This is a genomic window from Flavobacterium sp. UW10123 (assembly GCF_040538975.1).
GTDB lineage: Bacteria > Bacteroidota > Bacteroidia > Flavobacteriales > Flavobacteriaceae > Flavobacterium.
Genome location: NZ_JBEWQE010000020.1, coordinates 1 through 57671, shown reverse-complemented (window position 1 = coordinate 57671; position 57671 = coordinate 1). Strand labels below are relative to the sequence as shown.

The following is a 57671-nucleotide window of genomic DNA, read 5'->3' as shown; positions in this document are numbered from 1 at the left end:
TTGAATAGAAAGCCGCAGTGAAAACTCCAAGTGTCGAAACCACCACAAAAGTTCCTGGCTGATCTACCAATACGGCCGTTTCCAAGCCTTTCTTTCCAAACAAAGCTTCAATAATCGGGTATCCAAGAAAAGAACTATTGCTTAATCCTGCTGTCAAGATCAAACACCCGATCAATTTATTGGACCAGCCATTTCTTCTTCCTAAAAAATGAAAAAATATAAAGGCCAAAATATAAGTAATCCACCCTGCTCCTATTGGAAACAGCAATTCGCTGCTCCATTTTATTTTAGGAATATGATATAAAGTAATGGCGGGAAGACAGAAATAAATAACAATTTTATTGAGCGTCTTATAAATATGAGTAGGAAATTGTTTTACATGCTGTAAAACTAAACCCAGCGAAAGAAAGAGAAATATTAATATAAAGTTGTTCATATCATGGCTTCAAGACAAAAATAGGAAATTATAAATTGATGGACCGAACAAATTATCGTCTGTCATTGAGTTTTTTGTTACTTTTAATATGTAATTCTAAAAAATCTATGCAGCAAATAAGGGATAATCTTGAACTAATGACCAAACTTTCTGATGAAGACTGGAACATCTTTTCCTCAAAACTTATTCGTCAGGAATTTTCAAAGAAAACAGCAATACTACAAACCGGCCATATAGAAAATTATCTTTCTTTTATAGAAAAAGGAATTCTTAGATATTATGTTCCTTCTGAAAATAAAGACCTGACGTTTACTTTTGTATTCGATGGCGAATTTACAAGCGGCTATGATTCATTTATTACAAGATTGCCCGCAAATTATACTATCGAAACCCTTGCTGACACAATTCTTTGGCGCATTTCTTACCATGATCTTCAAGACATATATGCCAAAACTAAAATTGGCAATACCATTGGACGATTAGCAAGCGAAGGATTATTTCTTAAAAAATCAAAAAGAGAACTGTCTTTGCTAAACGATTCTGCTGAGCAGCGATATCTTAATCTATTCACAGAACAGCCTCATTTAATTCAAAAAATTCCTCAAAAGTACCTTGCCTCTTATATTGGTATTACTCCACAAGCTCTAAGCCGAATCAGAAAGCGTATTTATTAACCCAGGTTCATTGTTTTAGGTTTCTTTACTGTGCAACTTTGTACTATAAAAAAAAGATATGGAAACCTTAATTGTTCTTTTCGGAGTTTTTATTGCAACGCTCCTTACTATTTGGCTCACGGCTAAACGGCTAGAATTGGCATTTTCAGGTAGAATTGCCATGGCAGCAATGTTGACATTTACTGCTGTAGGCCATTTTGCTTTTACTAAAGGAATGGCGATGATGATCTCTTTTTTGCCTTGCGCAAATGCTATCGTGATTATTACAGGAATTATAGAACTAATTGCTGCAATTGGGTTACTACTGCCAAAAACTAAAGTCCTTACAGGAAAATTGCTGATTTTGTTTTTTATCTTATTGCTTCCTGCTAACATTTATGCCGCAAGCCATAAAATCAATTTACAAACTGCCGATTATACTGGCAAAGGCTTATCGTATTTATGGATTAGGATACCAATGCAACTACTTTTTATAGCGTGGGTATATTTTTCTTCTCTAAAGAATCAATCAAAAATCAAAATAGTCAATTAAAGAAATTGTGCATCATTCATGTTAATGATGCACAATTTGTCTTGATTTTCAATTACTTTAATTAATTTTAAGTTAAAATTAATTTTTGTGTTATAAAAAGACTTAAATTTGTAACATATTTTATTACAGTATGATTTCAGGTAAATTTGCCATAACGATTCACATTCTTACTTTACTGCATAAATTCCCAAATGATTATTTATCATCGGAGTATATTGCGGGAAGTATTAATTTAAATCCTGTTTTGGTTCGAAAAGAAATTGCCAACCTAAAAGCACATCATATTGTAGAAAGTAAAGAAGGAAAAAATGGCGGTACAAAATTGGCAGTAAACGCTGCTGATCTGACTTTAAAACAAATATTCGAAATGACCTTTGAAACTATTGGTTTAGGTTTTGCAAAGAATCAGCCGAATCCTGATTGTCCTGTTGGAAAAAATATCAATCAGCATTTGGAAGTGTTATATAGCGAAATGAATCAAAACGTCAGCAAACAGCTGGAAGGAATTTCATTGGAAGATTTTTCGAATCAGTTTTAAAACTATTTTTTTACCCAAAACTGTAACATTTTTTATTACTAAATAAATTTATATATTATGAAAATCGCACTTATTGGAGCTACAGGATTTGTTGGCTCAGCAATTTTAAACGAATTAGCAGACAGAAAACATGAAATTACTGCTATTGCAAGAACTCCAAAAGATACAGCAAATGCTACTTGGGTTGCTGCAGATATTTTTAATGTTGATGCTTTGGCAGAAATCTTAAAAGGTCACGATGCTGTTGTTAATGCTTATAATCCAGGATGGACTAACCCTAATATTTATGATGACTTTTTAGCAGGTTCAAAAGCTATTCAAGAAGCGGTTAAAAATCTGGCGTTAAACGTTTTATTACAATCGGTGGAGCTGGAAGTTTGTATGTTGCTCCAGACTTGCAAGCAGTTGACACTCCAGATTTTCCAAAAGAGATTTTCCCTGGGGCCAATGCCGCAAGACATTATTTAAATATTATTAAAGAAGAAAAAGATTTAGATTGGGCATTCTTTAGTCCTGCTTTCGAAATGCACGCTGGAACCAAAACAGGAAGAACAGGAAAATACCGTTTAGGCTTAGAAAATCCTGTTTTCAATGACGAACAAAGAAGTATTTTATCTGTAGAAGATTTGGCTGTTGTTATTGCTGATGAAGTAGAAACTCCAAAACATCATCAAGTACGCTTTACAGCTGGATATTAATTTTTAAAGATGCTAAGTTTCTAAGGCACTAAGATTCTAAGTTTTTTTGCCGCGACTCGAGCGATAGCGAACAGGCGAAGCAATTCACGAATTTTCTTTTTAAAATCTTTGAGATTATTTTTTCGAATTAATTCGAATAATAATATCAGACATAGTTTTTCAAAATAAAATTCGTGAATTCGTGGCAAATCTTTTTTCAGCTCCTTTTGAGAATAACAAATTAGCGGAAATTCGTGTAATTGGTGGTAAACTAACTTTTTGAAACTGTTTTTGTTTTCTGTACTTTTACATTTCTAAAAAGTGCGTTTTGTCAAATTCTAATAAACAAACTGGCAGCATATCTGAAAAAGCTGGAATTTCACCTCCCGAAATCACCAATATTTCGGCTATTAATCAAATCAAAAGCAAACGCAGACAGCAACCGACTTCTCAAGAATTAGTTAGTGGAATTTTAGACGGAAACAGAACCTCTCTTAGTCGCGCCATTACTTTAATTGAAAGCACCAATCCAGACCATTTTGATAAAGCTGGCCAAGTTATTCAAGGCTGTTTATCTCATGCCAATAAATCAATTCGAATTGGAATTACAGGTGTTCCTGGTGTTGGAAAAAGCACTTTTATTGAGGCTTTTGGAAAACATCTGACACAATTAGGAAAAAAAGTAGCGGTTTTGGCAGTTGATCCGAGCAGTTCGCTTTCTCACGGAAGTATTCTAGGCGATAAAACTCGAATGGAAGAATTAGTTAAAGATGAAAATGCTTTTATCCGTCCAAGTGCTTCTGGCGAAACTTTAGGCGGTGTGGCACGAAAAACAAGAGAAACTATTATTCTTTGTGAAGCCGCAGGGTTTGATACTATTATTATAGAAACTGTTGGTGTTGGCCAAAGCGAAACTGCTGTTCATAGCATGGTCGATTTCTTTTTACTTTTAAAAATATCTGGCGCTGGCGACGAACTTCAAGGTATTAAACGCGGTATTATGGAAATGGCAGATGCTATTGTCATTAATAAAGCTGACGGCGATAATGTAAAAAAGGCTAATCAGGCGAAATTGGAATTTAATCGCGCTTTGCATTTATTCCCTCCAAAAAAATCAAATTGGCAACCAAAAGTTACTACTTGCAGTTCAATGACAAAAGATGGCATTCCTGAAGTTTGGAATACAATTTCCGAATATTTTGAAATGACCAAAGAAACAGGATTTTTCCAAGAAAAAAGAAATGAGCAAAACCATTTCTGGATGATGGAAACCATCAACGAACAATTGAAACAGAATTTCTATAACCAGCCTGATATAATTTCGCTTTTGGAAGAAAGTAAAAAAGCAGTGCAAAACAATGAGATTTCATCTTTTGCAGCTGCTTCTGAGTTATTAAAATTGTATTTTAATAAAGGTGCAAAGGTTCAAAGTGACAAAGGTTCAGAGTAGAAAAAAGTCGCTTTGCTCCTTTTAATTCCTTAACAATCTCTATACACAATCTTGTCATTTCGAACGGAGTCGAGAACCCGCAAAGCATTTCAATTTCACTAAAAAAAGAAAAAGGTCCAAAGTATAAAACCTTTGAACCTTTGTCCCTTTGTATCTTTGAACCTATTTTTTAGCTCTAAGCTTATACTTACTTTCTTTATACAAATTTCCTGCCGTAATCACGTGTGCTAAAGCATCTTTTGCTAAATCTTCGTTCAGTTTCACAGGAACTAAAGTTGTATCGTTTTTAATTTCAAATTGTAATGGCTTCAAATTTGGCTGCATAATGACAACCTGATTCTCGACTCTAAATGCATTGATATCATTAAACTGCATGATAGATCTTCCTTGTACTTTTGGATCCAATTTACTTAGATTTCTACCTACCATTGGCGTTTCAAACGGAAGTCCTAAATAGCTTAACAATGTTGGCGGAATATCAATTTGACTTGCCAATCTATCATAAACAGCTCCTTTTGGAACTCCTGGTCCCATAATAAATGCTGGAATATGAAATTTATTAATTGGAACTAAATTTTTACCATACGTTCTCGTATTATGATCGGCAATTACAATAAAAATTGTGTTTTTAAAATATGGTTCTTTTTTAGCCATTTCAAAGAATTTCCCAATAGAAAAATCAGCATATTTCATGGCATTATTTACTGTATTAGGCTTTTTATCGTAAGGCTTAATTCTTCCTGCAGGATATTCAAAAGGCTCATGATTTGAAGTCGAGAACATTAAAGAGAAAAATGGTTTGTCTCCTTTTGACTTGAAATACTGATTGGCTTTGGTCACCAAATCTTCATCAGAATATCCCCAAGTTCCTTTGAAAGCATATTTATTTCCGTCTGATTCAAAATCGGATTGGTCAACGATATCTGTAAAACCATTTCCGTTAAAAAACGAAGCCATGTTATCAAAATTGGCCATTCCTCCATAAATGAAACTCGTGTCGTAACCTTTTTGTTTTAATGCATCTGCCAATGTAAAAAATCCTTGCTGGGAGTTTCCAAGCTTTACAACACTTTCTGATGGCGAAGGCAAAAATCCAGTTACTACTGCTTCAATTCCGCGAACACTTCTAGTTCCTGTACAATATAAATTGGTAAATAATGTTCCTTCTTTTGACAATTTATCAAATTCAGGAGTTAATGGTTTTCCTCCTAAAATTCCAACATATTCTGCACCTAAACTTTCTTGCAGAAAAATCACCAAATTGTATGGCTTTTTCATAACAGAATCTGGCTGCTGTACATGTAAAAACGGAATATCCTTATCTGTAAAATCACTTGGACCAGCAATCATGTATTTTTTTACACGAGCAATCGCTTCAGCTTCATCCATTTTACCATACATTTTAGTATTTCCCTCATTCTTTATTGAATACGCCGCAAATGCCACCGTATAAAATGAATTTAATCCCAAAGTATTCGTTAATTGATCTGTAGAAAAAACAGCATTACTGGCATTAATAGGACGTTTTGAAGTCAGACTCGAACGTGCTCCAAAAAACAATAAAAAAGCCACTAATGGAAATACCATTAATTTGAATTTGTATTCTGTACTTGTAGTATAGAATAATTGTTTTCCTTTTTTGAAAGCAAAATAAACTACAACTCCCAAAATCAAGAATGTTACAATGATAGACGTCAGATAACTTTTTAAAAGCATTCCAACTACTTCTTTTGGATAAATAAGGTAATCTAAGAAAATCTTATTCGGACGTGTATCATATTGTTTCACAAAATCTGGTGAAGCTAATTCTACAAATAGAATTAAAAACAGAAATAGAAAACTATAAATTACCAGAAATTTATTGGTAAACTTTATCGTTTTATTTGGCAAAAAAGTAATTAACAATGCTGGAAGAAACGACAAATAACAAAGCAATATCAAATCCATTCGAAGACCGATTGGAAAAATATACCAGAAATCTGGTGTCTCCACTACTCTTTCTTTAAAAAGAAAAAATAAAAAGATTCGACTTAAAGTGGTGATCAATAATCCGATTAATATAAAACTGAAAATAGGTTTTAAGAAACGTAAATTTTTCATTAAATATAGTATAAGAACGTAAGGTTAGAAAAACAAATTACTCTTCGTAGCGGTTAATTTCTCTGTCATAAAACTCATTAGCCTTTTCGATTAAATCTTCCATTTCGGCGTTTAATTCTGCTTCGTCAAGATCTTCTGCTTCTTCTAAAAATTCAACCTCATCATCTTTCAAATTGATAATGAATCTTGGATAATCTAGGTGAATGATAAAAATATCATCTGGAAAGTCAGTATTATCTCCAAGTAAAAATTTAGGTAATTCCATATGTGTTTATTTTTTAATGGTTATTATTTTCAGCCACAGATCTGTGGTTTATTTTTCTATTCAAATTTAGTCATTTGAAACTGAATGAGTAATCAATCTCTTTGTCAAGTAATGAAAACGAATGTACAGACAAATCGCTGCCGCGGTTAATCCAGCCAAAAGTCCGATCCAAACACCTTGAGCCTTCAATTCGGTGTGTTCTCCTAAATAATACGAAATCGGAAAACCAATAACCCAATAAGCTACAAAAGTAATGTACATTGGAATTTTTACGTCCTGTAAACCACGCAATGCTCCTAATACTACAACCTGAATTCCATCAGAAATCTGGAAAACTGCGGCAATTAGAAGCAATTTTGAAGCAATTCCTATTACTTCTTCGTTATCTAAAATCTGTCCTGTATTTTCCATGTTCAAGAAAATATAAGGCAGATAATCGTGGAAAACGATAAAGAAAATTGCAAAAACCGTCTCTAAAATTATAGCAAGCAAAAAGATAGAACGCGCTACAACGATCAGTTTTTTATAATCCATTAAACCTCTTTGGTTACTTACACGAACCATAGAAGTTACGCTTAATCCCATTGCAAACATAAAAGTCATAGAAGCCAAACTCAGTGCAATCTGATTTGCTGCCTGACTTGTTTTTCCGATATTTCCGCAAAGCCAGATTGAAGCTGTAAATAAAACCACTTCAAAAAGCATCTGCATTGCTGAAGGAAATCCGATACTGATAATCTTATTTATAGTGGCTTTTTTTATTTCATTAAAACTAAATCCTTTGAAAAAGCGTTTTAAATCATCTCTTCGCGAAAGCATAATATGCATGAACATTACTAGAAATATTCTAGAAATTACAGTACCAAGCGCTGCACCGATAATTCCCATTTTTGGAAAAAACCAAATTCCGTAGATTAAAACATAGTTTATAGCCACGTGAAGTACATTAGCCATTACCATCGCATACATAGAATATTTGGTCAATGACATTCCGTCAGCAAACTGTTTATAGCCTTGGTACATTACCAAAGGAATCAAAGAAAAAGCCACCCATCCTAAATAGGGTTTAGCAAGCACAATAACATCCGCAGGCTGTTTTAACAATTCCATAATTGGTTTGGCAAACATAATTACGGTAAAAAGCACCAATCCTAAAATTGTACATAGAAATAATCCATGATGAAAAGCAGATCGAATTTTAGTATCATTTTTTTCTGCATCACCTTCGGCAACAATTGGTGTAATTGCTGTAGAGAAACCAATTCCTAAAGACATGGCGATAAAAATCATACTGTTCCCAAGCGAAACTGCCGCCAGTTCTGTACTTCCTATTTTACCAACCATTATATTATCGACAATACCAATTAAGGTATGCCCAACCATTCCTAAAATAACAGGATATGCCAATCTTAAATTATACGAAAACTCTTTAGTGTACTGCTTTAAATTCACTTCTATTCTATTTTGTGCGCAAAGATAGTCAGAAGCTTCGAATTCTATCCTATCTATAAAAATATATCCCAATTTTAAGACAAAAATAAGACGAACTCAATATTATGTAACGATTTTTAAAAATTGTATAACAAACTCCAAACGCCTCCAATATAATTTTACATTATAGAAATTTCAAAAATATAAGCCATGAAAAAATTACAGATGTTATGCCTAGCTGCTTTCACATTTTTATTTGCCAACACCACATTTGCTCAAGAAACAGAAGCAACAAATTACGATCAAGGTTTTAGATTAGGTTTTGGCTTAAATGGGGGATTGCCAACCGACAATGATTACGACTGGTCTCTTGGGGGAGACGTTCGTTTACAGTATGATCTTTCCAAAAAAACATCTTTGACCTTAACTACAGGATTTACGAATTTATTTATGGGAAAAGATGATCTTGGAAATGACATAAAAGATCTTGGATTTATTCCGGCCAAAGCAGGTTTTAAAGCTTTTGTCTTAAAAGATCAATTTTATGTTTTAGGAGAACTGGGTGCAGGTTTTGCTGTAACAAATGGTTACGATAAAACAACTTTTTTATGGGCTCCAGGAATTGGTTATGCCAACAAGTACATCGATCTAAGTGTTCGTTACGAAGATTATCATGACTTTAGAACCAATCAGGTAGCATTGCGTGTTGCTTATGGTTTTCAACTCTAAAAAAATAGGTTTAATTTATTATTTTGTTTTTGGTAAAAACCCGATAGTCTGAATGGTCTGTCGGGTTTTTTATTTATTCATACTGAATTGTAGTGATAGTTTTTATTTCATTATTTTTCCTCATTGTAATTTTTATTGGATAATTCTCAGAATTATATTCATAGTCATACTTTTCATTCTCCCCTTCATTATTATAACTATAAACGAGATTGTTTTTGCCACTAGAAATAATCTTCAAATAGGCTTCTGAGTATAATAAAGCAAATGAATTGTATTTATCATCATAAGCTTTATAGAATGTTTTATGATTTGAAGATGCTCCTTTATATTTTCTTTCAGAAAGATTTCCTTTTTTATCGTACAAATATATTTCTTCGGCTACTGTTTTGCCTGCCTCTGTAATTTGACATTTTACAATTTGCTTCAAATCATTATAACTGTACACTTTCTGCACCTTTCTCTGCCCATTGCTTTCTATAGCATTCACAATTAAATCTTTATCATAATTATAAACTCTTAAAATAGAAATTTCATTTACACTATTTAAAGGCTTGATGTACTCGATCATTTCCTTAATTTTCCCATTTTCATATTTTACCTCAACATTTCCTGTAAACTTATCATCAATTTTAGATTCAATTTTAGAAATCAAATTATTCTCATAAAAAAAAGTTATAATCTCCTCTCCTTCCAGCATTCCATTTGTATAATATTTTGCAACTTTTTTCACTAATTTCAAAGAATCTTTAGTAATTGAAGAATCCATTTCCATTTTGAGTTCGTTTGCAGAACAGGCAATACTCGCAATTACGAACAACAAAAAAACTTTTTTTTTCATATCGCTGGTTTAAATGAAATGTTAATTGAACAGAAAAAGGCTTTTAAATTGGTTAATTTCTATAGGTGTTAATCTTAAGGAATTTCAGCCTTTCATTTTCCATTCATAAAAATACTAATTTTTACCAAGCATTTTCTGCCATTAATTACAATACTTTTCATAAATTTCTTTTCAAATTATTTGTATTACTATCAGAAATAGAGACTTATTTTCAAAACTACATTCTTGAAAAAATTCGTGTTAGCGATATTATTTCAGTTTTTCCCCTAATTCTTTCTTATACAACTCAATATTAATTGCCGTTTTCTCGTCCAGCTCTGGTTCTTTAATATCCGTGTGTTTTTTCATTTCTTCCCAGATAATTTTAGCTACAATATAGCGTGACATTTCTTTATCATCGGCTGGAACAATGTACCATGGCGCATGAGCTGTAGAAGTTTTATTGATCGCTTCCTCATAATACTTCATATATTCATCCCAATAGCCGCGCTCTTTCAAATCGCCTGGCGAAAATTTCCAATTGTGTTTTTCTTCTTCCAAGCGTCGCAATAAACGCTGTCGCTGTTCTTCTTTGCTCAAATGCAAATAGAATTTCATTACGATTGTTCCGTTTTGGCAAATATGTTTTTCGAAATTATTGATCTGTTCAATTCTATTTTTCCAGAAATCGGGTGTTATATCATCTACAGAGTTAATATCCGGAAGATTTTCAGAAAGTACATATTCTGGATGCACGCGTGTTACAAGAACATTTTCATAATGCGTTCTATTAAAAATCGCAAACTTTCCTTTTTCTGGAAGTGCAATATAATGACGCCATAAATAGTCATGTTCCAGTTCTGTCGAAGTTGGTGTTTTAAAACTATGCACCACTACCCCACGCGGATTAAACTCCTTAAAAACTTCTCGTATCAAACTATCTTTTCCTGAAGTATCCATTCCCTGCAGGCAAATCAAAACGCTGTATTTGTTGTGCGCATACATTACGTCTTGCAAATCGCTCAATTTGGCTTGAACCTTATCTAATTTTTCCTCTTTTTCGTCGTCATCGGCTTTGATATTTAAAACAGTCGGAATTTCTTTGAGCTTTATTTTATCTACAACTTTAAAATCTTTTGGATCTATTGATTTCATATTTTCAAATTTTATATCATAAATATACTACTTTTACGAAGCATACTCCTGCTATCCATTGCAATACTTTTCAATAAATAGCTTTTTTCCAAAGCCATAACAAGAGCTTCCGTTGGTCGCTTTCTTATGTCAGGAAAAAATGCAATTTCTTTTCAAAGTATTTCCATTACTATCAGGGCTAGGCACTTATTTTCAAAACAACATTTCATGGAAAAATTCACATTAGAAATATTATTTCAAATTATCGGAATCGGCTCGGCATCGGGATTATTTTATAACAATGATGCACTTTACGTAATTGGCGACAACAGCGGATTCTTATACGAATACAATATGCAGAATCAGCAACTAAACCAACATGCTTTAATTGATAATCCAACACAGAATATTCCAAAAAACTTAAAACCCGATTTTGAGTCTATTACACATCATAATGATACGCTTTATGTTTTTGGTTCAGGTTCAACCGAAAACCGAAACAAAATGATTGAGTTTGATTTGAAATCAAAAACTGTTTTACAGAAAAATAATTTAGTCGATTTATATGCTGTAATGCAGAATTTCGGAGAAATAAAACCAGAAGATTTCAATCTAGAAGGCGCTATTTTTGATGGCGAAAACTGGTATTTATTCAATCGCGGCAATGGCGTTTCAAACAAAAACACCATTTTTACCATTCACGCCAAAAATCTAGGAGAAGAATTTGCTCTGATTTCGGTTAATTACAAACTACCGAAAATAAAAGGTGTTCGTTCTAGTTTTACCGATGCTGTTTTGGTCGACGATAAAATCTATTTTCTCTCAACTGCCGAAGACACAAAATCGACTTATGATGACGGAGAAATCTTAGGAAGTTTCATCGGAAGAATTGACGTAAAAACCATGAAAATAGATTTCACTCAAAAAATCACCTCAACCAATAAATTTGAAGGTCTGACTTTCTATAAAAAAGAAAACAACAAAATCGAGTTTTTGCTTTGCGAAGATAATGATACAGAACTTTTAGAAACTAAGATTTATAAATTGGCTTTGCCGATTAAGTAGAGACGCACCGCAGTGCGTCTCTACAGTAAAAAAACCTTTGTAACTTTGTTTCTTTGCAACTCTGAACCTTAAAAAAATATTTTTTTCACCCCCGTCCCAACCTTTTTATCTTTTTTACTCTCTATATAAGAAAGACAACAATTGTGATAAACGAGACTCAAATAGCAAACTGTAAAAAAATGCACCGCGATGCCCAGCGTCAGGTGTACGAATACATGGCGCCAAAGTTGTACCGCCTTTGCAAAAGATATTTAAAAAAGGAAGAGGAAATTGAAGAAGCTTTGGCCGATTCTTTCTTTACTATCTTCACCAAACTAGATCAGTTAAAAGAAGCTTATGCTTTTGAAGCTTGGGCAAGACGTATAACTGTAAATCACTGTTTGGCGACTATTCGTAAAGAAACCAACTTTAATATGTATTTAGATGATGTGAAACTACTTTCGCAGCCTTCTGTCGACGAACTAAATACACTGGAAGAAGAAGATTTACTGAATTTATTAAACCATATTCCTGATGGCTGTAAAACTGTGTTTAACCTTTTTGTCATTGAAGGTTTCTCACACAAAGAAATAGCCGAAATGCTGAAGATCTCTGAAGGCACCTCAAAATCACAATTGAATGCCGCTAAGACCAAACTGAAAGAACTGGTTAATAAACTGTATTATCAAAAAGCAAAATAGTCATGGACAATCAAGATAAATTATTCGATAAAATAAAAGAAGCTTCGCAAAGAGCCGAGTTTCAAGACTTTTCAGGAATGGAAAAAGTCTGGGCGCGCGTAGAAGAAAAACTGGATAAAAAAGAAGACAAAAAAACAATTGCATTATGGAAAAAAATAGCTGTTGCGGCTTCTCTTCTATTATTGCTTTCTTTAGGATTTCAGTTTTTACATTCTAATAAAGAAACTGTAACAGAAACTCCAAAAGTAGTTTTTGAAGAAAAAGAAACAAAACAGTCCCAAATTGAAGCACCAGTTGTAAAACAAAATGATGCAACTTCTTCAGAAATAGTTTCAAACGAAGAAGCAGTTAAAATTTTAGATAATCAAACTAAAAACAAAGAACGAGTTGCTGTTCAAGAACTAGCAACTCCTCAAACAGGGCCAGTTTTGTCTGCGCCAGCCCCAAATATTGCTGCAGAGGCTGTTGTTTCTGCAAATGCGCCTCTTAAGAGTGAATATTATGAAGAAGAAAATAATATCGTTTCAAAAAAAGAAGTGAGTTCAGACATGGGTTATTCAAGCTATCCTCAAAGAGAATCTGCAAAAGTTGCTTACTCTGCAGCGCCAACACAGAGAGCTAAAAAAAGCAGCCCTTTAGTAGTTCTTAACGGAAATGCATTAGCGCACAGCGACGATGCAAAAAAAGACAAAATGATTCAGAACGAACTTCCGAATCTACAGCCAGAAAATCTAGATTCCCTTGTAGTTCTTGACGAACCTTTATACATCATCGATGGTATCTACTATTCAGAAAATGATTTATTCGGCAAAAATCCAACAAGTCCTTATGCGCCTCTTGACAAACAAGACATTAAAACCATTACTATTTTACAAGACCTTGAAGCGACCGAAAAATATGGCGAAAGAGGTAAAAAAGGAGTTGTTATAATCACTACAAAAAACGGAAAACCAGCTCCGAAAAAATAATCTAATGCTTTGTCAAAGTCTGCAGCTTTGACAAAGCAAAACCCAAACATTAATTCTAAAACTTATTATCATGAAAAGTCTAAAACTTATTTCATCAGCCATTGCTATGCTTATATGTTTCGTAACCATGGCACAAGAAAGAACAATTTCTGGAATCGTTTCAGATGAATCTAATTTACCGCTTCCTGGTGTTCAAGTAACCATTAAAGGCACTAAAAAAAACAGTCAAACTGATTATAACGGAAACTATTCAATTCAAGCACATAAAGGAGACGCTCTTGTTTTTAGCTATATTGGTATGGAAACTAAAACCATTCTTGTAAAAAAATCAGATGTAATTAATGTTACATTAAAAAACAATTCTAACGAACTTAATGAAGTTGTTGTTACCGCTTATGGCGTTTCGAGAAAACAAATGAAAACAAGTGCTGTAACAATGGTTCGAGGTTCAGCTGAAGGAATTCAAGTTCAAAATTCTGTGGGATATTCTGCTATGCCAAGCCCAACTATTTCTATTCGTGCAAATGAATCTGTTTCTCAAAAAAATGAACCAATGTACATTATTGACGGAGTTCCAGCAAAAGCCAATCAAATGGCAAAAATTAATCCGAATGATATTGATAATGTTTCGGTTTTAAAAGACCAAGCTGCGACTTCAATTTATGGAAGCAAAGCATCAAACGGTGTTGTAGTAATTTCAACCAAAAATGAAATCTATAAAAACCTTTCTGAAAAAGAATTGGACAAAAAATTAAATATTATGCCAATTCCAGCTGAACCAACTCAGGAAGATTATGATGCTTTTGTGGAAAATGCTTTCGAAAGCCCAAAAACAGCTCCGCTTTCTACGTTTTCTATAGATGTTGATAATGCTTCTTATACGAATATTAGACGTTTTTTAAACAATGGTCAGCAAGTTCCAAAAGATGCCGTACGCGTAGAAGAAATGGTAAATTTCTTTAAATACACCTATCCTCAGCCAAAAAATGAGCATCCGTTTTCTATCAATACAGAAGTGAGCGACTCGCCTTGGAATAAGAATAATAAAATTTTGAAAATCGGTTTACAAGGAAAAAATATTCCAACCAATGATTTACCTGCTTCAAACCTTGTTTTCTTGATTGATGTTTCGGGTTCAATGAGCGATATGAATAAATTGCCTTTATTGAAACAATCTTTCAAAATATTGGTAAACGAATTACGCGCTAAAGACAAAGTGGCTATTGTAGTTTATGCTGGCGCTGCAGGAATGGTTTTGCCTCCAACTTCTGGAGATGAGAAAAAAACAATTATTGATGCTTTGGATAAATTACAATCTGGCGGAAGCACTGCCGGTGGTGCAGGAATTGAATTGGCTTATAAAACAGCATCAGAAAATTTCATTAAAGGCGGAAACAATCGTGTAATTCTGGCAACAGACGGAGATTTTAACGTGGGAAGCACATCTAACTCTGATATGGAAAAATTGATCGAAGAAAAAAGAAAAACAGGCGTTTTCTTGACTTGTTTAGGTTACGGAATGGGAAATTACAAAGACAGCAAAATGGAAATCTTAGCCGATAAAGGAAACGGAAATTATGCTTACATCGATAACATTCAAGAAGCGAATCGTTTTCTTGGAAAAGAATTTAAAGGTTCTATGTTTGCAATCGCGAAAGATGTAAAAATTCAAATCGAATTTAATCCAAAACAAGTTCAAGCGTATCGTTTGATTGGTTATGAAAACAGAAAATTACGTCCAGAAGATTTTAAAAATGATGCGATTGATGCTGGCGAGTTAGGAAGCAATCATACTGTGACGGCTTTGTATGAAATTGTTCCTTCTGGTGTAAAAAGTGATTATTTAACCGAACAGCCAGATCCTTTAAAATACACTAAAACCGAAACAAATTCTACAAGTTACAATAATGAACTGGCAACAATTAAATTTCGTTACAAAAAACCTGACGGCGATAAAAGCATTGAAATGGTTCAGGTAATCGAGAACAAATCGGTTGCTTTGAATAAAGCGAGCGATGATATGAAATTTAGTTCTGCCGTAGCTTGGTTTGGTTTAAAATTGAGAGATTCCAAATTAATCGCAGATAAATCTTCTGAAGAAATTGTAAAATTGGCAAAGCAAGGAAATTCAAACGACGGCGAAGGCTACAAAGCTGAATTTATTCGTCTGGTTGAAACGTCCAAACAGTATAATTAATAAAAATTATATTACATTTGCGACTTTATTTTTAAAACTTATTTTACACACGTATGAATTCTATTTTAAGCCAAAATCTATTTTTAGTAAAAGAACATGTTGGAATGTTCAAAGCCGCAAACAATTACGATATTTATCATCCAGAAACCAATCAAATCATTATGAACTGCCGAGAAAACAATCTTGGTTTCTTCACAAAAGTATTTCGTTTTACCGATTATAAAAGAGCAACTCCATTTAATGTTGAGATTACAACAGCCTCTGGAGAAAAGTTAATTACAGTAAGAAGAGGTGTTGCCATCTTTAGATCTACTGTTGAAGTATTGGATGAAAAAGATCGTTTGATTGGAACTTTCAAACAAAAATTCTTTTCGATTGGAGGAAAATTTAACATTCTGGATAAAAATGAAAAACCTGTGGCTACTTTGCAAGGAAAATGGACAGGCTGGGATTTTAAATTCTCACACGAGAATAAGCAATTGGCTCAAGTAAACAAAAAATGGGCTGGATTAGGAAAAGAATTTTTTACAAGTGCAGATAATTATGTTCTTCAAATTGAAGATACAGTTGCAACTGATAGTCCGTTGAGACAATTGATTTTAGGCGCTGTCATGTGTATTGACATGGTTCTGAAAGAATAACAAAAGTTGTTAAACTTAGATTAAGAATATCTTTTAAAGCATCATTTTAGTTTTCAAAACCTTATTTTTGTAAGACTTAAAATGATGCTTTCTGCATTTCTAAAAATACAATCATGACCGACTTAAAAAATAAAAATGCCTTTATTACAGGCGCAGGAAAAGGAATTGGAAAAGCTGTAGCAATTGCTTTGGCAAAAGAAGGTGTAAACTTGATTTTAGTTTCAAGAACACGAGGAGATGTAGAAGAGCTCGCCGACGAAGCTTCAGATTTTGGTGTAAAAGCTCTAGCTCTTACAGCTGATGTTTCTGATATTAATTCGATCAATAAAGCGGTAGAAAAAGCTTTGGCTGAATTTAAGCACATCGATATTTTAATTAATAGTGCAGGAATTGCTTCTTTTGGAAAATTCTTAGAATTAGAGCCAGATGCTTGGGAAAGAATTATTCAGGTGAATTTAATGGGAACGTATTACACAACTCGTGCGATAATACCAAACATGATCGAAAGACAGACTGGAGACATTATCAATATTTCGTCAACTGCAGGATTAAACGGAAACGCTTTGACGAGCGCTTACAGTGCCTCAAAATTTGCAGTTTTAGGTTTGACTGATTCTTTAATGCAGGAAATGAGAAAACACAATATTCGCGTTACAGCTTTAACGCCAAGTACAGTTGCAACTGACATGGCAAAAGACTTAAACTTAACTGATGGAAACCCAGAGAAAGTAATGCAGTCTGAAGATATGGCAGATTTAATTATCGCTCAGTTAAAATTAAATCGAAGAGTGTTTATCAAAAACAGCAGTATTTGGTCTACTAATCCTTAAAACTAATCTTGTAAACTTTGTCAAAGTTTGAAACTTTGACAAAGTTCAAATCGATAAAAAACAGCAAATGGAACAATATTTAAGACAATTGGTCGAAATAGAATTTCAGGATAAGAAGCAGATTTTTTCTGGATTTCTTATTGATTATTCTGATGAATGGATTTTACTTCGAAATAATCCAATAGATTTTGTTTTGGATGGTTTTGTTATTTTGAGAAATAAAAATATTGAAGTCGTAAACCGAGATCATGATCTGGCTTTTACCGAAAAAGTAATTCGTTTGAAAGGATTAAAAATCAATTCTGATGATATTATTCCTATCAAAGATTTGGCTTCGATTATTAATTACGTTTCAGAGAAATACGGCATTTTTCAAATCGCCAAAAAATCATCTAAATCTGCTTATTTAGGAAAACTAATAGCATTAACTGATGAAGAACTGATTATAGATTTTTTAGACACAAGAGGTCAGTTTGGAGGAGAATTAGATTTTAATCCAGAAAAGATTCGGGTTATAGAGTTTGATACCGATTATATTAATTCTTTGAAGTTGGTTGTTCAGGATAACTAATAATATATAAAAGAAAAGCCTCTAATTAGAGGCTTTTTTTGTCATTCCGAGGAACGAGGAATCGCACTAGTAATTCCGTATGCTATAATTGCCAATCTTTGTCGAGTTTCGAGTGTGATTCCTCATTCCTCGGAATGACAAACTTTATCTTTAAGCTTCTGCCAATTTATTCAAAAACTCAATTCGCACGCTTCCGTCTTCGTCAATTTTAGTTAAATTGATTTCTTGTAAAGTGTTTACCAATTCAGGATTCCAAGGCGTTTTTACTTTTACATAGTTTTCAGTAAATCCGTGAATGTATCCTTCTTTGTTTTCACTTTCAAAAAGAACCGTTCTGTTGGTTCCTAATTGGCTTTCATAAAAAGCACGACGTTTTTTTACTGATAAACCGCGAAGCATTTTACTGCGTTTAGCACGAACATTTGAAGGGACTACGCCTTCCATATCTGCCGCTTCTGTATTATCTCTTTCTGAATAAGTAAAAACGTGTAAATACGAAATATCTAAATCATTTAAGAAATGATACGTTTCTAAGAAATGCTCATCTGTTTCTCCTGGAAAACCAACAATTACATCGACACCAATACAAGCGTGAGGCATTACTTCTCGAATTTTAGCAACACGATCAATGTATACTTCACGCAAATAACGACGTTTCATTAATTTCAAAATATCGTTGCTTCCTGATTGCAACGGAATATGAAAATGTGGTACAAAAGTTCGGCTTTTCGATACAAATTCAATTGTTTCGTTTTTCAATAAATTTGGTTCGATAGACGAAATTCTCAAACGCTCAATTCCTTCCACTTTATCCAAAGCCTGAACTAGATCCAGAAAAGTATGTTCGTGTTTTTTATTTCCGAACTCCCCTTTTCCGTAATCACCAATATTTACACCAGTTAAAACAATCTCACGGATATTTTGAGCCGAAATTTCTTTGGCGTTTTTAAGCACATTTTCTAAAGCGTCGCTTCTAGAAATTCCTCTTGCTAATGGAATGGTACAATACGTACATTTATAATCGCAACCGTCCTGAACTTTTAAGAATGCTCTTGTACGATCACCAATAGAATAACTTCCTACGTAGAAATCAGCTTCGGCAATTTCGCACGAGTGAACTTCACCCATATCGTTTTTACTCAAATCATGAATATAGTCCGTGATTTTGAATTTTTCTGTAGCTCCCAAAACCAAATCAACTCCGTCAACTGAGGCTAATTCTTCTGGCTTTAATTGTGCATAACAGCCAACAGCGGCAACAAAAGCTTTTTCGTTCAGCTTCATTGCTTTCTTAACTACCTGCTTAAACTGCTTATCTGCATTTTCAGTTACAGAGCAAGTATTAATGACATAAATATCTGCTATTTCTTCAAAATCGACGCGGTCAAAACCTTCGTCATTAAAATTTCTGGCAATTGTAGAAGTCTCTGAAAAATTCAGTTTACAACCCAGCGTATAAAAGGCAACTTTTTTTCTATTTTCCATAATCTGTCTTAAATTAATGAAATCGTTGTCAAAAAATTTAAGGCTGCAAATTTACAAACAATATTCATCAAAAGAAAGCAATTAATGGACTTCCAGTCAATAATTTGCACTAACATTAATTTAGAAACATTAAAAACTTAATCTTTTTTATTTTATTTTTAAAAAAGCAAAAGATTATATTTTTTAGTTTTTAGCTTTCAAATAAGAATAAAATGACAAAATAATCGACCAAACGCAAATTTTATCGATTAAATACATTTTTTTATATTTTAAATTCAAAATTTCTTACATTTACCATTGTTATGAATCAAGTTGCCAATAAATTCATATTAAAGAATTTTAATACCCTTTAATTAATTTAATAATAATTCATTCATAACAATTTTGAATTTTACTCGTTATGTTGTTGTTTTGTGTTACAAAATGAAATGGGAAAGCCGAAAACCAAAGAGAGTAGGCAACAATTATAATAACAAATACCACTTTATGAAAGCATTTTTACCCACAATCTGCTTGATGTTCTTAACCATTTTTAGTTCGCAAGCGCAAACTAATGCTCCAGCTGCAAATGCAAATCCATTTCCTTCTATTAGCACATTAACAACTTGGGCAAGCTTAAACTCTCAGCAGCAATTTGACGTTGCTATTCGTGCTGTTGGTTTTAAATTTGAAGTAAAAGAACCAGGTGAAGGATCTACAGCTTATACCTACATTCGTAAAGTAACTGTTAACGAAGTAAATTATACAGATAGAATTGTATACAGAATTACAAATAACAATTCTGCAAGTATTATTTCGTTAGTAACTGCTTCTACTGATTTGGTTAGCTTATACACACCACAATTGGCAAGCTTTAAAAACAACAACTGTAAAACAGAAATGTCTAAAGACAAAAACACAACTTGCAGCTGTTACGAAAGCGCAAATTTTGCAATCGATCTTTGCGACGAGCGTGTAAAATTAACTATGGGTGACGGAAATAAATATTTTGTTTCTGTAGCTAAAAAATAATTATAACTCTGATTTGTTTCCAAATCTTTACTGACTTTTAAGTATGTAAAGATTTGGAACACATTTCTTAGTTTGAGTTTGGATTTTTAAGTTCGTACCAAACTTCTAATTCTTCTTGATATTCGAAAGAATTCACAAAATGAAAACCTAATTTTTCTAAAATCTTTCTTGAGTTTTCATTTCCCGCATCTGCATAAGCGTAAAGCACCTCTACTTTCATTTCGTTAAAGGCATGATCAATAAAAGCTTTTCCTGCTTCTGTAGCATAACCTTTTCCCCAATGCTTTTCTATAAAACGATATCCTAGCTCGTAAAAGTTTTTGTGATTATTGATTTCATCTGTAATAAACTTTATTCCAGACCAGCCAATAAATTCATTTGTTTCTTTGAGAACAACTGCCCATCGGCCTGTTCCAAGATCTTTGTATTGTTTTTGAACAAACTTAATGTATTCAATGCTTTCATCAATATGTTTTACGGGTCTATTTCCAACAAACAGATGCACATTCGGATTAGAATCTAATTCGAACATTCCTTCGGCATCTGAAAGTTCAAGTAGCCGTAAAATAAGACGTTCTGTTTCTATTTGATTTTTCATTTTAGTTTAGTTTAAAATAAAACGATTTACAACCTCGGCAACACCATCATCGTTATTTGAAGCTACAATTAAATCTGCTTTGTCACGTAACTCTGGTGTTACATTATCAACCCAAACTCCTAAACCGGCATATTCAATCATTGTCAAATCATTTCCTGCATTTCCAACAGCGATAATTTCACTTTGATGAATTCCTAATTTATCAGCCAAATACTTCAAGCTAGCCGCTTTATCAATTCCTTGCTGTCCAGCTTCTAAGAAAAATGGTTTTGACATTGAAACACTTAAATGCGGCATAGCATCTTTTAAATCATTTTCTAACGTTTTTAAATACGTTGGATCTTGCAACAAAATACATTTAACTGCTGGTCTGTCAACATAATCTTTAAAGCTTGAAACTTTATGATGTGCCATTCCTGTAATTTCTTTTTCGACTTCAATAAATTCTGAATCCGTTTCGCTGATAATCTCGTCGTCCAAATACGTGATAATATGTGCATTTTTCTTTACGCTATAATCGTAAAGCGCGTGAATTTGTTCTACAGTCAATTTCTGTTCAAACAAAACTAAATCGTCTTTAACACGGCTAATTATTGCTCCATTAAAAGAAATGATATAAGAATCGTTTTTGTCTAATTCCAACTCTTTTGCATAAGCCGTCATTGCAGTAGTCGGTCTTCCAGAAGCCAAAACCACATAAACGCCTTTTGCCTGAGCTTCTAATATTACTTTTTTATTTAAATCTGAAATTCTGTGGTCGTCTGTCAACAAGGTGTCATCCATGTCGAGCACTAACATTTTGTATTGCATATTTTTTTAGTTTTCAGTCGCAGTCACAGTTTTCAGTATTCTAACTGTAAACTGTGACTGAAAACTGCGACTTTTTTAAAGACTCATTCTAAACTCTTCAATAACAGGGTTTGCTTTTGCAAAATCGGTTTCTTGAATAAAAACCTCAACAGCCAAATCTGTCTGGCCAAAACCTCCTAAACGAGCCGACTGAATATTATCTTTTTTTACTGTTTCTACTCCAGCTTCTTCTAATCTTTCCTGCAAAGCAATTGCTAAAACTTCACTTCCTGAAAACACTTTCATTAATCCCATCGTATTCTTTTTTTAATTTTTTTATATTTAAAAATCCCGTTTTTCAATAACTTTAGATTGAAAACCGGGACTGTAAACTGTGACTATATATTATTCTTCTTCAATATCATCTTCATCCTCATCAAGCTCCTCTCCTTCTTCATCCATATCAAATAAATAAGGCTCAACCATGATTTTATCTGCCAAAATTTCAATGCGTTCAGTCAAAGTATCAGAAAAAATAATTCGCTGTACTTTAGCAATACTATTAGAAATACGTGTAATTTTTGGATCATGACGCAATTTCAAAATCGGATCTGCATCATCTAGAATAAACATTTTTAAGCGATTTACATTATAACCCGCCGTGCTAAACATGTCGTTTAATTTGGTTGGCGTTCCAATTAAAACATCAATTCCTGTAGAAACATAGTTTTTATCGTAATCCATATCGCCTTTTTCGTTTACGCCGTATACTTCCAAATTGGTGTATTTTCCGTATTTCTCAAAAAGCTCAACCATTTCTAAAACCTTAGCTTTATCTTCAACAATGATTAAAGCACGCGGCGATTCTTCTGTTTTACCAGCCAATTGCTGAATCACATTTAAAACAATCGTTGTTGTTTTCCCACTTCCTTTTGGAGAAATAATCACACAATCAGCACCACTTTTTATGGTCGAAAATGTTTCCATCTGCAAAGCATTGGCTTCAGTTAAACCATTTTCAATTAAACCGTCTTGTAATTTTTCGTTTATCTTTTTTAGTTTCATTTTTTTTACGCTTTAAGCTTTAAGCTATACGCTGTAAGCAAAAGTTATTTAGTTTCTATAAAAGCCTAAAGCCTAAAGCTTATAGCCTAAAGTGCGAAGCACTACTTGCTTGCGAACATTTTCACATCTGTTTCTGAGATTTCGCTTCCTCCCAAAATGATTAATCTTTCGACTACATTTCGTAATTCACGAATATTTCCTGTCCAGTCGTATTCTTGCAATAAATTTATGGCTTGCGCCGAAAATCCTTTTATGGCGTTTCCTTGTTCTGAAGCAATTTTCTCCGCAAAGTGTTTTATTAAAGCAGGAATATCGTCACGTCTTTCGTTTAAAGGCGGCACTTTAATTAAAATTACAGCCAAACGATGGTATAAATCTTCACGGAAACGTCCTTCTGCAATTTCTGTTTTTAAATCTTTATTGGTTGCCGCAACAACACGAACATCAACTTTGATGTCTTTATCTGCACCAACTCTTGTAATCATATTTTCTTGAAGAGCACGCAAAACTTTTGCTTGAGCAGAAAGACTCATATCACCAATTTCATCTAAGAAAATAGTTCCTTTGTCTGCAGCTTCAAACTTTCCTGCACGATCTTTTACTGCCGATGTAAAAGCCCCTTTTACGTGTCCGAACAATTCGCTTTCGATCAATTCACTTGGAATCGCCGCACAGTTAACTTCGATTAAAGGAAAACCAGCACGTTCACTTTTTTCATGTAATTGATGTGCCACTAATTCTTTTCCTGTTCCGTTCGGTCCAGTAATCAAAACTCTAGCTTCGGTTGGAGCCACTTTATCAATCATCACTTTAATATGATTAATCGATTCGCTGTCACCAATCATTTCGTAGTTCTTACTAACTTTTTTCTTTAGGATTTTATTTTCAACTACTAATTGTTTTTTGTCTAAAGCATTACGAACTGTATTCAGCAAACGGTTCAAATCTGGCGGTTTCGAGATATAATCAAAAGCTCCCAAACGCATAGTTTGAATAGCCGTTTCCATATCTCCATGTCCCGAAATCATCACCATCGGAATTTCTGGTTTTATCTTTTTTACTTCTTCTAAAACCTCAACACCGTCCATTTTTGGCATTTTGATATCACACAAAACCAAATCGTAATCGTTGTTTTTTATTTTTTCAAGTCCCGCAACTCCATCTTCTGCTTCATCTACCTGATACGAATCATTTTCTTCTGATAAAATTTTTACCAAAACTCTTCTGATTGCTGCTTCGTCTTCGACAATTAGTATTTTACTCATTTTTTTCTAAGGTTCAAAGTTGCAAAGGTTCAGAGATGCAAAGTTGAAAACCTTTGCCTACAATTATACCTTTTAACCTGTTATTAGTAATATTCTTTTCTATGCTTCCATACAATTTTAATGTTGTTTTTCTAAGTTACTAAAATTCAAATCAAAAAACCTTTGAACCTTTGTCCCTCTGAACCTTTGCAACCTCAAAAAACTAGTACTTCAGCCACTTATACAATTCCTTCCAAGTCGGTTTTTTGCCGTACATTAAAATACCGATTCGGTAGATTTTTGCGGCGAACCAGACAACAAGGAAAAATGTTGCAAACAATAATGATACCGAAATTGCAATTTGCCACCACGGCACTCCAAACGGAATACGCATTAACATAACTATTGGCGACGTAAGTGGAATCATCGAAAATACAACGGCAACAGTTCCGTGAGGATCATTTACTACAGTAAAAAACCCGATATAAACGCTCAAAATCAGAGGCATTAAAATTGGCAGCAAAAACTGCTGAGAATCAGTCTGATTATCAACCGCTGCACCAATTGCCGCATAAAATGAGCTATATAAAAAATATCCTCCAATAAAATAAATCACAAATCCAATTATAATGCTTGCGATTGGCAGATTCCATAATTCGGCAATATACATTTGCGCAGAACCTGAAAATTCATGCTGAGCAGACTGCATCATTTCCGGTGAAATTCTTGCTGTCGGCCCTACATTTACTCCAAAAAATGCCGAAGCTGCAAACATTAATCCTAAACCAATTATCGCCCAAATTACAAATTGCAGAATTCCAGCTAGTGAAGTTCCTACAATTTTCCCAATCATTAACTGGAATGGTTTTACAGATGAAATGATAATCTCGATAATACGGTTTGTTTTTTCTTCGATTACGCTTCGCATTACCATATTTCCGTAAATGATAATAAACATCATAATTAAGTAACCAAAGGCGCCTCCGATTCCGATTTTAATTTCGTTTAAACCTTTTAAACTTTCCTCTCCAGAGGCTTTAACCAAATGAATATTGACATCTGATTGTGCTTTCTGAATAGCAAGTGTATCCAATTTCGCCTCTTCCAGATTCAGTTTTGTGATTTTATTTCCGATAATATCCTGAGTGTTTTCAATAAAAGAAATACTCGGACTATTATTAGAAATAAATTCGATCTTACTTTCTAAATCTTTTCTGTTTTGTGTTTTCGGAATAACAATTAATCCGTTGAAATTTTCTTTAGAAATACTGTCTTTTAAAGCATTTACATCAATTTCAGATAGATTGAGATATTTAAATTCGGCTCCTTTTTTGTTTTCTTTTAAAAAATCTGAAACAAAAATTCCAGTTTCGTCATGAATCGCAATTCTTTTAGTCTCTGCTTTCATAGTACTCAAATACCCAATAAAAACAGCAATAGCCACAAATAAAAGCGGACTCAAGAAAGTCATGACAACAAAAGATTTATTGCGGACTTTGGCAATAAATTCTCTTTTTATAATCAACGAGATAATGCTCATTTATAATTTTAGATTTTAGATTGTTCATTTTAGATTCCCGATTTCGATTTTAGTTTTTTCCTTAAAATCTGAAATCTAAATTTTATTTTCAGTAACCGTTTGGATAAAAATATCGTTTATACTTGGAATTTTTTCAACGAAGTGTGTTACTTGTCCGCGTTGTGTCAAAACATTCAATAATTCGTTTGGAGAAGCATTTCCAATCTGAATATTTAACTTTAAATCATCATTCAAAGATTTAAAACTAGCTGGCGAAACGGTAAACTTCTGAGTAATATCGTACATTAATCCTTCAACATTATTAGTCAAAATTCCAACTTCGAAACTGTTGGTTCTAAACTGACGCTTTACATCGGCAACTTTACCTTCTATCAATTTATTTGATTTATGAATTAAAGCGATATTTTCACAAAGTTCCTCAACACTTTCCATTCTATGAGTCGAAAAAATAATTGTTGAGCCTTGTTCTTTTAAAGCCAAAATTTCGTCTTTGATGATATTTGCATTTACGGGATCAAATCCTGAAAACGGTTCATCTAGAATCAGCAATTTTGGTTTATGCAACACACAGACTACGAATTGAATTTTCTGTGCCATTCCTTTAGAAAGTTCTTGGATTTTCTTGTTCCACCATCCTTGAATTCCCAAACGGTCAAACCAATAATCTAGTTGCTTTTTTGCTTCGACTTTAGAAAGCCCTTTCATTTGAGCCAGATACAAACACTGCTCGCCTACTTTCATTGAACTGTATAAACCACGTTCTTCTGGCAAATAGCCAATTGTCTGCACATGTTTTGGCTGTAGTTTTTCTCCATCCAAAATTACTTCGCCACTGTCAGGCATTGTAATTTGGTTTATGATTCTGATAAGGGAAGTTTTTCCTGCTCCATTGGGACCTAAAAGTCCATATATACTGCCTTTTGGCACATTTAATGAAACTTCGTTAAGTGCTACATAGTCGCCATATTTTTTTATGACTTTATGTACTTCAAGTAAGTTACTCATGTTATTTTTAAGGATTTACTGCGTTGCTTTTCCTATTACGGTTCAGCGACTGTAAAAGTAAATAATTACTAGCGAATCTGTGTCATATTACGCAAAAAACCCATTCTATTTTATGCTAGAATGGGTTTTTATTTTTTTATAGTCTTTTAAAAAAGTTCAGATTAAGAGAACATATCTTTTACTTTTTCAAAAAATGATTTCTCTGATTTCTCTGGACTTGGAGCAAAGTGCTCGTTGTTTAAAGCGTTTTCAAAGAATTGCTTTTGCTCTTTATTTAATGTTTTTGGAGTCCAAACATTTACGTGAACCAATAAATCTCCACTTCCGTAACCATTCAAACTAGGAATTCCTTTTCCTTTTAATCTTAAGATTTTTCCAGATTGGATTCCTTCTTCTAGTTTAATACGCACTTTTCCGTTGATTGCTTCGATATCTTTAGAAGCTCCCAAAACTGCTTCAGGGAAACTGATGTATAAATCGTAGTGAATGTTTTCACCTTCGCGCTTCAAGAATTCGTGCTCAACTTCTTCAATTGCAACAATCAAATCTCCTGGAATGCTATTTCCTGGCGCATCGTTACCTTTATTAGCAACTTTTAACTGCATTCCGTCAACAACCCCAGCTGGAATTTTGATTGATACTGTTTCGTCTTCCTGAACCATTCCTTGTGAATCTGCCTCAGAAGGTTTTTTATCTAAAATCTGACCAGAACCACCACAAGTAGGACAAGTAGACGCAGATTGCATTCTTCCTAAAATGGTATTAGTTACACGCATTACCTGACCTTGTCCGTTACAAGTCGTACAAGTTTTATAAGTAACGCCTTTTGCCTGAACTTTACGTTTTACTTTTACTTTTTTCTCAACTCCATTTGCAATTTCTTCTAAAGTCAATTTTACTTTAATTCGAAGGTTGCTTCCTTTCGCGCGACGAGGACCTCCGCCTCCGCCTCCGAAACCGCCAAAACCGCCACCAAAAATATCACCAAACTGGCTGAAAATGTCATCCATATTCATACCGCCGTGACCACCGCCAAATCCGCCAGAACCATCAAATGCTTGATGACCGTATTGATCGTATTTCGCTTTTTTCTGCGGATCACTTAAAACTTCATAAGCTTCTGCCGCCAATTTGAAGTTTTCTTCTGCCTCTTTGTCGCCTGGGTTTTTATCAGGGTGATATTTTAAAGCACTTTTTCTGTATGCTTTTTTAATTTCGGCAGCATCAGCATTTTTTGAAATGCCTAGTATTTCGTAAAAATCTTTTTTCATAATTTAGGTTAAATTCTAAATCTAAAATTCCAAATTCCAATCTTTAAAAACTGAATTTCAGAATCTTAATTGCTTTTAGTTTCCTACTACAACTTTAGGGTAACGAATAATTTTTTCTCCTAATTTGTATCCTTTTTCAATAACATCAACAATTTTCCCTTTTAATTTGTCAGACGGAGCTGGAATTTGGGTAATTGCTTCAGCGATATCAGCATTGAAAGTATCTCCTGCTTGAATCTCAACTTGCTCTAAACCTTTAGAAACTAAAGTGCTTTTCAATTTTTCGTGAATCAACTCAACACCTTTTTTCAAATTCTCATCCTCTGACTTGTTGATTTCTACTGTCGCTCTGTCAAAATCATCTAAAACTGGAAGCATAGCCAACAAAACTTCTTGGTTTGCCGTTTTAAACAATTCAAGACGCTCTTTTGAAGTTCTTTTTTTGTAATTTTCAAATTCAGCAAATAATCGCAAAAACTTATCTTTTTCGTGAGCCAAGTCTTTAGCTAATTGCTCCTCAACACTTAATTCTTCAACAATTAACTGCTCTCCGTTGGCATTGTTCTCTAACGTTACGTCGTCTAATTCCTGATCGAATTCTGTATTTTCCGTAGTCATATTACTTTTATTTTTAAAAATATTTTTAAACTTCATTATTTATTTCTTTCTGTTGGATTGCAAAAGTACTGCCAAATCTTATAAAATGTCAAATTGTCACTTTATTAATTATGAGACATTTAAAAAACATAATTGCGCAGAAAAAATTTATTATAATTTTAAGACTATTACGTTTTAGTTTATCTTATCTTTGAGACCATCAAAACATAAATTATTACCACTAAAAATTGAATTTAAGGGTTGGCTTCGGTCTCTAAATAATTATTAATTCAAGTTTACCTTATATTAAAAAAAGCTTCGCCTTTCTAAGAGACGAAGCTTTTTTTATGCTTTTTACCCTTATAAAAAATCAATCGCAACCTGTTGAGCAAAAAATTTACCGCAAAGAACGTTAAGTTTATTTAATAATGGTTTTTATAAAAAGACAAAGTTCGCAAAGCTTTGTATTGATTTAGCTTTGCGAACTTTATTTTTTTTTAAATAATTCTTAGATAAAAATCTTTGCGTTCTTTGCGATAAAAAACTTTTTTTGCACGGGCGGAGGGATTCGAACCCCCATCAACGGTTTTGGAGACCGCTATTCTACCCTTGAACTACGCCCGTAACTTAAGGTTGGCAAATTAAGAGTTTTTTTTCTTCACCAGCAACTATTTCACGAAGAGATTTTAAAAGAAAACCCTTTAAATCTGCGGAATCTAAAGCAAAAACTTTTGTTCCAGACAGTTACCTTCATAAAATATTTTTTAATATTTCACGCAGATTTAAAAAGATTTAGACAGATTAAAGGAGATTTCTTCAATATAAAAATCAAACTAAATCTGCTCGAATCTGTATAATCTGCATGAAACAAAAATTTAATTATGCCTGTAAAGCATTCTTCAATCCTTCAAAATCTACAGAAACCTGCTCTCCCGTAACTAAATTTTTAAGCGTATAAGAATTCGAATTAATTTCCTGATCTCCAACTAACACAGCAAACGGAATCAAACGTTTGTCTGCATACTGAAATTGTTTTCCAACTTTTACATTATCTGGATACAACTCTACTTTTATATTTTCTTTTCTTAATTTCTGAATTGCTTTTGAAGCATACAAAGCTTCTTTGTCTCCAAAATTCAAGAATAATGCTTTAGAAGTAGCCGCAACAGTTTCAGGAAATAGTTGTAATTCTTCTAAAACCAGATAAATTCTATCCAATCCAAAAGAGATTCCAACACCGCTCATGTTTTTCAATCCAAAAATACCAGTCAAATCGTCGTATCTTCCACCGCCGCCAATAGAACCCATTGAAACTGTTTTTGGCGCTGCAACTTCAAAAATTGCTCCAGTGTAATAATTTAACCCACGTGCTAATGTCACATCTAAATCTAAAATTGCAGTTGACAAACTTAAATCGGCCACATTGTCGCAAATAAATTTTAATTCTTCAACACCTTTCATTCCTTCTTCAGAAGAAGACAATAAGTCTGAAAGCTGATTGATTTTATCTGCAAAAGTTCCGCTAAAACTAAAAAGTGGCTGTACTTTCACCAACGCTTCTTCAGAAATTCCTTTTTCAATCATTTCTTTCTTAACGCCGTCTTCACCAATCTTATCCAATTTATCAAGAGCAACTGTAAAGTCAATTAATTTATCTGAAGCTCCAATCACCTCAGCAATTCCAGATAAAATTTTTCTATTATTAATTTTAATTGTAACACCTTCTAAACCTAAAGAAGTAAAAACAGTATCATATAATTGAACTAATTCAACTTCCTGCCAAAGTGATTTTGAACCGACAACATCGGCATCACATTGAAAGAATTCTCTAAAACGCCCTTTTTGCGGATTATCAGCTCTCCAAACTGGCTGAATCTGATATCTTTTAAATGGAAATTCGATTTCGCTTTGGTGTTGCACAACATATCTTGCGAACGGAACTGTCAAATCGTAACGTAACGCTTTTTCAGAAATTTTTCCTGTGAATTTATTTAATTCAACTCTTTGCTCTAAAGTTATTTTTTCAGCAGAATTCAGCTGTAAATCTTCGATTGATTCTGGCAATTCAATTTTACTTTTATTATAGAAAAAATTACCCGAATTTAAAATTTTAAAAATCAGACGATCTCCTTCTTCTCCATATTTTCCCATTAAGGTATCTGAATTTTCAAACGAAGGAGTTTCGATTGGCTGAAAACCAAATTTCTCGAAATTAGCTTTTATAGTCTGAATAATATATTGACGTTTTGACACCTCTGCTGGTGAAAAATCTCTTGTTCCTTTTGGTATACTTGGTTTTGAAGCCATCTTTTTTTATTTTAAATTTCTGATTTTAGATTTTAGATTTCCTTTGAAAACTAAAAGCCTAAAATTCTTTGACATTATTTCTTTTAATTTTTAAGCGAATGCAAATATCTTACTTTTTAAAATAAATAATAACACTTCGAAAACAAACTTGTAACAAAAACCGTATTTTCGTGACAAATTGGTCATGATGCTAAAATTATTTAAAGAAAATATCCGAATTGCTTTTGGTTCAATCAAAACACAAATTCTGCGTACTATTCTTACCGTTTTAATTATTGCTATCGGTATTACCGCTTTGGTTGGCATCCTTACTGTAGTTTCTGCATTAGAAAATACGATTTCTACCGATTTTGCTTCTATGGGAGCTAACACTTTTAACATCAATCAATACGAAAATAAAGTCCGTAACCGAGGAGGGAACGAGCGAGAAGTAATCAATCCGATTATTTCGTATCCTGAAGCGGTTGCTTTCAAAAACAAATACAAATATCCGTTTACTGAAACTTCTTTATCTTTTACAGCAACGACAACTGCCGAAGTAAAATATTTAGGCGAAAAAACAGATCCAGAAATAACAATTGTTGGAGTTGATGAACATTTTATTACCAATTCTGGATTAGAGACAAGCCTAGGAAGAAGTTTTAATCAATTTGATATCGAGAACAATACCTATTCCTGCATTGTAGGTTCTGATTTTGAAAAAGGGCTGTTGAAAGATATAAATCCTATTGACAAAGTAATTTCTATTCGAGGCGCACGATTTAAAGTAATTGGCGTTCTGAAAGAAAAGGGATCAACATTTGGAAACAGTCAGGATCTACGTGTTCTAATTCCAATTCAGGTTGCGAGATCTTTATTCACAGCTCCAAACATCAATTATACAATTAGTGTAATGGTTTCTAAAAAAGAAGTATTAGACGAAGCCATAGATAATGCAACAAGTACCATGCGAAGAGTCCGAAAATTAAGCCCTGTGCGCGACAATAACTTTGGCGTGGTTCGAAGTGATGATTTAATTAACCGTATTCTCGGAATTACCAAATATCTAGGCTGGGCATCTTGGATCATCAGCATTATCACGATTTTAGGATCGTCTATTGCTTTAATGAATATTATGATTGTTTCAGTTACAGAACGTACTCGCGAAATTGGTGTTCGTAAAGCTTTAGGGGCAAAAAGATCAACTGTTGCTTTTCAGTTTTTTATCGAAACTTTATTGATCGGACAAATTGGAGGTTTGGTTGGAATTGTTTTGGGAATCTTACTTGGTTTTGCTATTGCAACAGCTATGAGTTTTGTTTTTGTGATTCCTTGGATGGCCATTTTTGCCGCTTTTGCAACTAGTTTTTGTGTTGCACTGGTTTCGGGTTTATATCCTGCCCTAAAAGCATCAAAATTGGATCCTATTGAGGCTTTGCGATATGAATAATTTTAGTTTTCAGTCTTAGCCACAGTTTTAGTTTGTTTTAAAACTTTGACTAAGACTGAAAACTTTAAACATTCCCTTTCAGCATGCGATCATTATCATAAATATCTTTTCGCAATTCAATGTTATAATAATTCATATTTTCTAATAAATCGGTCATTTCTTTTCCTAGATACTGATTGATTTCAAAATATAATTTTCCTTTTTCAAGAAGTGCTTTTTTGGCCAATGAAGCAATTTTTCTATAGAAAATCAAAGCGTCATTATCTTCAACAAAAAGAGCTAAATGCGGTTCGTAGTCCAAAACATTCTTCTTGATTTCTTCTTTTTCTAAATTTCGAACATAAGGCGGATTAGAAACAATGATATCAAACTGGCATCTTAATTCTTCTTCTTTTAAAATATCCAGCATCACAAAAGTCACATCAACATTATTCTTTACAGCATTTCTTTTGGCCGTTTCGATTGCTTTTTTAGAAACATCAATAGCAACAACTTCCGAATTCGGAAGGTTTTTTGCCAAAGAAATAGCAATACAGCCACTACCCGTTCCGATATCTAGTATTCTTATTTTTTTTGACTTTTCGGGACTCGCATTTTCGTTAATAATCCATTCGACCAATTCTTCTGTTTCTGGTCTTGGAATTAAAACATTTTCATTTACTTCAAAATCCAAACCGTAAAAATTGGTTTTCCCAAGCAAATACTGAATTGGAACTTCTTGCTTCAATTGCTTTAATAATTCATCCCAAATTATAAAATCGTTTCCTTCAAAAGTCAATTCGTGATTTAATGCCAGGTCAATCTGGCGAAGTTTGTGTTTCTCTTCGAGAATTAAATAAAAAAAACTCTCCGCTTCGTACGCATCGTAAAAAGGTGATAATTCTTTGATAAATTGAGTGCGGTACTGTTTAATTTTCATTTTATTTTTTGAACATTATGTCGCCAGCCAAAACTGATCTTTTCAATAAGTCTTCTTGAACTAAATTTGTTACAACAATTTACAATACTTTCAGCATCCAAACAGGACAAGAATTGTGTCCAGTACATCCTAATGGTTCATCCAAATATTCAAAACCAGATTTTCTGTACAGCTTCTGTGCAGCATGCATAAATGGCATTGTTTCGATATAACATTTTTCAAAACCAAAACTTTTTGCTTGTTCTAAACATTTCTCCATCAACTTGGCTCCAATTCCTAAACCGCGAGTTTTTGGCAAAAAATACATTTTCTGCAATTCACAGATTTTCGGATCTCCATTGTCTAAAGGCGCGATTCCTGCACATCCAATAACTTCACCCTCACTTTCCACCACAAAATACATTGATTTTACTTTGCTATACTCTTCAAACATTAAATCCAAATATGGATCTTCGTAAGCCGTTCCGACTTTTGGTATTTCCATTTCGTCGAAAACTGATCTAATTAAACTTGCAACTGACTGATTGTCTTCTTTTTCAATTGCTCGTATAAGCCAATTTACCATTTTTTTTATTCTAAGTCATTATAAATACAAAAGTAAATATACTTTTTCTATAGTTTCTTAACTTACTCATAAACTCAAAAATAATTACTTTTGCACTGTGAATATACATGAAAAATATATAAAACGCTGTATTGAACTGGCACAAAATGGGCTTGGAACAACTTATCCGAATCCAATGGTCGGAAGCGTAATCGTTTACGAAAACAAAATCATCGGTGAAGGCTGGCATAAAAAGGCTGGAGAGCCACATGCAGAGGTAAATGCAGTGCGATCTGTAAAAGATAAATCACTGTTGAAAAAAGCTACAATTTATGTAAGCTTGGAACCTTGTAGTCATTTTGGAAAAACACCTCCTTGTTGTGATTTGATCATCGAAAATCAAATTCCGAATGTGGTTGTCGGTACAGTTGATCCAAATGAAAAAGTGGCTGGAAAAGGTATTTTGAAATTAATTGAAGCCGGAGCCAATGTTACCGTTGGAGTTTTAGAAGATGAATGCAACGAACTGAACAAACGCTTTTTTACTTTTCATCAAAAAAAGAGGCCTTACATAATTCTAAAATGGGCAGAAAGTCAAGATGGATTTCTGGCTCCTGAAAAAGTCGATAATCAAGATCGAAAACCTATCTGGATTACCAATCAATATTCTAGACAATTGGTTCATAAATGGCGAACAGAAGAACAGGCTATTTTGGTTGGAACACAAACCGTAGTTGATGACAATCCGAAATTAAATGCCAGAGATTGGGATGGAAATAATCCCACAAGAGTTGTTATAGATCGAAATAACAGAATCGATCCAAATAGTTTTGTTTTTGATGACACTGTAAAAACTATTATTATTTCTAGTGAAAGTGAAGAATCATCAAAAGAAAACACACAATTTGAGACAATTGATTTCAACAGAAATATTGTGTCTCAGGTTTTACATGTTTTATATCAAAATCAAATCCAATCGGTAATTATTGAAGGGGGAAGACAGACGCTTCAATCTTTTATTGATGAAAATCTTTGGGATGAAGCTAGAATTTTTATTGGAAAAACGAATTTTCTAAATGGAACAAAAGCGCCAATTATTACAAGAAAAAACGCCACTAAGACTAACATATTAAGCGACGAACTAATACAAATTAGAAATTATGATTGATGCTATAATTTTTGACTTTGGAGACATTTTTATCAATTTAGATAAACCTGCCACAATTTCTGGTTTACAAAAATTAGGAATGAAGGAATGGAATAATGAATTGGATCAATTAAATCTTTCATTTGAAACGGGATCTATTTCTCCAGAAGATTTTATTGGAGGTTTTCAAAAACAACTGCCAAATGCTTCTAAAGAAGATATTTTGAAAGCTTGGAATGCTGTTTTGGCAGATTTCCCTTTTTATCGTTTGGAATTTCTTCAGGAGTTATCAAAAAAATATCGCTTGTTTTTGTTAAGCAATACCGATTCTATACATATTAATACATTTGAAGAAAAAAGTGGCATTTCTTTTTACAAAGATTTTTATGCTTGTTTTGAAAAAGTATATTTTTCGTTTGATATAGGAATGAGAAAACCAGATCCAAAAATCTATCAATTTGTATTAGATCAAAATAATCTAGTTGCAGAAAACACTTTGTTTGTTGATGATAAAACAGAAAACACAGACAGTGCCGAAACTTTAGGAATTAAAGTATGGAATCTTCAAGTTGGCAAAGAAGATGTTGTAGATTTATTTAGCAAAGGATTATTATAAAAAAAATATTTTAGCCACAGATTATACTGATTAAAAGGATTCAAAAGTATGTTGCCACAAATTACACAAATTTCCACTAATTGAATTGGCTTAAAAATTAAAACTGAAATTCGTGGAAATCTGTGTAATTCGTGGCAAAAAAATTAAAAGCTTAGCATTTGGAAATTAACGATACTTACCAAACTATTGCATCTGCATCTGAAGAAATACTGTTTAAAGAAAAAGGCAGTAAATTTTTTGGCTATGCATTTCCGATAGATCATGAAGACGAAGTAAAACCGATTATTGAAGATCTTAAAAAACAGCATCTGCATGCGGTACATTATTGCTATGCCTACCAATTGGGTGTTGGAAATAAAATTTCGTATCGCGCCAATGATGATGGCGAACCCAGCAATACGGCTGGAGCGCCAATCTACGGACAGATACAATCTTTTGGAGTAACAAACGTTCTTGTTGTGGTGGTTCGAATTTTTGGAGGAGTAAAATTAGGCGTTGGCGGTTTAATTTCCGCATATCGAACAACTGCGCAGCAGACTTTGGAAATTTGTGAAATTGTTGAAAAGACAATCGATGTCGAATTTTTAATTTCTTTTGATTATAAAAACATGAATAAAGTGATGCGTGTTATCAAAGAAAAGAAATTAGAAATCGTATCTCAGGAAATGGAAATGGATGAAATTTCTGGATTGCCAATTGGCAAAATTGTGACAAAAACGCGTAAAAAAAATGCCGAAACAGTGTTCAGCATTTTTGATTTAATGTTCGAAATCGATATTAAATTAGTATAATTTAACATCAAAATCCTATTCGTTTTAACAATTATTCTAGGGATTTAAATATTTCCAAAATGTACTCTGGAGGAGCTGTTGGACGACCCGTTTTTAACGCAACAAATACTAAAATAAACGTCGCAGTTGTTAATAACTCATTTGCCTCATTGTAGATTGCGCAGTCAAATTCGATCTTCACCGAAGAGTGGCTTTTAAAAGTGGTATGAATTGTCAAAAGTTCATCGTATCTAGCCGATTTTTTGTAATTGATATTCATATTGACAATTGGAAGCCCAATACCGCTTTCTTCCATGCTTTTATACGAAACCCCTTTATTTCTAAGCCATTCCACGCGTCCTATCTCAAAATAAGGCACATAATTTCCGTGATAAACGACTCCCATTTGGTCAGTTTCTGAGTAACGAACTCGCACTTGAGTCTGATGATTTTTCATTTATAAAATATTAAAAAAATTCGAATTTAAAAAGCCTCATTACAACTTTTTTTTATAAAATTAGATGCCGAAATATTTTTTTTTACAGAAATTTGTTCACATATTTGTTATCCCGAAATACGGAATAAAATTGCTCCTCTTTTATTAGGAGAATCTTTATAACAATAATAAAAATTTATCTGAATCTATGACTAAAACTGCTCAATCGGTATGGGAAAACTGTTTGTCCTTTATAAAGGATAATATTCAAGACCAAGCATATAAAACTTGGTTCGAACCAATCAAATCAGTTGAGCTAACCGATAACGCATTATACATTCAGGTTCCAAGTAAATTTTTCTACGAATGGCTCGAAGAGCATTACGTAAAATTATTGAAAGTTGCGCTTACCAAAGAACTGGGAAAAAACGCAAAGTTACTCTATAAAATTAAAATGGAGAACACTTATGGCAATAAACAGCCGTTTACCGAGCAGCTGCCAAGTGCCAATAGAGTGCCAATGAAACCGCAAGAGGTTGATGCTCCGTTTAAAAACTTAAATCCTGAACTTAAAAATCCTTTTGTAATTCCTGGAATCAGAAATTTAAAAATTGAGTCTCAGTTAAATCCGAACTATAGTTTTGACAATTTCTTAGAAGGAGATTCAAATAGATTAGCTCGTTCTGCTGGTATGGCAGTTGCCAACAAACCAGGAGGAACTTCATTTAATCCGTTATTGATTTTTGGAGGAGTTGGTTTAGGAAAAACACACTTAGCGCATGCGATAGGTGTAGAAGTAAAAGATAAATATCCAGAAAAGACCGTTTTATATATTTCTGCTGAGATTTTTACACAGCAATACATTGATTCTGTTAAAAAGAATAATCGTAATGATTTCATTCACTTTTATCAGTTAATCGATGTTTTGATTATTGATGACGTTCAGTTTTTATCTGGAAAATCAGGAACGCAAGATGTATTCTTTCATATTTTCAACTATTTACACCAAAACGGAAAACAAGTAATCTTAACTTCAGACAAAGCTCCTGTTGATATGCAGGACATCGAACAAAGATTATTGTCACGTTTTAAATGGGGATTATCTGCAGAATTACATCAGCCTGACTACGAAACTCGTATCTCAATCTTAAAAAACATTTTATACCGTGATGGTGTAGAAATGCCAGAAGATATTCTAGAATATGTTGCAAGAAACATCAAATCAAATGTTAGAGAACTTGAAGGTGCTATTATTTCGCTAATCGCTCAGTCTTCTTTCAACAAAAAAGAAGTTACAATTGAGCTAGCGAAAAGCGTTGTAGAGAAATTTGTTAAAAACGTAAAGAGAGAAATCTCTATCGATTATATCCAAAAAATTGTTTCAGACTATTTCCAATTGGATATAGAAACACTTCAATCTAAAACCCGAAAGAGGCATGTTGTACAAGCAAGACAACTAGCGATGTTCTTTGCTAAAAAATTCACTAAAGCTTCTTTAGCTAATATTGGTTCACAAATTGGAGACCGCGACCACGCAACTGTTCTTCATGCTTGTAAAACAGTCGACAACTTAGTTTCTACAGACAAACAATTTAAAAAGTTTGTTGAAGACATCAATAAAAAACTAACGCTTTAATACGCGCCATGCCTGTAAAAATCTTAATGGTTTGTTTAGGGAATATTTGCAGATCTCCTTTAGCAGAAGGAATTTTAGCTTCTAAATTACCTCAAGATAGATTTTTAGTTGATTCTGCAGGAACAGGATCATGGCATGTTGGACATTGCCCTGACAAACGCTCAATTGAAGTTGCTAAAAAATACGGAATCAACATCGGTGCACAAAAAGGCAGACAAATAAAAGTCTCTGATTTTGATGAATTCGATTATGTTTATGTAATGGATAATTCAAATTTTCGTGATGTTGTTCATTTAGCCAAAACTCCAGAACATAAAAATAAGGTCCGTTTGATTTTAAACGATTTATTCCCAGATGAAAATGTTGATGTTCCAGATCCATATTATGGTTCAACAAATGGTTTTGAAAACGTATACAAAATGCTGGACGAAGTAACAGATCTTATTGCAGATCAATTACTTAAAAAACACTCCTAATTCGATTCAATTATTTCTAAAAAAGAGATAATTGAATTTTTTAATTTTAAACAAAAGCACATGAAATCTTTCGGAAAATTATATCTAATTCCAACAACTATGGGCGAAAGCGATCCGATGGATGTTTTACCACAAACTGTTAGAAGAACGATAGAAGTTATCGACCATTATATTGTTGAAAACGACAAAACTGCCAGAAAATCTATAAAAGCTGTTTATCCTGAAAAAAAACAATCTGAACTGGTTCTTTTTACGTTAAACAAAAGAACAGAAACCAGCGAGTATAATGATTTTATTAAACCTTTATTAGAAGGAACAAATATGGGATTAATGAGCGAAGCTGGCTGTCCTGGAGTTGCCGATCCTGGTGCTGCAATTGTAAAACTAGCTCACGAAAAAGGAATTCAGGTTGTACCTTTAGTTGGTCCTTCTTCTATCCTATTGGCTATGATGGCTTCTGGAATGAACGGTCAAAGCTTTACTTTCAACGGATATTTACCAATTGATAAAGACGAGAAAAAATCGGCAATTCGTCATTTTGAGAAATTATCTTATGATAAAAACCAATCGCAACTATTTATTGAAACTCCATACAGAAACAACAAACTGATTGAAGATCTTTTGCAGATTTTAAGTCCTGCAACTCATCTTTGTATTGCAGCAGATATTACTTTACCAACAGAATTTATTAAAACAATGAAAGTTTCTGATTGGAAAAAATTAAAAATCGACATTGATAAACGCCCTGCTATTTTTATTATTCATAAAATGTAATTAATCTAGGAGAATGAAAAAGACTTTAATTCTAATTTTGATTTTGATTGGTTTCATACAATGCAATTTTCTCACAGAAACTAAAGCTTCAAAAGAAGAAAAAACAGAACAGAATATTGCTAAAGATAATAACTTTGAGGAATCTATCTCAGAAGCAAATAAATCTATTAGTGATAATGAGGTTCAAATAAAAGAAGACACCACAATATATGCTATTGACTCAATTGATGTAAAACCTGATTTTGAAGGGGGAATACAGAAATTTCAAAAATACATCAAAAATAATTTCTTCTATCCCGAAGAAGAGGATCATGTGAAAGGTATGGTTGAAGTGAATTTTGTAGTTGAAAAAGACGGAAATCTTAGCAATATAAAAGTTATTAAAGATATTGGGCACGGCACAGGAAACGAAGCAATTCGCGTTCTAAAAAAAGCTCCTAAATGGATTCCAGCAACCAATAATCATAGAATTGTGAGAACTCTTTACTATTTATCGATACCTGTAGATAATCATCAGGAACAAAACCTTTAATTTCTATTTGGACTGCAAGTTTTTCCTTAATCAAACTTTATCATGAGCAAACTCCCAAACGTAACCACAAGCATTTTTACGGTAATGTCAAAAATGGCAGCCGAATACAATGCAATAAACCTATCTCAGGGATTTCCAAATTTTCCTGTTGACGAAAGATTGACTGATATTGTTACCAGATTAGCAAAAGAAAACGTTCATCAATATACACCAATGGCAGGTTATCCTCCATTGATGAATAAAATTGTGAAGTTAACTCAGAGTTCTTACAATAGAACAATCAATCCAGAAACAGAACTTTTGGTTACCGCTGGAGCAACTCAAGGAATTTTCACCACAATTTTGGCTTTAGTAAAAGAAAATGACGAAGTAGTTATTCTCGATCCGAGTTATGATTCATATGAATCTCCTGTTTTGCTTTGCAAAGCCAAACCAGTTCGAGTGGCACTAAATGACGATTATACGCCAAATTGGGAAAGAATTGAAAAAGCTTGTTCTGCCAAAACCAGAATGATGATTATCAATAATCCTCATAATCCGACGGGGAAAATTTTAACTGAAAATGATTTCATTCAGTTAAAAAATCTTCTTGAAAAATATCCAGACATTATCATTTTATCCGATGAAGTTTACGAATATATTACTTTCGAAGAAAAACATATTTCGGCACACACTAAAGATTTCCTTTTAGATCGTTGCGTGATGGTTTCTTCTTTCGGGAAATCATTTCATATAACAGGTTGGAAAATTGGCTATACCATTGCTCCAGAACATTTAATGAAAGAAATCAAAAAAGTGCATCAGTTTTTGGTTTTCAGCGTAAACAGCATTTCTCAATTTGCAATCAGCGAATATTTAGATGTTGTTGATGTTAATCTTCTTGGGAAATTCTATCAGGAAAAAAGAGATTACTTTCAAAAACTACTTCAAAATAGTCGTTTTGAATTGAAACCTTGTGAAGGAACATATTTTCAAGTCGCTTCTTATGCTTATATTTCAAATGATGACGATGTTACTTTCTGTAAAAATCTGATTATCGATCATGGCGTGGCGGCAATTCCAATTTCAACTTTTTACTCCGATCATAAAGATCAGAAATTAATTCGCTTTTGTTTCGCTAAAGACGACTTCACACTTGAATCTGCAGCAAAAAAATTATGTGATATATAAAATTTATTGAAATTTTATAACATTATTATGCATGCATCCTATTTTATTTAACTATTATTGTAAAAAAAAAAGAAAAGTATGAGCTACACAGATAAAATGTTACGTGATGATGCTTTAAAAGGCAAAGTCATTGTCGTTACAGGCGGCGGAAGCGGTTTAGGTAAAGCCATGACCAAATATTTTCTTGAATTAGGAGCTCAAGTAGCGATAACTTCTAGAGATTTAGAGAAGTTAAAAACTACAGCTGCCGAACTGGAAAGTCAGACTGGAGGTAAATGTCTTCCTCTTCAATGTGATGTTCGCCATTACGAAGAAGTAGAAAACATGCTTCAAGAAACTTTAAAAGTTTTCGGAAAAGTAGATGTTCTTTTAAATAATGCAGCAGGAAATTTCATTTCTCCAACAGAAAGATTATCGGCAAATGCATTTGACACTGTGATAGATATTGTACTTAAAGGTTCTAAAAACTGTACGCTTGCTTTTGGAAAACACTGGATTGACACAAAGCAAACTTCGGCAACGATTTTAAATATAGTGACCACTTACGCTTGGACAGGATCTGCTTATGTTGTTCCTAGTGCTACGGCAAAAGCAGGAGTTTTGGCAATGACAAGAAGTCTTGCTGTAGAATGGGCTAAATACGGAATTCGTTCTAACGCCATTGCTCCAGGACCTTTTCCAACAAAAGGAGCTTGGGACAGATTATTACCAGGAGATCTTTCAGAGAAATTTGACATGGCGAAAAAAGTGCCATTAAAAAGAGTTGGAGATCACCAAGAATTAGCAAATTTAGCAGCTTACTTAGTTTCCGATTTCTCTTCATATATTAATGGAGATGTGATTACAATTGATGGAGGCGAATGGCTAAAAGGTGCTGGACAGTTTAACTTATTAGAAGCAATTCCAGAAGAACTTTGGGATCAGCTTGAAATGATGATTAAAGCAAAAAAGAATAAATAATTACAAGTGCTTACTAAATTCAGAATATTTTTTTAAACTATACTGATTGCACGAAATCCCGAAGGTTTACTTTCGGGATTTTTTTTATGTTTTTCACCATATAAGTAATATAAGTTCAGTTAAGAAGCATTTTGTTTAAATATCTGTTTACTTAAATTTACTTATGTTACTTATATGGTTAAATTATTTTAAATGTTTAAAAATTCACATTAATTATTAATTTTGTCAAACAAATATCAAACAAAAATTTTATGCTCATTATCGGACTTGCAGGAGGAACAGGAAGTGGAAAAACTACAGTAGTACACCAAATTATGAATGAATTACCAGACACAGAAGTTGGAGTAATTTCTCAGGATTCGTATTATAAACAAACCGATAATTTATCTTTTGACGAAAGAGCATTAATTAATTTTGACCACCCACGTGCGATCGATTTTGAATTATTGGTAAAACACCTAAAAGCTTTAAAAGCGGGAGAAACAATCGATCAGCCTGTTTATTCTTTTATCCAACACAATAGAACAGACGATACTGTTTCGACTCATCCAAGAAAAGTGATGATTGTTGAAGGAATTTTAATTTTGACTAATCCTGAACTACGCGATATGTTCGACATTAAAATCTTTGTTCACGCAGATTCTGACGAAAGATTAATTCGTCGTTTGAAAAGAGATATTTCAGAACGCGGACGCGATATTGATGAAGTTTTAAACCGTTATCAAACGACTTTAAAGCCTATGCATGAGCAATTTATTGAACCTTCTAAGGCTTTTGCAGACATTATCATCCCGAATGACAAATACAATACGGTAGCAATTGATGTCGTTCGTGCTGTAATTAATCAGAGAATTTCATAATTTTTATCGTAAATTTAAACCATAAAATTATATGCAGCCCGGCCAAGGTCGGGTTTGCTCTCTAACAGGTCTAAAAAAAACAATTCAAAAGAAATTATCTTATATGAAATTCAAGAATCCATATAAAGACAAAAAGTGGTTTAAATATCTAGGCAATAAATATGTCTGGGTTTTACTGTTTTTTATTGTTTGGATGTTATTTTTAGACAATTACTCTTATTTTGATCATCGTTTCTTAGATGAACAAATACACGAGCTTGAGGATAATAAAAAATATTATCAAGAAGAAATCAAAAAAGATCAGGAACAAATCAAACAGCTCAAAAATCCTGAACAAATTGAGAAATACGCTCGCGAAAAGTATTTCATGAAAAAAGACAGCGAAGATATTTATATCATACAATTTGAAGGAGATACCATTCAAGACAAAGAATAATCAAACAAAATACAATGGCCACTAACCTATTCGACGATTTTAATCCGATTTCATCCAAACAATGGAAACAAAAAATTCAGTTTGAATTGGACGGAGCTGATTACAATCAAACTGTTATTTGGAATTCGCCAGAAGATATTCAGGTAAAACCTTTTTATCACTGTGACGAATTTACAAAAGCTGCAAATGTAAATACGCAAGCCTCAGATTTTAAAATCTGCCAAAATATCTTTGTTTTCGATGTAGAAAAATCTATCGAACGTGCTTTAAACACTTTAGAAAGAGGTGCAGAAAGTCTTCGATTTACAATTGAAAACGATAAAATTGACGTTGAAAAACTATTGGAAAATCTTCCTTTAGAAAACAGAACGGTTTATTTTCATTTCAGTTTTATTTCAATCGATTTCGTTAAAAAATTAGATACTATTTCAATACAGAAAAAAGCTAATTTTTATTGCAATTTTGATCCAATCGGACAATTGGCAAGAGAAGGAAATTGGTTTACTACTTCTGAAAAAAATAATTTTGAAACTTTAGATTTACTTTTAAAAAATACAACCCATTTAAATCTGCTTAGTGTAGATTTGGGATTGTATCAAAATTCAGGTGCCAATATCACACAGCAAATTGCTTACAGCTTAGCACACGCAAACGAATATTTAAATCGTTTCTCTGATAAAGCAAAATCAATTGTTTTTCAGGTTTCTGTTGGAACAAATTATTTTTTTGAAATAGCTAAACTTCGTGCGCTTCGAATGCTTTTCGATTTAATTGCTGCAGAATACGATTCAAAAATCGAATGTCATATACTGGCAACGCCAACAAAACGTAATAAAACAATTTACGATTATAATGTAAATATGCTTCGTACCACAACTGAATGTATGTCGGCAATTTTAGGTGGCGCAGATGCAATTGCCAATCTTCCTTACGATGCTCTATATCATAAAGACAACGAATTTGGAGATCGAATTTCTAGAAATCAACTTTTGATTTTAAAGCACGAAAGTTATTTTGATAAAGTAGATAATCCAGCTGACGGAAGTTATTATATTGAAAGCTTAACGATGCAATTGGCAGAAAAAAGTTTGAATTTATTTAAAGAAATCGAAGCCAATGGAGGTTTTCTAAAACTTCTAAATGAAGGCACAATCAAAAAGAAAATTCAGGAAAGTGCCAATAAAGAACAGGAATTATTCGATTCTAAAAAAGAAATTCTTTTAGGAACAAATAAATATCCAAACAAAGAAGACAGAATGAAACATGATTTAGAATTGTTTCCTTTTGTAAAAATCAAACCAAGAAAAACATTAATTACACCCATTATCGAAAAAAGATTGGCTGAGAAAATGGAGCAAGAACGATTAGAACTGGAATAATCTCTTAAAAGTAATTAATTAAAAATTCAAAAAAGTGTCTCAATGATTAGAAAAGACCTTAAAAATATAAAGTTAGACGTTAAAAGTCAGAAGTTAGAAGTTGATTCTGCTGAAAACTTTACGACCGCTGAAGGAATTGAAATCAAAAGAAATTATTCGGAGAAAGATATCGAAGATTTAGAATTTCTTGATTTCGGAGCTGGTTTTGCACCAAACTTACGTGGGCCATATGCAACAATGTATGTGAGACGCCCTTGGACCATTCGCCAGTATGCAGGATTTTCTACGGCAGAAGAAAGCAACGCTTTTTATAGAAAAAATTTAGCTGCAGGACAAAAGGGACTTTCCATTGCTTTTGACTTGCCAACGCATCGCGGTTACGATTCAGATCACGAAAGAGTCGTTGGTGATGTTGGAAAAGCAGGTGTTGCAATCGATTCTGTTGAAGACATGAAAGTGCTCTTCGATCAGATTCCGTTAGATGAAATGTCTGTTTCCATGACCATGAACGGAGCTGTTTTACCGATTATGGCTTTTTACATTGTTGCTGCCGAAGAACAAGGCGTTAGCCCCGAAAAACTGGCAGGAACAATCCAAAACGATATTTTGAAAGAGTTTATGGTTAGAAATACTTATATCTATCCTCCCACTCCTTCGATGAAAATTATTGCTGATATATTTGAATTTACGAGCAAAAAAATGCCAAAATTCAATTCTATTTCCATTTCTGGCTATCATATGCAGGAAGCTGGAGCAACAGCTGATATTGAATTAGCTTATACTTTGGCCGATGGTTTAGAATACATCAGAACGGGATTATCAACAGGAATGACGATTGATGAATTTGCGCCAAGATTATCTTTCTTTTGGGCAATCGGAATGAATCATTTTATGGAAATTGCTAAAATGAGAGCTGGCCGAATGATTTGGGCGAAATTATTACAGCAGTTCAATCCAAAAAGCGACAAATCCCTAGCATTAAGAACACACTGCCAAACCAGCGGATGGAGTTTAACAGAACAAGATCCGTTTAATAATGTGGCAAGAACTTGTATCGAAGCTGCTGCTGCCGTTTTTGGAGGAACACAATCTTTGCATACCAATGCCTTAGATGAAGCAATTGCACTTCCAACGGATTTCTCGGCAAGAATTGCTCGAAATACGCAAATCTTTCTTCAAGAAGAAACCAAAATTACCAAAACCGTAGATCCTTGGGCTGGAAGTTATTATGTTGAAAGTTTAACCAATGACATTGCTGAGAAAACTTGGAAATTAATTGAAGAAGTAGAAGAACTTGGCGGAATGACCAAAGCAATTGAAGCTGGAATTCCAAAACTTCGAATTGAAGAAGCTGCGGCAAGAAAACAAGCAAGAATTGACAGCGGGCAAGACATTATTGTTGGCGTAAATAAATATCGTTTAGAAAAGGAAGATCCTTTGGATATTCTCGATGTAGACAATCAATTGGTTCGTAAACAGCAAGTCGAGCGTCTTGAAGAAATAAAACGAACCAGAGATTCTGAAAAAGTAAATAAGTCACTAGAAAAATTAATCCATTGTGCACAAACAGGAGAAGGAAACTTATTAGAAAATGCAATTGAAGCCGCTAGAAACAGAGCAACATTAGGCGAAATCAGTAATGCATTGGAAACTGTTTTTGGCCGTTTTAAAGCACAAATTAAATCTTTTAGCGGAGTGTATAGTGCAGCAATAAAAAATGACGAGAATTTTGAACGAGCAAAACAACTAGCTGATGTTTTTGCCAAACAAGAAGGAAGACGTCCTAGAATTATGATTGCAAAAATGGGACAAGACGGTCATGATCGTGGTGCAAAAGTGGTTGCAACAGGTTATGCCGATGTTGGTTTTGATGTTGATATAGGTCCGTTATTTCAAACTCCTGCAGAAGCTGCAAAACAAGCTGTCGAAAATGATGTTCACATCTTGGGAGTTTCATCACTTGCTGCTGGACACAAAACTTTGGTTCCGCAAGTTATAGAAGAATTAAAAAAATATGGACGAGAAGACATTATGGTAATTGTGGGTGGTGTAATTCCGTCTCAGGACTATCAATTCTTATTTGATGCGGGTGCATCGGCCGTTTTTGGACCTGGAACTAAAATAAGTGAAGCGGCTATAAAAATCTTAGAAGCTTTAATAGATTAAAAAGAAAATCCCTTTTTACAAGGGATTTTTCTTTTTTCATTTAGTCGTTTACTGTTGCGTTACTGTCAGCTTCTATAAAAGAAAGATCGTAACCTGCAAAATCTCTCATGTAGCTTTTCAAAGAAGTTCCGAAAGCATCTCTAAAATGTCTGCTTCCTTTATTTTTGAAAAAATTCTTTACAGAACCTGCACCACCTAAATGCGCTGCAGCTAAAATTCCAGATTCGGTAATTTCAATACCACTAACGATTTTACCTTCGTACTTTTCGATTTCGTTACGTAAAATCCATTTATTTTTCGCTAGCAAAGCCATAAAAGCTTTTTCTTGTAGAGCAGGATCTTTTAAAAATGCTTTATTATCATTAATTCCGATTGCTCTTAAAGCTTTAGAACCAAATTGATATTTGCCCATATAACCAAGGGTGTTTACTAATCTGTACTGCCCTTGTGATTCTTTAAAAGCGACTGCTTCTTTAAATCCTATTAGACGATTTCCTGTGAATGGGACATTTGCGATTTTTGGATAATCATCTTTTTCTTTTGATGGAAAAATGTATTCTGATCCATCTGTTTTTTCAATTAAAAACCAAGGTTTGGTTTCGTTGTTAGAGGGAATAAATCCCAAACTTAAAAATGTAATAATAACGACTAAACTCGCATAAAAATACCATTTCTTTATCATAAATTGTTTTTCTTCAAGACGCTGTCACCCTCTTGAAATTTCTACGGTGCAAAGATAAGTTATTTTAAAAATATGCTTAAAATCAATAGTTTAGCATTTTTTACGTAAAACCGGAAATTGCTTTCATCCCAGTTATAGTAATGGATTCCGAGAGATTTTAGTTCACGTTTTTTAACTTTAAAAACCAAAAATAAAGACCAAAAAAAATCGCATTTTATATAAATTTTAAGCAAATTTTATCAAAAAGAAAGAATTTTCTTATGCATAAATCATGATTTTTTATGCAACTCTTGAAAACCAGTTTTTGAATTTTATAAAAATCAACATTAATAAATGTTTATTTTTTTATTACTTCAATCTAAAAAATATCGAAAATAGCAATTTCACAATTTTTCGATTTAAAAATCATTTTGCATTATAAAGAAATAAAAAAACCGAAGTAGAATTTACTTCGGTCTTCAATATTTAAAAAGATAATAGAATTATCTCGTTACTCCTTGACTTGCGATCCAATCTGAATATTTTTTTGCATTTACATTGTGTTCTGCCAATGTTGCCGCAAACTCGTGATATCCGAAACGATCGACACTTGCACAGAAATAAATATAATCGTTCTTCTCTGGGTTTAAAACTGCTTCTAATGCTGTAATATCAGGCATTGCAATTGGTCCAGGAGGAAGTCCTTTATTTACATAAGTATTATATGGAGACCTCATTACCAAATCATTATAAAAAACTCTTTTTATAACTTGATCAAAATCGTTATCTCTTAATTTTAAAGCATAAATAACTGTCGGATCTGCTTGCAATGGCATTTCTAAACGTAAACGGTTTAAATAAACTCCTGCAATACGCGGTCTTTCATCTTTTTTAACTGATTCTTTGTGTACAATAGAAGCTAAAATTGTTGCTTGAACTGGAGTTAATCCTTGTGCTTTTGCTTTAGCAATTCTGTCCGCTGTCCAGAAATTATGATATTCCTTAATCATTTTATCACGGAATTTTTCTGCTGAAGTATTCCAATAAATTTCATAAGTGTTAGGAATAAACATTGCAAAAACGTTTTCTTCATTAAATCCGTTTGCAGCTAAGAAAGTCGAATCTTTAATCGCTTTCAATAAAGATAAACTATCTGCTTCGATTTCTTTTCCGATTCTTCCAGCAAAATTCTCTAAACGCTCTTGATTATTAAAAACCAACTTAACTGGAACATTAGAGCGCATTGCGCGCACTAAGTCAATATTGTTCATGTCTTTCTTTAAAAGAAAACGACCTGATTTTACATTTTCAGGATAATCTCTTTTTTCGGCAACCATTTCAAAGTTGTCAAAATTCTTGATGTAAGGCGCTAAAATCTTTTTTACATCAGCATAATTAGCGTCTGTCGGCACATAAACGTATACCTCTTTTTCTTCAAATTTAGTATTAGAACTAAATATTTTACTGATTAATATAAAACCATAAATCAATAAAACTGAAATTATGGCTACGGCACTTATTGTGATTATTTTTTTTAGACTCAAAGCTTAAAATTTAAATTTGTTTGTTAATTAGCTGAAAAATTGCTTCATCATGATAGTGATTATGATACAAAATCCAGTCTTTTTTTATTCCGATTTTCTTAAAACCAAATTTAGTAAAAAGTGCAATACTCGCTACATTTTGTACGCCAATATTTGCATATAATTGATGGAGATTTAAATTAGTAAAAGAATAATTTATTAAAAGCTCTAAAGCCTCAGAACCAATATTTTTACCCTGATTTTCTTCTTTCTGAATAACAATGCCAATCCCTGCCCTATTATTTCTAGGATCAAATTCAAACAAATCAATTAACCCAATTGCAGGAAAATCTTCATCTTGACAAATAGCCAAACGAAGTTGTTTTGCCTCGTAAATATCTTGATGGGCATTTTCTAAATATTGTTTAATCAAAAAACGGCTGTAAGGAGTCTGCGTATTACTAACTTCCCAGATATTCTCATCATTTTCTATAGAATAGATGAACTCCAAATCTTGAGGTTCAAGAGCTCGCAAATAAATCGAATCGCCTTTTAATGTTATCATTTTACAATTTTAGATTTTTGATAGCAGATTTTAGACTATCAATTGGAATTTGGAATTTGGAATTTAAAAAATTTGAGATTTATAAATTAAATCTCGATTGTTCCTTTAAAAACGAATTTTGCTGGTCCGGTCAAGAAAACATTGGTATAACCATCATTATCTTTATCAAAAGAAACTACCAGTTTTCCTCCTTCAACATTTAAGTTTATCGAAGTTTTATCTGTTTCTCCAATTGCATTCATCGCAATCGCAACTGCTGTCGCTCCAGTTCCGCACGCAAGAGTTTCATCTTCAACACCTCTTTCGTAGGTTCTTAAAGAAAAAGTGTCGTTGTCTACTTTTTTAACAAAATTGACATTGCTTCCTTTCTCGCCATACAATTCACCATAACGAATTGCGGCTCCATTTTCTTTTACATTATAATGCTCCAAATCATCAACAATTTGAACATGATGCGGAGAACCAGTATTTAGGAAAGTATAAGAATCTTTTTTCTGAATTTCGTTTACATCAATCATTTGTAAAGAAACAATTGAGTCGGCATTTACAGAAGCGTGATGTAATCCATCTGTTGCGATAAAAGTAGTTTTGTCATCAATTACTCCCAATTGGTTAGCAAAAGCAACAAGACAACGACCGCCGTTTCCGCACATTGAACTTTGATTTCCATCAGAATTATAGTAAACCATTCTGAAGTCAGTTTCAGAATCATTTTCAAGTAAAATTAACCCGTCTGCTCCAATTCCGAAACGTCTGTCGCACAGACGCTCAATAAGTTTTACATCCTCTTTTGGAAAGAAATTTGTGCGGTTGTCAATCATTACAAAATCGTTTCCAGTACCTTGATATTTATAAAATTCTATTTGCATTTTTTAGTTGTTAGAAATACAAAAGTACGAACTATTAATTAATGAAATGTTAATCATTGTTAAAGAGAGTTAAACCATTTTTACAAATAATTTTTTGAAGTATTTTTACGTTAAATATTAAAAACATAAATTTCTAATAACTTAAATTATAAATTCTAACATGAAAAGATTTTCAGCCTTATTTTTAGTGTCATTATTAAGTGGTGCTATTACTCTTGGTGCTTACAAGTTATTATTTGAAAGCAACAATTCTTTTTTTGGAAAAGGAAATTCTGTTGTAACTCTTGCCCCTAACTCTTATGGAAAAAATGTTGGATTAGGTGCTGAAACATTAGATTTTACCGAAGCCGCAGACAAAACTGTTCATACCGTTGTTCACGTAAAAAATGTTTCTAGAAGAACTGTAAGCAATCCGATGCTTGAATTTTTCTACGGATATGGCGGACAACAGCAGCAAGAACAAGTAGGAACTGGTTCTGGTGTAATTATTTCTGAAGACGGATACATTGTTACTAATAATCACGTAATTAAAGACGCTACAGAAATAGAAATTACTTTAAACAATAAAAAATCATACAAAGCGAAGTTAATTGGTACTGATTCTAAAATGGATATCGCCCTTTTGAAAATCAATGCTGATGAAAAACTTCCTTATACTGCTTTTGCAAATTCAGATAACGTAAAAGTTGGTGAATGGGTACTGGCAGTTGGGAATCCTTATAACTTGACTTCTACTGTAACTGCAGGAATTGTTTCAGCGAAAGCGAGAAATTTAGATCAAAGCGGAATCCAATCTTTCATACAAACTGATGCTGCGGTAAACCCAGGTAATAGTGGTGGAGCGTTAGTGAATGCAAGAGGCGAATTAATTGGAATTAATACAATGATTTCTTCTATGACCGGTTCTTATGTTGGATATTCTTTTGCTGTCCCTTCTAATATTGCCAGAAAAATTATTGAAGATATTATGGAATATGGAAATGTTCAAAGAGGTATTCTTGGAGTTGAAGGAGGAGAATTGAATGCAACAGCTTCTAAAGAATTAGGAGTAACAGAAACTCAAGGATTCTACATTAATAGAGTTTCTAAAAATTCTGGTGCAGAAAAAGCTGGTTTAACTAAAGGTGATATCATTGTAAAATTGGATGATCAAAACATTGCAACTTATGCTGATTTATCTGGCTACATCAATACAAAACGTCCAAACGATGTTGTAAAAGTAACTTATATTAAAGAAGGAAAAACCAAAACGGTTCCTGTAACTTTAAGTAAAAATGAGTTTTACAGCGCCGAATTTAAAGGAATTGAATTAGAAAATATCGATGCTGCTGATAAGAAAAAATTCAGAATAGATTACGGTGTTAAAATTAAAAACATTAGCAATGAGAATTTAATGCAATATCAAAACGAATTACTAGGAAATATTATCCTAAGTATTGATAATGTAAAAGCAACAAACGTTGAAACGGTTTCAAAACTTTTAAGTAAAAAAGACGAAGGCCAAAGCGTACGAATTGAAATGATCAACAGAAACGGAGAGATTTTCAGAATTATAATTTAAGTCGCAGTTTTCGGTCACAGTTTTCAATTACTAAAACTGAAAACTGTGCCTGTGACTGAAAACTTCAAAAAAAGCCATCTTAATAAATCAAGGTGGCTTTTTTATTTTCAAAAATAAATGCTAAAATAGTTTACGAAATCGATTGAAATAGATACTTTTGCGCCAAATTTTAAAATAGTGAGCATTTTATTTTTTCAATTATGAGTAACAAATCATTATACCAAAAAGAGGTAACATTACAAGTCGACCGAAGAAAAGCTGGAGTCGAATTAATCAAAGTCATAAGCGATTTATGGTATGACAAGTCTATCGAAATGGTTTTATTCAAGAATCAGTTATTGGATAAAAACGTTAGCGATATTATAAATCTTCATCAATATGCAGGGGAATTCGTGGGCAAACCAATCAGTATTTTTGATTCGGTTGAAATCGCAAAAGTAGTTTTATCTTTAGATCTTCCGCCAGCAAAAATAGATCTTGGAAAACTAACCTATGAATATCGTTTAGAAGACGAGAAATATCCCGATGCAAGATATTTTGTTATCGAAAAATTGAAAAAAGCAAAATCTTCAAAAGAAATCAAACCAAAAGATATTGTTTTGTATGGCTTTGGAAGAATTGGACGATTATTGGCGAGAGAACTAATGTCTAAAACTGGAAAAGGAGATCAATTGCGCCTGAGAGCAATTGTAACTCGTGATAAAAATGATGCAACAAGCTTAGAGAAACGAGCTTCTCTATTGCGATATGATTCAATTCACGGAGATTTCCAAGGATCTGTAATAGCAGACGCTAAAAATAATGCCTTAATTATTAACGGAACGACAGTTCATATCATTACAGCAAATTCTCCAGAAGAAATCGATTATACGACATATGGTATTAATGATGCTTTAGTAATTGATAATACTGGAGCATTTACTACGGAAGAAGCATTAAAAAGACATTTGACTTCAAATGGAGCTAGCAAAGTTTTATTAACTGCTCCTGGAAAAGGTGTTCCAAATATTGTACATGGCGTTAATCACAATGAATTTAATCCTGATGAAGTAAATATTTTCTCAGCTGCTTCTTGCACAACAAATGCCATTACTCCAATTTTAAAAGTGGTTGAAGAAACTCTTGGTGTTGTAAAGGGACATTTAGAAACAATTCATGCCTATACCAACGACCAGAATTTGGTTGATAATATGCATAAAAAATACCGTCGCGGAAGAGCTGCCGCTTTAAATATGGTAATTACTGAAACTGGCGCAGGAAGTGCTGTTGCAAAAGCTTTACCATCATTGGAAGGAAAATTAACTTCAAATGCTATTCGAGTTCCTGTTCCTAATGGCTCTCTTGTTGTTTTAAATTTAGAAGTTAAAAAAGCAACATCAATAGCCGCAATCAATAAAATAATGAAAAAATATGCTCTTGAAGGAGAACTAGTAGAGCAAATTAAATATTCTTTAAGTAACGAATTGGTTTCATCTGACATCGTAGGAACTTCTGCTCCATCTATTTACGACAGCAATGCTACAATTGTTTCTAAAGACGGAAAAAATATAGTATTATATATTTGGTATGATAACGAATATGGTTACAGCCATCAAGTAATTCGTTTAGCAAAATATATTGCCAAAGTAAGACGTTATACTTATTATTAATTCAACCAAACTAACTTTTTTTCTTAAAGCCATCAGGATTTTTTCTGATGGTTTTTTGTTTTATTTTAAATGGGAAGAACGGTAGTACTTTTTACTTCTGAAATCACAAAAACGGTATTTATTAGAGAAACTTCAGGTAATACCGATAATTTTTTTTGATGAAAATGATGATAACTTTCCATGTCAGGAATTATAATTTTTAGCATATAGTCAAAGTTGCCTGAAACGTAATTGCATTCTACAACTTCAGGCAGATTCAAAATCGACTGATTAAATCCTTCTGAAGTATCATAAGTCTGTTTTGTCAGTGTAACTTGGCAGTAAACCGTCAAATTATTTCCAAGTTTTTTCTTATCTAAAAGCGTCACATATTTTTCGATAATACCATCTTTTTCAAGGCGTTTCACCCGATCATGAACCGGTGTCAAAGACAAATTTATTTTGTTTGCAATGTCTTTTAATGTGTAGTGCGCATCTTCCTGTAATAGACGTAGGATTTTTTTGTCAATTTCATCTAAAGCCATAACGAAAACGTTTTATTAAAATTAGCGTGATTTAGTCATTTTTTCTTTTTGAAGAATAAATTTCGACCAAAAACAGAATATTTTTCTGCAAAAGTAAAAAATAAAATAATATTTTCTTATTTATTAAGCGTTAAACCATAATTTATTCTCTATCTGTAGATTTGTAAAACAATTTCAATTAAAACAAAAAAATATAACAAAATGATAATAGGTGTTCCTAAAGAAATAAAAAATAACGAAAACAGAGTTGCTTTGACTCCTGCTGGCGTTTCTGAAATGAAAAAACACGGACATACAGTTTATGTTCAATCTACAGCTGGTTTAGGAAGTGGTTTTGCTGATGAAGAGTATGCTCAAGCAGGTGCTGTTATTTTACCAACTATTGAAGAAGTTTATGCTATTGCAGAAATGATCATCAAAGTAAAAGAACCAATTGCTTCTGAATATCCATTGATCAAAAAAGATCAATTACTATTTACTTATTTCCACTTTGCATCTTCAGAAGAATTGACACATGCAATGTTAGAAAAAGGAGCTGTATGTTTGGCTTACGAAACGGTTGAAAAAACAGACAGAAGCTTACCTTTATTAGTTCCAATGTCTGAAGTTGCTGGTCGTATGGCAATCCAACAAGGAGCAAAATACCTTGAAAAACCATTAAAAGGAAGAGGAATTCTTTTAGGAGGTGTTCCAGGTGTTCCACCAGCAAAAGTATTAGTTTTAGGTGGAGGAATCGTAGGAACTCAAGCTGCTAAAATGGCTGCTGGTTTAGGTGCTCAAGTTACTATCATGGACTTAAGCTTACCACGTTTACGTCAATTGGATGATATCATGCCAGCAAACGTAAACACAGAAATGTCTAATCATTACAACATTACAAGAGCAATTAAAGATGCTGACTTAATTGTTGGGGCAGTTTTAATTCCAGGAGCAAAAGCACCTCACTTAATTACTCGTGATATGCTTAAATTAATGCGTCCAGGAACTGTTGTTGTTGACGTAGCTGTAGACCAAGGAGGATGTATCGAAACTTGTACTCCTACAACTCACGAAAATCCAACTTTCATTATTGACGATATCGTTCACTACTGTGTAGCTAATATGCCAGGAGCTGTACCTTACACTTCTACTTTAGCTTTAACAAACGCAACTTTGCCATATGCTGTTCAATTAGCAAACAAAGGATGGGAAAAAGCATGTGCAGAAAATGAAGAATTAAATAAAGGATTAAACGTAGCTAATGGAAAAATCCTTTACAAAGGAGTTGCTGAAGCTTGGAATCTTCCTTTTAACGAAGAAATAGTATTAGCAAACGCATAGTGTTAATACTTATATAAGTGCTTACTAAATCACTATTACAAGAAGGCTTTTCTTAATTGAAAAGCCTTTTTTTATGGTATAAAAAAACCTGTCATGAAGACAGGTTTTTCTAAATAATAACCTTTTTATTTTTTATTGTCAAGAACTTCAGTCATAACTTTTGCCTCGGTTCCATTTGGGAAAGTAACTTTAATTTTTTGAGCAATTGTTGGAGCGATCTCTGTTATAGCTTTCTTATCGTAAGATTCTCCTTTTTTAATATGCCAACCGTAGAAAATAGCAGGAACATGCGTATCATAGCTATAAATTGTTCCGTGTGATGTTCCTGTAGGTGTATATTCTATCATTCCAGGTTTATCCACAATAACTAAATCACCATTTTGCGTAACATCATAACCTTTTGCCACAAAATTAAGAGCGTAATCATTTCCAGCATTAGCCAAAACTTCTTCCTCTGTATAAACCTTTTTAACTTGTGGTTGAGTAATTAAAAACTTTTTAAAAGAATCTTTAACTTTATCAAGATCTAATTTCTTATCCTTAATAATTTGTTTATTGAAGAAAACATTAAAATTTGAATAATTCTGAATCAAATCTACACCAAAAGTCTTAGTTGAAAAATCCTGTAGACTTTTCTTAACCTCTTTAGAAGGATAATTATCTACATTATATTTACGATCTTTCAAGTAAATTACATTCTCAGCACCAGCGTGGTCAGCCGTTAAGAAAAGTAAATAGTTTCCTTTACCAACCGTTTTATCAAGATAAGCTAAAAAATCAGCAATTGTTTGATCCAATCTCAAGTAAGTATCTTGAAGTTCCATTGATCGTGGCCCTAATAAGTGACCTACGTAATCTGTAGAAGAAAAACTAACTGTTAAGAAGTCAGTAACATTATCTTTACCTAATTCCTCTTTCTCAATAGCTCTTTTTGCAAACTCAGCTAAAAGATCATTCCCAAAAGGAGTAGCTCTTATAACTCCAGCATCATTTTTGTCATACATTGATTTCAAATCGTATGGAAAAACAGGCGCTGCACTTCCATATAGTTTTCCTTCGTATGGGTTATTATCTGGAAGACTTTCGTTATAAACCGAAGCAGGCTTATACAAATCCCAACCTTTATTAATATATTTTAAATAGTTTTTTTCATTATTGAATTCTGTAACCCATTCAGGTAATTTTTCACCGTAAAAAGTACTAGAAATAAAAGAACCTGTTTTACTATACCAAAATGCCCAGTTAGCAAAATGTCCTGCTGGCAATATTGCACCACGATCCTTTAAACTCATTCCGATCACTTTTCCAGTAAAATTAGTAGCCATTCTAACTTCATCGGTTATTGTGGTACTTTGAAGATTTTTTGGAGACATAGCACCTTCTTCTGGCGTACCGTCACCTACTGTTTTAACACCAGCATCATCAGTACAGTACATTTCTTTTCCAAGGGTTCTGCTGAACCATTCGTTACCTACAATCCCATGAGTCGCTGGCGTTGTACCTGTGTAGATTGAAGCGTGTCCAGGAGCAGTATAAGTTGGCATATAATTGTAATGCATATTTTGGAAAGTAAATCCATCATTCATTAATCTTTTAAAGCCGTTTGGAGAAAAATCATCTGAAAAGCGATATAAATATTCCATTTTCATTTGATCTACAACTATACCCACTACTAACTTTGGACGTTGTTGCGCACTTAAACCTGTAACAGCAAGAAGTGCTAACAATAAAATATTTTTCTTCATATTTAAAAAGTAATTTAAACACAAAAATACTCATTCAAATTCAAAAAGTCTAAAGTATCAATATTTAACCGTCAACAATTGACTATAATTTAACAATTATAAGCTCAAGACCGCAGATACTTATGGCGTTTCCCTCCGGGCCGCGCTGTCCGCTGTATCTTTTGCGGGAGAAAGGTACGGTAAAAAAGAAGTTTTGAGTGTCCCGCAAAAGGATGCCGCTTCCATCACTAACGCGGCTGGCTGAGACAGCTTTTTTAAAATGATATAAAAACAAAAAATCCCCATCAGATTACTGATGAGGATTCTTAAAAGAAAGGCGACGACATACTCTCCCACAATGCTGCAGTACCATCTGCG

The 57671-nt window shown here is 33.2% G+C and carries 57 protein-coding genes, 1 tRNA gene and 1 pseudogene (1 of these 59 running past the window's edge); 31 read left to right on the top strand and 28 right to left on the bottom strand.

The genetic code is table 11. From position 1 onward, the window contains the following. Nucleotides 1–436, bottom strand: the 5' end (the start) of a protein-coding gene (locus ABXT06_RS20235) for an AEC family transporter (RefSeq protein ID WP_354592361.1). The gene continues 476 nt to the left of window position 1, outside the view; the window shows 436 of its 912 coding nt (coding positions 1–436); it begins with the start codon at nt 434–436; its stop codon lies beyond the left edge, outside the window. A 107-nt stretch (nt 437–543) separates the two neighbouring features. Here ABXT06_RS20235 and ABXT06_RS20230 point away from each other — a divergent pair, with 107 nt between their 5' ends. The 5 genes and pseudogenes from ABXT06_RS20230 to meaB all read left to right on the top strand — a co-directional run bounded on the left by ABXT06_RS20230 (nt 544) and on the right by meaB (nt 4307). Continuing rightward, entirely contained in the window at nt 544–1110 is a 567-nt protein-coding gene (locus ABXT06_RS20230) for a Crp/Fnr family transcriptional regulator (RefSeq protein WP_354592360.1), read from the top strand. 58 nt (nt 1111–1168) lie between these two features. Then, nucleotides 1169–1642 carry a DoxX family protein gene (locus ABXT06_RS20225; RefSeq protein WP_354592359.1) on the top strand — a complete coding sequence of 158 codons (474 nt, stop codon included), beginning with the start codon at nt 1169–1171 and terminating at the stop codon, nt 1640–1642. Between the two features lie 130 nt (nt 1643–1772). Next, the gene (locus ABXT06_RS20220) at nt 1773–2180 is read left to right on the top strand and encodes an RrF2 family transcriptional regulator (RefSeq protein ID WP_111363950.1); all 408 of its coding nucleotides are present in this window, start codon (nt 1773–1775) and stop codon (nt 2178–2180) included. A gap of 57 nt (nt 2181–2237) precedes the next feature. Then, a pseudogene (locus tag ABXT06_RS20215) lies at nt 2238–2878 on the top strand (NAD(P)-dependent oxidoreductase). Nucleotides 2879–3185: 307 nt separating this feature from the next. Further along, entirely contained in the window at nt 3186–4307 is a 1122-nt protein-coding gene (gene meaB, locus ABXT06_RS20210; protein ID WP_354592358.1) for a methylmalonyl Co-A mutase-associated GTPase MeaB, read from the top strand. Between the two features lie 162 nt (nt 4308–4469). On the opposite strand, the gene ABXT06_RS20205 is transcribed toward meaB, so the two are convergent. From ABXT06_RS20205 to ABXT06_RS20195, 3 genes are all read right to left on the bottom strand, one after another. Then, nucleotides 4470–6407 (bottom strand): LTA synthase family protein, encoded by a 1938-nt coding sequence (locus tag ABXT06_RS20205; protein WP_354592357.1) that lies wholly within the window; start codon nt 6405–6407, stop codon nt 4470–4472. 37 nt (nt 6408–6444) lie between these two features. Continuing rightward, a complete protein-coding gene (locus ABXT06_RS20200; protein WP_095931090.1) occupies nt 6445–6672 on the bottom strand; it encodes a DUF8828 family protein in 228 nt (75 codons plus the stop codon). Between the two features lie 66 nt (nt 6673–6738). Next, on the bottom strand, nt 6739–8124 hold the full coding sequence (locus tag ABXT06_RS20195) for an MATE family efflux transporter (protein WP_354592356.1): 1386 nt from the start codon (nt 8122–8124) through the stop codon (nt 6739–6741). A 189-nt stretch (nt 8125–8313) separates the two neighbouring features. Here ABXT06_RS20195 and ABXT06_RS20190 point away from each other — a divergent pair, with 189 nt between their 5' ends. Further along, nucleotides 8314–8832 carry a hypothetical protein gene (locus ABXT06_RS20190; protein WP_111378405.1) on the top strand — a complete coding sequence of 173 codons (519 nt, stop codon included), beginning with the start codon at nt 8314–8316 and terminating at the stop codon, nt 8830–8832. Between the two features lie 73 nt (nt 8833–8905). On the opposite strand, the gene ABXT06_RS20185 is transcribed toward ABXT06_RS20190, so the two are convergent. Next, the gene (locus ABXT06_RS20185; protein WP_354592355.1) at nt 8906–9670 is read right to left on the bottom strand and encodes a hypothetical protein; all 765 of its coding nucleotides are present in this window, start codon (nt 9668–9670) and stop codon (nt 8906–8908) included. 249 nt (nt 9671–9919) lie between these two features. After that, nucleotides 9920–10804, bottom strand: a complete 885-nt coding sequence (locus tag ABXT06_RS20180) for a PPK2 family polyphosphate kinase (RefSeq protein ID WP_354592354.1) — start codon at nt 10802–10804, stop codon at nt 9920–9922. A 207-nt stretch (nt 10805–11011) separates the two neighbouring features. Here ABXT06_RS20180 and ABXT06_RS20175 point away from each other — a divergent pair, with 207 nt between their 5' ends. From ABXT06_RS20175 to ABXT06_RS20145, 7 genes are all read left to right on the top strand, one after another. Beyond that, the gene (locus tag ABXT06_RS20175) at nt 11012–11848 is read left to right on the top strand and encodes a DUF6929 family protein (RefSeq protein ID WP_354592353.1); all 837 of its coding nucleotides are present in this window, start codon (nt 11012–11014) and stop codon (nt 11846–11848) included. A 179-nt stretch (nt 11849–12027) separates the two neighbouring features. Beyond that, nucleotides 12028–12528 carry an RNA polymerase sigma factor gene (locus ABXT06_RS20170; protein WP_308853616.1) on the top strand — a complete coding sequence of 167 codons (501 nt, stop codon included), beginning with the start codon at nt 12028–12030 and terminating at the stop codon, nt 12526–12528. 2 nt (nt 12529–12530) lie between these two features. Further along, nucleotides 12531–13496: a hypothetical protein gene (locus ABXT06_RS20165; protein ID WP_354592352.1), complete on the top strand. Its 966-nt coding sequence runs from the start codon at nt 12531–12533 to the stop codon at nt 13494–13496. A gap of 70 nt (nt 13497–13566) precedes the next feature. Further along, entirely contained in the window at nt 13567–15693 is a 2127-nt protein-coding gene (locus ABXT06_RS20160; RefSeq protein ID WP_354592351.1) for a vWA domain-containing protein, read from the top strand. Between the two features lie 53 nt (nt 15694–15746). After that, nucleotides 15747–16334, top strand: a complete 588-nt coding sequence (locus tag ABXT06_RS20155) for an LURP-one-related family protein (protein WP_111378413.1) — start codon at nt 15747–15749, stop codon at nt 16332–16334. A gap of 113 nt (nt 16335–16447) precedes the next feature. Next, entirely contained in the window at nt 16448–17164 is a 717-nt protein-coding gene (locus ABXT06_RS20150) for a 3-ketoacyl-ACP reductase (protein WP_354592350.1), read from the top strand. Between the two features lie 67 nt (nt 17165–17231). After that, nucleotides 17232–17735 carry a hypothetical protein gene (locus ABXT06_RS20145; protein WP_354592349.1) on the top strand — a complete coding sequence of 168 codons (504 nt, stop codon included), beginning with the start codon at nt 17232–17234 and terminating at the stop codon, nt 17733–17735. A 150-nt stretch (nt 17736–17885) separates the two neighbouring features. Here ABXT06_RS20145 and mtaB read toward each other — a convergent pair whose 3' ends face one another. Then, the gene (gene mtaB / locus ABXT06_RS20140; protein ID WP_354592348.1) at nt 17886–19220 is read right to left on the bottom strand and encodes a tRNA (N(6)-L-threonylcarbamoyladenosine(37)-C(2))-methylthiotransferase MtaB; all 1335 of its coding nucleotides are present in this window, start codon (nt 19218–19220) and stop codon (nt 17886–17888) included. 486 nt (nt 19221–19706) lie between these two features. Between mtaB and ABXT06_RS20135 the strand changes: the two genes are divergently transcribed. Further along, complete coding sequence (locus ABXT06_RS20135; protein ID WP_354592347.1) at nt 19707–20231, top strand: hypothetical protein; 525 nt, start codon at nt 19707–19709, stop codon at nt 20229–20231. A gap of 67 nt (nt 20232–20298) precedes the next feature. Here the strand turns inward: ABXT06_RS20135 and ABXT06_RS20130 are convergent, their stop codons facing one another. The 11 genes from ABXT06_RS20130 to hisS all read right to left on the bottom strand — a co-directional run bounded on the left by ABXT06_RS20130 (nt 20299) and on the right by hisS (nt 30647). After that, a complete protein-coding gene (locus ABXT06_RS20130) occupies nt 20299–20829 on the bottom strand; it encodes a GNAT family N-acetyltransferase (RefSeq protein ID WP_354592346.1) in 531 nt (176 codons plus the stop codon). Between the two features lie 6 nt (nt 20830–20835). After that, nucleotides 20836–21639, bottom strand: a complete 804-nt coding sequence (locus tag ABXT06_RS20125; protein WP_354592345.1) for a Cof-type HAD-IIB family hydrolase — start codon at nt 21637–21639, stop codon at nt 20836–20838. Between the two features lie 75 nt (nt 21640–21714). Next, nucleotides 21715–21933: a putative signal transducing protein gene (locus ABXT06_RS20120; RefSeq protein ID WP_091133675.1), complete on the bottom strand. Its 219-nt coding sequence runs from the start codon at nt 21931–21933 to the stop codon at nt 21715–21717. A 90-nt stretch (nt 21934–22023) separates the two neighbouring features. After that, a complete protein-coding gene (locus ABXT06_RS20115) occupies nt 22024–22683 on the bottom strand; it encodes a DEAD/DEAH box helicase (protein ID WP_354592344.1) in 660 nt (219 codons plus the stop codon). A 101-nt stretch (nt 22684–22784) separates the two neighbouring features. Next, entirely contained in the window at nt 22785–23948 is a 1164-nt protein-coding gene (locus ABXT06_RS20110) for a sigma-54-dependent transcriptional regulator (protein WP_354592343.1), read from the bottom strand. 202 nt (nt 23949–24150) lie between these two features. Then, nucleotides 24151–25467 (bottom strand): ABC transporter permease, encoded by a 1317-nt coding sequence (locus tag ABXT06_RS20105; RefSeq protein WP_354592342.1) that lies wholly within the window; start codon nt 25465–25467, stop codon nt 24151–24153. Nucleotides 25468–25542: 75 nt separating this feature from the next. Beyond that, the gene (locus ABXT06_RS20100) at nt 25543–26472 is read right to left on the bottom strand and encodes an ABC transporter ATP-binding protein (protein WP_354592341.1); all 930 of its coding nucleotides are present in this window, start codon (nt 26470–26472) and stop codon (nt 25543–25545) included. Between the two features lie 161 nt (nt 26473–26633). Then, on the bottom strand, nt 26634–27743 hold the full coding sequence (gene dnaJ / locus ABXT06_RS20095) for a molecular chaperone DnaJ (RefSeq protein ID WP_354592340.1): 1110 nt from the start codon (nt 27741–27743) through the stop codon (nt 26634–26636). Nucleotides 27744–27818: 75 nt separating this feature from the next. Beyond that, nucleotides 27819–28397 carry a nucleotide exchange factor GrpE gene (locus ABXT06_RS20090; protein ID WP_354592339.1) on the bottom strand — a complete coding sequence of 193 codons (579 nt, stop codon included), beginning with the start codon at nt 28395–28397 and terminating at the stop codon, nt 27819–27821. 496 nt (nt 28398–28893) lie between these two features. After that, nucleotides 28894–28964 (bottom strand) — tRNA-Trp (locus ABXT06_RS20085). 255 nt (nt 28965–29219) lie between these two features. Next, nucleotides 29220–30647, bottom strand: a complete 1428-nt coding sequence (hisS, locus tag ABXT06_RS20080; RefSeq protein WP_354592338.1) for a histidine--tRNA ligase — start codon at nt 30645–30647, stop codon at nt 29220–29222. A 184-nt stretch (nt 30648–30831) separates the two neighbouring features. Here hisS and ABXT06_RS20075 point away from each other — a divergent pair, with 184 nt between their 5' ends. After that, nucleotides 30832–32076 (top strand): ABC transporter permease, encoded by a 1245-nt coding sequence (locus ABXT06_RS20075; RefSeq protein WP_354592337.1) that lies wholly within the window; start codon nt 30832–30834, stop codon nt 32074–32076. A 64-nt stretch (nt 32077–32140) separates the two neighbouring features. On the opposite strand, the gene prmC is transcribed toward ABXT06_RS20075, so the two are convergent. Together prmC and ABXT06_RS20065 are read right to left on the bottom strand one after the other, a co-directional pair. Next, nucleotides 32141–32995: a peptide chain release factor N(5)-glutamine methyltransferase gene (prmC, locus tag ABXT06_RS20070; RefSeq protein WP_354592336.1), complete on the bottom strand. Its 855-nt coding sequence runs from the start codon at nt 32993–32995 to the stop codon at nt 32141–32143. Between the two features lie 79 nt (nt 32996–33074). Then, nucleotides 33075–33560 carry a GNAT family N-acetyltransferase gene (locus ABXT06_RS20065; protein ID WP_354592335.1) on the bottom strand — a complete coding sequence of 162 codons (486 nt, stop codon included), beginning with the start codon at nt 33558–33560 and terminating at the stop codon, nt 33075–33077. Nucleotides 33561–33657: 97 nt separating this feature from the next. Between ABXT06_RS20065 and ribD the strand changes: the two genes are divergently transcribed. The 3 genes from ribD to ABXT06_RS20050 all read left to right on the top strand — a co-directional run bounded on the left by ribD (nt 33658) and on the right by ABXT06_RS20050 (nt 36093). After that, nucleotides 33658–34707, top strand: coding sequence for a bifunctional diaminohydroxyphosphoribosylaminopyrimidine deaminase/5-amino-6-(5-phosphoribosylamino)uracil reductase RibD (ribD, locus tag ABXT06_RS20060; protein WP_354592334.1), 1050 nt, complete (start codon nt 33658–33660; stop codon nt 34705–34707). After that, the gene (locus ABXT06_RS20055; RefSeq protein WP_354592333.1) at nt 34700–35302 is read left to right on the top strand and encodes an HAD family hydrolase; all 603 of its coding nucleotides are present in this window, start codon (nt 34700–34702) and stop codon (nt 35300–35302) included. Before ribD ends, ABXT06_RS20055 begins: the two co-directional genes overlap by 8 nt. 158 nt (nt 35303–35460) lie before the next feature. Continuing rightward, complete coding sequence (locus tag ABXT06_RS20050) at nt 35461–36093, top strand: IMPACT family protein (RefSeq protein WP_354592332.1); 633 nt, start codon at nt 35461–35463, stop codon at nt 36091–36093. Between the two features lie 31 nt (nt 36094–36124). Here ABXT06_RS20050 and ABXT06_RS20045 read toward each other — a convergent pair whose 3' ends face one another. After that, nucleotides 36125–36529: an acyl-CoA thioesterase gene (locus ABXT06_RS20045; RefSeq protein ID WP_177212343.1), complete on the bottom strand. Its 405-nt coding sequence runs from the start codon at nt 36527–36529 to the stop codon at nt 36125–36127. Nucleotides 36530–36716: 187 nt separating this feature from the next. Here ABXT06_RS20045 and dnaA point away from each other — a divergent pair, with 187 nt between their 5' ends. From dnaA to scpA, 10 genes are all read left to right on the top strand, one after another. Continuing rightward, on the top strand, nt 36717–38144 hold the full coding sequence (dnaA, locus tag ABXT06_RS20040; protein WP_095931847.1) for a chromosomal replication initiator protein DnaA: 1428 nt from the start codon (nt 36717–36719) through the stop codon (nt 38142–38144). Between the two features lie 8 nt (nt 38145–38152). Then, on the top strand, nt 38153–38620 hold the full coding sequence (locus ABXT06_RS20035; protein WP_354592331.1) for a low molecular weight protein-tyrosine-phosphatase: 468 nt from the start codon (nt 38153–38155) through the stop codon (nt 38618–38620). 60 nt (nt 38621–38680) lie between these two features. Then, a complete protein-coding gene (locus ABXT06_RS20030) occupies nt 38681–39394 on the top strand; it encodes an SAM-dependent methyltransferase (RefSeq protein WP_354592330.1) in 714 nt (237 codons plus the stop codon). A 13-nt stretch (nt 39395–39407) separates the two neighbouring features. Continuing rightward, nucleotides 39408–39926 (top strand): energy transducer TonB, encoded by a 519-nt coding sequence (locus tag ABXT06_RS20025; protein ID WP_354592329.1) that lies wholly within the window; start codon nt 39408–39410, stop codon nt 39924–39926. A 42-nt stretch (nt 39927–39968) separates the two neighbouring features. Further along, entirely contained in the window at nt 39969–41096 is a 1128-nt protein-coding gene (locus tag ABXT06_RS20020; protein WP_354592328.1) for a methionine aminotransferase, read from the top strand. Between the two features lie 78 nt (nt 41097–41174). Next, entirely contained in the window at nt 41175–42056 is an 882-nt protein-coding gene (locus tag ABXT06_RS20015; RefSeq protein WP_008467969.1) for an SDR family oxidoreductase, read from the top strand. 251 nt (nt 42057–42307) lie between these two features. Next, nucleotides 42308–42916 (top strand): uridine kinase, encoded by a 609-nt coding sequence (gene udk, locus ABXT06_RS20010; protein WP_008467967.1) that lies wholly within the window; start codon nt 42308–42310, stop codon nt 42914–42916. A 103-nt stretch (nt 42917–43019) separates the two neighbouring features. Next, on the top strand, nt 43020–43352 hold the full coding sequence (locus ABXT06_RS20005) for an FtsB family cell division protein (RefSeq protein WP_354592327.1): 333 nt from the start codon (nt 43020–43022) through the stop codon (nt 43350–43352). Between the two features lie 14 nt (nt 43353–43366). Next, a complete protein-coding gene (locus ABXT06_RS20000) occupies nt 43367–44731 on the top strand; it encodes a methylmalonyl-CoA mutase subunit beta (RefSeq protein ID WP_354592326.1) in 1365 nt (454 codons plus the stop codon). Nucleotides 44732–44773: 42 nt separating this feature from the next. Next, the gene (scpA, locus tag ABXT06_RS19995; protein ID WP_354592325.1) at nt 44774–46897 is read left to right on the top strand and encodes a methylmalonyl-CoA mutase; all 2124 of its coding nucleotides are present in this window, start codon (nt 44774–44776) and stop codon (nt 46895–46897) included. 40 nt (nt 46898–46937) lie between these two features. Here scpA and ABXT06_RS19990 read toward each other — a convergent pair whose 3' ends face one another. The 4 genes from ABXT06_RS19990 to dapF all read right to left on the bottom strand — a co-directional run bounded on the left by ABXT06_RS19990 (nt 46938) and on the right by dapF (nt 50515). Further along, on the bottom strand, nt 46938–47579 hold the full coding sequence (locus tag ABXT06_RS19990) for a peptidoglycan-binding protein LysM (RefSeq protein WP_354592324.1): 642 nt from the start codon (nt 47577–47579) through the stop codon (nt 46938–46940). A 482-nt stretch (nt 47580–48061) separates the two neighbouring features. Further along, entirely contained in the window at nt 48062–49102 is a 1041-nt protein-coding gene (gene mltG / locus ABXT06_RS19985) for an endolytic transglycosylase MltG (RefSeq protein WP_354592323.1), read from the bottom strand. Nucleotides 49103–49112: 10 nt separating this feature from the next. Then, entirely contained in the window at nt 49113–49646 is a 534-nt protein-coding gene (locus ABXT06_RS19980; protein WP_198858273.1) for a GNAT family N-acetyltransferase, read from the bottom strand. 86 nt (nt 49647–49732) lie between these two features. Beyond that, nucleotides 49733–50515, bottom strand: a complete 783-nt coding sequence (gene dapF / locus ABXT06_RS19975) for a diaminopimelate epimerase (RefSeq protein ID WP_129744975.1) — start codon at nt 50513–50515, stop codon at nt 49733–49735. Between the two features lie 160 nt (nt 50516–50675). Between dapF and ABXT06_RS19970 the strand changes: the two genes are divergently transcribed. Then, complete coding sequence (locus ABXT06_RS19970; RefSeq protein WP_354592322.1) at nt 50676–52076, top strand: trypsin-like peptidase domain-containing protein; 1401 nt, start codon at nt 50676–50678, stop codon at nt 52074–52076. A 200-nt stretch (nt 52077–52276) separates the two neighbouring features. Continuing rightward, a complete protein-coding gene (locus ABXT06_RS19965; RefSeq protein ID WP_354592321.1) occupies nt 52277–53725 on the top strand; it encodes a glyceraldehyde-3-phosphate dehydrogenase in 1449 nt (482 codons plus the stop codon). Between the two features lie 65 nt (nt 53726–53790). Here ABXT06_RS19965 and ABXT06_RS19960 read toward each other — a convergent pair whose 3' ends face one another. Next, on the bottom strand, nt 53791–54249 hold the full coding sequence (locus tag ABXT06_RS19960; protein WP_008467950.1) for an Lrp/AsnC family transcriptional regulator: 459 nt from the start codon (nt 54247–54249) through the stop codon (nt 53791–53793). A 201-nt stretch (nt 54250–54450) separates the two neighbouring features. On the opposite strand from ABXT06_RS19960, the gene ald reads away from it, so the two are divergent. Continuing rightward, entirely contained in the window at nt 54451–55569 is a 1119-nt protein-coding gene (ald, locus tag ABXT06_RS19955) for an alanine dehydrogenase (protein ID WP_260671158.1), read from the top strand. Between the two features lie 125 nt (nt 55570–55694). Here ald and pafA read toward each other — a convergent pair whose 3' ends face one another. Beyond that, the gene (pafA, locus tag ABXT06_RS19950) at nt 55695–57314 is read right to left on the bottom strand and encodes an alkaline phosphatase PafA (protein WP_354592320.1); all 1620 of its coding nucleotides are present in this window, start codon (nt 57312–57314) and stop codon (nt 55695–55697) included. A 120-nt stretch (nt 57315–57434) separates the two neighbouring features. Next, the coding region (locus ABXT06_RS19945) for a hypothetical protein (protein ID WP_354592319.1) at nt 57435–57671 on the bottom strand (237 nt) is incomplete at its 5' end.

Coding starts and splice junctions, on each gene's coding strand:
- dnaA (WP_095931847.1), top strand. CDS start 36,717: ATGACTAAAACTGCTCAATCGGTATGGGAAAACTGTTTGTCCTTTATA.
- dnaJ (WP_354592340.1), bottom strand. CDS start 27,743: ATGAAAAAAGATTTTTACGAAATACTAGGCATTTCAAAAAATGCTGAT.
- ABXT06_RS20225 (WP_354592359.1), top strand. CDS start 1,169: ATGGAAACCTTAATTGTTCTTTTCGGAGTTTTTATTGCAACGCTCCTT.
- ABXT06_RS20115 (WP_354592344.1), bottom strand. CDS start 22,683: ATGAAACTAAAAAAGATAAACGAAAAATTACAAGACGGTTTAATTGAA.
- ABXT06_RS20180 (WP_354592354.1), bottom strand. CDS start 10,804: ATGAAATCAATAGATCCAAAAGATTTTAAAGTTGTAGATAAAATAAAG.
- ABXT06_RS20185 (WP_354592355.1), bottom strand. CDS start 9,670: ATGAAAAAAAAAGTTTTTTTGTTGTTCGTAATTGCGAGTATTGCCTGT.
- ABXT06_RS20110 (WP_354592343.1), bottom strand. CDS start 23,948: ATGAGTAAAATACTAATTGTCGAAGACGAAGCAGCAATCAGAAGAGTT.
- ABXT06_RS20025 (WP_354592329.1), top strand. CDS start 39,408: ATGAAAAAGACTTTAATTCTAATTTTGATTTTGATTGGTTTCATACAA.
- ABXT06_RS20220 (WP_111363950.1), top strand. CDS start 1,773: ATGATTTCAGGTAAATTTGCCATAACGATTCACATTCTTACTTTACTG.
- ABXT06_RS20135 (WP_354592347.1), top strand. CDS start 19,707: ATGAAAGCATTTTTACCCACAATCTGCTTGATGTTCTTAACCATTTTT.
- ABXT06_RS20030 (WP_354592330.1), top strand. CDS start 38,681: ATGAAATCTTTCGGAAAATTATATCTAATTCCAACAACTATGGGCGAA.
- ABXT06_RS20015 (WP_008467969.1), top strand. CDS start 41,175: ATGAGCTACACAGATAAAATGTTACGTGATGATGCTTTAAAAGGCAAA.
- ald (WP_260671158.1), top strand. CDS start 54,451: ATGATAATAGGTGTTCCTAAAGAAATAAAAAATAACGAAAACAGAGTT.
- ABXT06_RS20145 (WP_354592349.1), top strand. CDS start 17,232: ATGGAACAATATTTAAGACAATTGGTCGAAATAGAATTTCAGGATAAG.
- ABXT06_RS20020 (WP_354592328.1), top strand. CDS start 39,969: ATGAGCAAACTCCCAAACGTAACCACAAGCATTTTTACGGTAATGTCA.
- ABXT06_RS20130 (WP_354592346.1), bottom strand. CDS start 20,829: ATGAAAAATCAAATAGAAACAGAACGTCTTATTTTACGGCTACTTGAA.
- ABXT06_RS20090 (WP_354592339.1), bottom strand. CDS start 28,397: ATGAAGTTTAAAAATATTTTTAAAAATAAAAGTAATATGACTACGGAA.
- ABXT06_RS20055 (WP_354592333.1), top strand. CDS start 34,700: ATGATTGATGCTATAATTTTTGACTTTGGAGACATTTTTATCAATTTA.
- ABXT06_RS20160 (WP_354592351.1), top strand. CDS start 13,567: ATGAAAAGTCTAAAACTTATTTCATCAGCCATTGCTATGCTTATATGT.
- ABXT06_RS20125 (WP_354592345.1), bottom strand. CDS start 21,639: ATGCAATACAAAATGTTAGTGCTCGACATGGATGACACCTTGTTGACA.
- ABXT06_RS20165 (WP_354592352.1), top strand. CDS start 12,531: ATGGACAATCAAGATAAATTATTCGATAAAATAAAAGAAGCTTCGCAA.
- pafA (WP_354592320.1), bottom strand. CDS start 57,314: ATGAAGAAAAATATTTTATTGTTAGCACTTCTTGCTGTTACAGGTTTA.
- scpA (WP_354592325.1), top strand. CDS start 44,774: ATGATTAGAAAAGACCTTAAAAATATAAAGTTAGACGTTAAAAGTCAG.
- udk (WP_008467967.1), top strand. CDS start 42,308: ATGCTCATTATCGGACTTGCAGGAGGAACAGGAAGTGGAAAAACTACA.
- ABXT06_RS20120 (WP_091133675.1), bottom strand. CDS start 21,933: ATGGGATTAATGAAAGTGTTTTCAGGAAGTGAAGTTTTAGCAATTGCT.
- ABXT06_RS19980 (WP_198858273.1), bottom strand. CDS start 49,646: ATGATAACATTAAAAGGCGATTCGATTTATTTGCGAGCTCTTGAACCT.
- dapF (WP_129744975.1), bottom strand. CDS start 50,515: ATGCAAATAGAATTTTATAAATATCAAGGTACTGGAAACGATTTTGTA.
- ABXT06_RS20170 (WP_308853616.1), top strand. CDS start 12,028: ATGCACCGCGATGCCCAGCGTCAGGTGTACGAATACATGGCGCCAAAG.
- ABXT06_RS20190 (WP_111378405.1), top strand. CDS start 8,314: ATGAAAAAATTACAGATGTTATGCCTAGCTGCTTTCACATTTTTATTT.
- prmC (WP_354592336.1), bottom strand. CDS start 32,995: ATGAAAATTAAACAGTACCGCACTCAATTTATCAAAGAATTATCACCT.
- ABXT06_RS20205 (WP_354592357.1), bottom strand. CDS start 6,407: ATGAAAAATTTACGTTTCTTAAAACCTATTTTCAGTTTTATATTAATC.
- ABXT06_RS20000 (WP_354592326.1), top strand. CDS start 43,367: ATGGCCACTAACCTATTCGACGATTTTAATCCGATTTCATCCAAACAA.
- hisS (WP_354592338.1), bottom strand. CDS start 30,647: ATGGCTTCAAAACCAAGTATACCAAAAGGAACAAGAGATTTTTCACCA.
- ABXT06_RS20230 (WP_354592360.1), top strand. CDS start 544: ATGCAGCAAATAAGGGATAATCTTGAACTAATGACCAAACTTTCTGAT.
- ABXT06_RS20175 (WP_354592353.1), top strand. CDS start 11,012: ATGGAAAAATTCACATTAGAAATATTATTTCAAATTATCGGAATCGGC.
- ABXT06_RS20065 (WP_354592335.1), bottom strand. CDS start 33,560: ATGGTAAATTGGCTTATACGAGCAATTGAAAAAGAAGACAATCAGTCA.
- ABXT06_RS20105 (WP_354592342.1), bottom strand. CDS start 25,467: ATGAGCATTATCTCGTTGATTATAAAAAGAGAATTTATTGCCAAAGTC.
- ABXT06_RS20035 (WP_354592331.1), top strand. CDS start 38,153: ATGCCTGTAAAAATCTTAATGGTTTGTTTAGGGAATATTTGCAGATCT.
- ABXT06_RS20200 (WP_095931090.1), bottom strand. CDS start 6,672: ATGGAATTACCTAAATTTTTACTTGGAGATAATACTGACTTTCCAGAT.
- ABXT06_RS20155 (WP_111378413.1), top strand. CDS start 15,747: ATGAATTCTATTTTAAGCCAAAATCTATTTTTAGTAAAAGAACATGTT.
- ABXT06_RS20100 (WP_354592341.1), bottom strand. CDS start 26,472: ATGAGTAACTTACTTGAAGTACATAAAGTCATAAAAAAATATGGCGAC.
- ABXT06_RS19990 (WP_354592324.1), bottom strand. CDS start 47,579: ATGATAAAGAAATGGTATTTTTATGCGAGTTTAGTCGTTATTATTACA.
- mtaB (WP_354592348.1), bottom strand. CDS start 19,220: ATGGAAAATAGAAAAAAAGTTGCCTTTTATACGCTGGGTTGTAAACTG.
- ABXT06_RS19970 (WP_354592322.1), top strand. CDS start 50,676: ATGAAAAGATTTTCAGCCTTATTTTTAGTGTCATTATTAAGTGGTGCT.
- ABXT06_RS20005 (WP_354592327.1), top strand. CDS start 43,020: ATGAAATTCAAGAATCCATATAAAGACAAAAAGTGGTTTAAATATCTA.
- ABXT06_RS20075 (WP_354592337.1), top strand. CDS start 30,832: ATGATGCTAAAATTATTTAAAGAAAATATCCGAATTGCTTTTGGTTCA.
- ABXT06_RS20045 (WP_177212343.1), bottom strand. CDS start 36,529: ATGAAAAATCATCAGACTCAAGTGCGAGTTCGTTACTCAGAAACTGAC.
- ABXT06_RS20150 (WP_354592350.1), top strand. CDS start 16,448: ATGACCGACTTAAAAAATAAAAATGCCTTTATTACAGGCGCAGGAAAA.
- ABXT06_RS19960 (WP_008467950.1), bottom strand. CDS start 54,249: ATGGCTTTAGATGAAATTGACAAAAAAATCCTACGTCTATTACAGGAA.
- ABXT06_RS19965 (WP_354592321.1), top strand. CDS start 52,277: ATGAGTAACAAATCATTATACCAAAAAGAGGTAACATTACAAGTCGAC.